This is a genomic window from Streptomyces sp. NPDC046876 (assembly GCF_040645035.1).
Lineage (GTDB): Bacteria > Actinomycetota > Actinomycetes > Streptomycetales > Streptomycetaceae > Streptomyces.
Genome location: NZ_JBEYXK010000013.1, coordinates 1 through 56,491, shown reverse-complemented (window position 1 = coordinate 56,491; position 56,491 = coordinate 1). Strand labels below are relative to the sequence as shown.

Here is a 56,491-nt window from a genome sequence, read left to right as displayed (position 1 = left end):
GTGGTCTTCTCCATCGACTGGCGCAGCTCGCTGCGGACTTCGGGCGTCAGGACGTGTCCGGCGCGTCCGACGAACAGGGCCATGTGGTACGCGACGACGCTCATGTCGCAGTCCGGAGTGGCGTGCACGCCGAGCAGCGAGCCGTCGCTGATGGCCATGACGAAGACGGAACCGTACTCCATCGCCACCATGGTCTGCTTGACCGCCCCGCCGTCCATGAGGGCGGCGGCGCCGGTGGTGAGGCTGCCGAGGCCGGAGACGATGGTGGCGAGGTCGGCGGACGCACCGCGCGGGCCCTTCGGGGCGCCCGCGCCCCCGCCCGCGCCCACGGCGCTCGCGGCGGCGCCTCCGGGGTCGGAGGACAGCAGCAGGAGCCCGTCCGAGGACACGACGGCGACGGAGTTGACGCCGGGCACCTCCTCGACCAGGTCCGTCAGCAGCCACTGCAGGTTGCGGGCCTGGGTGCTCAGTCCGTACGTACTGGGCGCGGTCATGTGCGTGCGTCCTCCTGTGCGGTGTCCCCCTGGTCGGTGTCCTGTGCGAGTTCGGCGGCCACGACGCGCCGCCCGTCCCGCGTCCCCTGGTAGAACCCGCCGAGCCGGCGCCGCAGTTCGTCGGCGTCGACGCGGCGCGGTGCGGGCCGGGCGGGGCCGGCACCGGGGGCGGTGCCGCTGCCGGGGTGGGCCCGGCCGCCGGCGGCCACGGTGCGCGGGGTCCGCTTGGGCAGGCCCTTGGCGGTGACGGGCTCGGGTGCGGCCTCGGGAGCGTGCTCGGGCGCCGCGTCGGGGTGGCTCCCCTGGCGCGGGACCCAGTCGTCCTCGGCGGGTGCGTGCCGGTGGGGTTCCGCCGGTGCGCCGTCCGCGGTGAAGACCTGGTCGGCCGGGGGCAGCCGTTCCGCGTCGGGCGAGGGGTTCTCTTCCGTTACGAGGGCCGGCTGCGCGGGGTCGGCCGAGGACTCCGCGGCCGCCGGGCCGGGGTCGGGCACCGTGAAGGCGCCCGGTTCCGCGTCGGGGACGACCCGCGCGAGGAGTTCGTCTCCGGGATCCCGGTCGGCCGGGGTCTGCGCAGTGAACACCTGCTCGGCGGGCGGCAGCCCCTCCTGCGGCGCGCGCTCGCGCACCGGCAGCGGGGCCGGCCCGGCCGCGGCCGCGGCGCCGTGCGCGTCGCCCCCGGCGTCGGCGGCCTCGGGGGCCGGGACGGTGAAGACCTGCTCGGCCGGAGGCAGCCCGGCCCCGCCCTCCGCACCGGCGGCGAGGGCGTCGGCCGGTGTCACGGGCGCCGCCCCCTGCGCGGGAACCCGCACCCGGGCGGCATCCACCGCGGCATCCACCGCGGGCTCCGTCACGGGGTCCGCAACGGGCTCGGCGTCGGCCGGCCCGGCAGCGAACCCGTCGGCCGGCCCGTCCCCGTACGCGGCGGCGTCGGCCCCGGCACCGGCGGCGAAGCCGTCGGCGAGGGGCTCCGAGCCCGCCAGCGGGTCGGTGTCCGGGCCACCGGCGCCGAAGTCCCCCTCCGCCGCCGGCCGGAGCCGCGGCTGCAGGGTGTTCTCGTTGGCCTCGGCGACCACGCCCGGGAGCTGGTAGTGCGGCAGGCCCGGCGTGGCGGAGGCGAAGGTGTGGACGGGCGAGGGCGAGGCCGGCGGGCCGTCCGGCAGCAGGGCGGCCGGGACGACCACCACGGCCTCGGTGCCGCCGTACTGCGGGGCGCGCAGCTCCGCGGTGACGCCGTGTCGGGCTGCGAGGCGCCCGGCCACGTACAGGCCGAGGCCGAGGCCGTGCTCCGCCTCGGACTCCTCGTCGTAGGCCTCGGGCGTGGCCAGCCGGGCGTTGAGCGCCTCCAGCCGGTCGGCGGTGACGCCGATGCCCTCGTCGACGACGGACAGCACCACGTCGCCGCCGTCGAGCAGGCGGCCGGACACCTTGACCTTGGCGCCGGGCGGCGAGAACGTCGTCGCGTTCTCCAGCAGCTCGGCCAGTACGTGCGAGAGGTCGTCGGCGGCGTGCCCGGCGACCTGCACGAAGGCGGGCAGGACGGCGAGGTCGACGCGCTCGTAGCGTTCGATCTCGCTGACCGCGGCCCGCATGACGTCGACGAGCGGCACCGGGGCGCCGGCGCCGTGGCCGTGCTCCTGGCCGGCGAGGACGAGCAGGTTCTCGTTGTGGCGGCGCATCACGGTCGCCAGGTGGTCCAGCTTGAAGAGGGTCTCCAGCCGGTCCGGGTCCTGCTCCTTGGCCTCGAGCTCCTCGATGACGGCGAGCTGGCGCTCGACGAGGCCGAGGGTGCGCAGCGACAGCGAGACCGAGGTCGTCGACATGACGCGCCGGTGCTCTTCGAGGCCCTCGCGCAGCTGCTTCAGTTCGGCTTCCAGGGCGTCGCGGCCGGAGGCGAGGGCCTCGTTGCGGCCGATGACGCGGCGCTGGTCGGCATCGAGGCCGGCGATCTTGGTGTGCAGGGCGACCGTCTGGTCGCGTACGGCGTTGAGGTGGCGGACGACCTCGGCGAACTCGTCGTTGCGGCCGGTGAAGCGGACCGGTTCGACGGAGCCCTCGGGCGTCGCGAGGCGGGCCGCGCCGCGCCGCAGTACGGACAGCGGCCGGGTGAGGGAGCGGGCGACGGCCGTGGAGACGCCGACGGCGAAGAGGAACAGCACGCCGATGACGGCGACCAGCAGCTCCAGCCGGGTCACGTCGTCGTCGCGCTGGGCGGCGAGGGCGGTGGCCCGCTGCCCGGCGAGGGTGGCTTCCACGGACCGCATGCGGTCGATGCGGGCGGTGAGGGCGGAGCCGACGGCGGCGGTGTCGCCCTTGCGGTCCGCCGCGGAGAGGGTGGGGCGCTCGGTGAGCCGCTTGAGGTGGTCGTCGGCGGCCTTGACCTCGGGGCCGGTGACGGTGGCGGCGAGGGTCTGGCGGACGTCGGGCCGGGCGACGCGCGTGAAGTCCTCCAGCGCGGCCTGCTCCCGTACGCGGGCCCGCTGGGCGGCGGTGCTGAGCTCGTCGGAGACGGCGGCGCCGGGCGCCTGATCGCCGCGGGGGACGGCCAGCGCGGCGAGGAGCAGCCCGCGGGTGGCGGAGGCCTGTTCCACGGCCTGGCCGAGGGGGGCCATCGGGCGGGTGGTGGCGAGGGCGGCCTCGGCGCGCGGCGGGGTCTGCTCGGCGAGCCGGTCGCCCGGCGCGAGAAGTTCCGCGATGACGGCGGAGTAGGCCTGGTGGGCGGCGAGGGCGCTGCCCTTGCCGTCGACGGCTTCGGTGCGGACGGCCTGGATGCGCGCGAGGGCCTTGGCGAGGGGTTCGTCGGCCTCCGCCTTGACCTCGTCGATCTGCCGGTCGGTCAGGGCGGTCCGCTCCTGCACGGGGCCCTTGCCCTGGCCGCCGGGGCGGCCCTTGGCCACGTACTCGACGGCGGCGTCGCGTTCGTCGCCGAGGAGGTGCGCGAGGGTGAGGGTGTGCTGGGCCTGTTCGGCGAGGGTGACCAGCGCCTGGGAGTCGTTCAGCTCGCGGGTCGCCGTGACCACGGCGGGGGCGCCGGCCGCGAGGACGGTGAGTCCGGCGACGGCGACACCGACGACCAGCCTGCTGCGCACGCGGACGCGGCGTCCTGCGGGGGCGGGTCCGTCGGTGGCGGTGCCGTTCTTCCGAGACCGCTTCTTCTGCACCGGTGCTCGCAATCCTGTACGTGTGCTCGTGCTCGTCTACTCGTGTGGCCGAGGTAACGGCCGGTCAACAAGTAAACGCCCCCTGCCCCCTCGTACCGCCTCAGACCTTTGCAGTGTGTTGGGGAGAGAGCCTCACATCGCCCACCCGGCCACTCGAACGAGTGAACATCACGGATGAGTTGCCGACCAACTCGGCGGGGTGACTTCAGGGCGCATCCACCGACGGGTGGTTGAAAGATCGATGGGGGCTTTGGCAATATGCGCGCCCACATGTGCCGGGGATGCCTCCGGGCGGCCCCGGACGGCGGGGAAGCGGCACCCGGCCCCGACACCGCGAGTTGGTACGGACCTTCCCGGGCGATCCGGCCCGCCGCGGGGGTGCCGCGGGCAGAATGTCCGCATGCGCATCGACCTCGCCACGGCCCCCGGCAACCCGGAACGCCCCAACGAGGACTGGCTATCAGCCGCGACGCCCGCCTCGGGCGGCGGCGTCCTGGTCGCCCTGGACGGGGTCACCCCGCCGCCCGGCGACGTCGGGTGCGCGCACGGCGTCCCGTGGTTCACCACCCGACTCGGGGGCCGATTGACCGAACTGTCCGGATCGCGGCGGGACATGCCGCTGGACCGGATCCTGGCGGAGTCCATCCTCGACACCGCCGACGCCCACCGCGGCACGTGTGACCTTTCTCACGTACGCACGCCGCAGGCCACGGTGGTGATGGTCCGCTGGGACGAGGCGTACGTGGAGCACCTGGTGCTCTCGGACTCCGTCCTGCTGCTCGAGGCGCCCGGCGGGGAGGTGACGGCGGTCCTCGACGACCGCCTCGACCGGATCCCGCGCGAGGCGCTGCGCACCCGGGCGACCGCGGACGCGCTGCGCAATGCGGAGGGCGGGTTCTTCACGGCGGCCGCGGACCCGGCGGTCGCGGCGCGGGCGGTGACCGGCCGCACCCCGCGCGAGCGGGTCCGGGCGGTGGCCGCGCTCACCGACGGGGCGAGCCGGTGGACGGACACCTTCGCGGAGGGGGACTGGGCGCGGTGCCTTGCGGTGCTGCGGCGGGAGGGGGCGCGGGGGCTGATCGCCCGGGTCCGCGCGCTGGAGGCGGCCCCGCCGGCCCCACCCCGCGCCAAACGCCACGACGACGCCTCAGCGGCCTACGCAGAACTGTAGGCCCCGACGCCCCTACCCCCGCGGCGTTTGAGGCGCGGGGTTCGGAGCGGCGCCCCGAGGAACCCGGCTCCGCCCGGACCCGCGCCTCAATCGCCGGCGAGGCTGGATTGCCGGACCCCCGTCACAGGGGTTGGCGGAGCCGGGGCTGCCTGGGCAAACTCAGCCTCGCCGGCGTTTGAGGCGCGGGGTCTGGGGCGGCGCCCCAGCAACCCGGCCGCCACCCTCGAAGCCGAGGGTCGGCAATCTCAGCCCCGCCGGCGTTTGAGGCGCGGGGTTCGGGGCGGCGCCCCGAGGAACCCGGCTCCGCCGGGCAGCGGGGGCCGCCCCCCCCCCCCCCCCCCCGGGGGGGGGGGGGGGGGGGGCGCGCCCCCCCCCCCCCCCCCGGAACCCGGCTCCGCCGGGCACCGGGCTCCGCCCGGACCCGCACGCCGGCGAGGCTGGACATGCCGGACCCGGCTTCGAAGCAGAGGCGACGCTGGAGTTGCCGAGCCTCGGGATGGGAAGCCAGTGAGGCGGAGTGGCCGGAGCTCGGCTTCGGGGCGCGTGGCTCGGGCTGGTTCCCGCTGGCCGGGGGCTATTCCTCGCCCTGGTTCAGCTGGTTCAGGAGGCGGGCCAGTTCCGCGACCTCGCCGCGGTCCCAGTCGGCGAGCTTGCGCATGTACTGCTCCCGCCGAGCCCCCCGCACCCGCAGGAACCGCTCGCGGCCCTCCTCGGTGAGTCCGACCAGGAAGGCCCGGCCGTCGGCCGGATCCGGCTCGCGGGCCACCAGCCCCAGCACCTCCAGGGCCCGCAGCTGCCGGCTCATGGTGGCCTTGCCGACCCCGAAGTACGCCGCGAGCTCGGTGGCCCGCTGGCGGCCGGCGGCCTCCAGGCGGACGAGGAGTCCGTACGCGGCGGGCTCCAGCTCGGGGTGCAGGGCGCGCGCCATCTCCCCGGAGGAGGCGCGGGCCCGCCGCAGGAAGACGGACAGCTCCCGCTCCAGGGCGAGGAACTCCTGGTCTTCGCTGCCGTGCACGTGCCGCTCCCGTCGATCCCGTGATCCCGTCCCCGGCCCCGGCACCCGTGCGCCGGAGGCCTCCAGTATTTCGCAGCGCGTACGGCGACGGCCCGGGACCCCGCCGGAGCGGGACTCCCGGGCCGTCGCGCAGGGCTCAGGCGGCCGTGGTGACGGGCACCACCGGCGGGACCTGGTCGCCCTGGACCTGGCCCTGGGCCAGCGCCAGCTGGAGCACCTGGCGGACATCGGTCACCGGATGCACCTCCAGCCCCTCCAGCACCTCGGCGGGGACGTCGTCCAGGTCGGCCTCGTTGCGCTTGGGGATGATGACCGTGGTCAGGCCGGCCCGGTGCGCGGCGAGCAGCTTCTGCTTGACGCCGCCGATCGGCAGGACCCGCCCGGTCAGCGAGACCTCGCCGGTCATCGCCACGTCCGTACGGACCTGCCGCCCGGACAGCAGCGAGGCGAGGGCGGTGGTCATGGTGATGCCCGCGCTCGGCCCGTCCTTGGGGACGGCGCCCGCCGGGAAGTGGATGTGGACGCCCCGGTCCTTCAGGTCGGCGACGGGCAGCTCCAGCTCGGCGCCGTGCGAGCGCAGGAAGCTCAGCGCGATCTGCGCGGACTCCTTCATCACGTCGCCCAGCTGTCCGGTCAGGGTCAGTCCGGCGGCGCCGGTCTCGGGGTCGGCGAGCGAGGCCTCGACGAAGAGCACGTCGCCGCCGGCGCCGGTGACCGCGAGGCCGGTGGCCACGCCGGGGACGGCGGTGCGCCGCTCGGCGGGGTCCTGCGCGGACTCCGGCACGTGGCGCGGCCGGCCGATCAGGGCCCGCAGGTCCTCGGCGCCGATCCGCAGCGGCAGCTCCTTCTCCCCCAGCTCGTGCTGCGAGGCCACCTTGCGCAGCAGCCGGGCGATGGAGCGCTCCAGGGTGCGCACGCCGGCCTCGCGGGTGTACTCGCCGGCGAGCTTGCGCAGGGCGTCCTCCTCCAGGACGACCTCGTCGGCGGCGAGGCCCGCCCGCTCCAGCTGGCGGGGCAGCAGGTGGTCGCGGGCGATGACGATCTTCTCGTCCTCGGTGTAGCCGTCGAGGCGGACGAGCTCCATGCGGTCGGCGAGGGCTTCGGGGATGGCCTCCAGCACGTTGGCGGTGGCGAGGAAGACGACGTCGCTGAGGTCGAGCTCCACCTCCAGGTAGTGGTCGCGGAAGGTGTGGTTCTGGGCGGGGTCGAGGACTTCCAGCAGGGCGGCGGCCGGGTCGCCGCGGAAGTCGGAGCCGACCTTGTCGATCTCGTCGAGGAGGACGACCGGGTTCATCGAGCCGGCCTCCTTGATGGCGCGGACGATGCGGCCGGGCAGCGCGCCCACGTACGTACGGCGGTGGCCGCGGATCTCGGCCTCGTCCCGGACGCCGCCGAGGGCGACGCGGACGAACTTGCGGCCCATGGCGTGGGCCACGCTCTCCCCGAGGGAGGTCTTGCCGACGCCGGGCGGGCCGACGAGGGCGAGGACGGCGCCGCCGCGGCGGCCGCCGATGACGCCCATCCCGCGCTCGGAGCGGCGCTTGCGCACGGCGAGGTACTCGGTGATGCGGTCCTTCACGTCGCTGAGCCCGGCGTGCTCGGCGTCCAGGACGGCGCGGGCGCCGCGGATGTCGTACTCGTCCTCGGTCCGCTCGTTCCAGGGCAGTTCGAGGACCGTGTCGAGCCAGGTGCGGATCCAGGAGCCCTCGGGGGACTGGTCGCTGGCGCGCTCCAGCTTGTCGACCTCCTTGAGGGCGGCCTCCCGCACCTTCTCGGGCAGGTCGGCGGCCTCGACGCGGGCCCGGTAGTCGTCGGACTCCTCGCCCTCCTTCTCGCCGCCCAGCTCGCGCAGCTCCTTGCGCACGGCCTCGAGCTGACGGCGCAGCAGGAACTCGCGCTGCTGCTTCTCGACGCCGTCCTGGACGTCCTTGGCGATGGACTCGGCGACGTCCTGCTCGGCGAGGTGGTCGCGCAGCCAGGTGATGGCGAGCTTGAGGCGGGCGACCGGATCGGCGGTCTCCAGCAGCTCCACCTTCTGGGCCGTGGTCAGGAAGGGCGAGTAGCCGGAGTTGTCGGCGAGGGCGGAGACGCCCTCGATCTGCTGGATGCGGTCCACGACCTGCCAGGCGCCGCGCTTCTTCAGCCAGCTGGTGGCGAGGGCCTTGTACTCCTTGACGAGCTCGGTGACGGATCCGGGCAGCGGATCGGCCAGCCGCTCGTCGACGCTCTCGCCCTCGACCCAGAGCGCGGCGCCGGGCCCGGTGGTCCCGGCGCCGATACGGACGCGGCCGATGCCGCGGATGAGCGCCCCGGGGTCTCCGTCGGAGAGCCGGCCCACCTGCTCGACGGTCCCGAGCACACCGGTGCCGGCGTACTTGCCGTCGACCCGCGGCACGAGCAGCACCCGGGGCTTCCCGCTGCGCACCGCGGCCTGGGCGGCCTCGACGGCGCCCCGCACCTCGGCGTCGGACAGGTCCAGCGGTACGACCATTCCGGGCAGCACGACCTCGTCGTCGAGCGGCAACACGGGCAGGGTGAGCGTTACGGACGTCGAAGCCATGATCTTCCCTCCGGCAGTGAAGTTGAGCTATGTCGACTCAATGCATGTGCGCCTCCCGATGTTCCCCAACTCCTGTTCGCCTCGGGCGAACAGGAGTCGCAGGGTCTGTCGCCCGGTCAGCCGGCGGCTTCCACGCGGATGTCCCCCGAGGAGGTGTGGACGGCGATCCGGGACGCCGCGGCCGGGTCCGAGGCCAGGGAAGCGTCCTGCTTGCCGGAGGCCGTCCCGGTCTCGACCCGGTACGGGGCGCGGGGGACGCGGAGGGTGACGTCGCCCGAGCTCGTGCGGGCCGCCACCGAGGCCGGGGGCTTCGTGAACTCCAGGGCGACGGCGCCGGAGGAGGCGGCGGCCTCGGCGCTCGGCCCGGACAGCCCGGCGCCGGTGACGGAGCCGGAGGCCGTACGGGCCTTCAGCGGGCCGGTGATGCCCTCTGCCCTGATCGCGCCGGAGGATGAAGTGAGCTCGGCCGCGGCCACCCCGGTGGCGGAGATGCGGCCGCTGCTGCTGGTGAGCTTGACGGCGGCGGCGGCCGGAACCTCCAGGCGGTAGTCGACCCAGCACGCCCCCGCGGCGGCGGGGCAGCCGTCGCTGAACACGAGCCGCCCGCCCTCGACCCGCTGCCCGGGCGTCGGGGCGCTGCCGCGGTAGTGCACGGTGCGGCGGACCGTGACGCCCGGCCCGCTGCCGGGGGTGACCTCGATGGAGCCCCGGCGGGCGTCCGGCACCTCGACCGCCGTCACGGCCTCGGCGACCACGGCATCCGCGGTGGCCGTCTCGGTCTTGGCGGCGGCCAGGTCGAACGAGCAGCCGGCCAGCAGCAGTCCGGCACCGGCAGCGACAACCGCCGTACGAACGGGGCGGAACGGGACGGGGTATCGAGTCATGGCCCGAGTCTCCCGGGCCGGGACCGCCTTGCCGATGGTGCGGCTACCCGTCCCGGGGGTGGGGTTATCCCCCTGGGGTCAGAGGCCGACCGTGCCGTCTATGCGTTCGCGCAGGAGGTCGGCGTGGCCGTTGTGGCGGGCGTATTCCTCGATCATGTGGACCAGGACCCAGCGCAGGGAGACCCGGCCGCGCCAGTCGTCCTGTGCCTCCACGTCGAGGTCGGGGGCGTCCGCGGTGAAGGCGCGGGCGAACGCGGTCTCGGCACGCCAGGCCGCCCATGCCGCCTCGGCTGCGGCGGCGGTACCCGGGCCGGGCGGGGCCACGCCGTCGAAGTCCCCGTCCGGGTCGGCCTCCGACGAGAACAGGGCCGGCGCCTCCTGGCCCGCCAGGACCTTCCGGAACCAGCGCCGCTCCATGTCGGCGAGGTGCCGGACCAGGCCCAGCAGCGAGAGCGTGGACGGCTCGACCGAGCGCAGCGACAGTTCGGCGCCCAGCCCGGAACACTTCACCTCGAGCGTCGCCCGCTGCGCCTCCAGGACGTCGGTCAGGATGCTCCGCTCGTCACCCGTCGCGGGTCCGGCGAACCGGTGCTCGGAGGCCGGCCCGCCCGCGAACTCCGCCCTCCTGCCCGTCACCGCCGGCAGCTCCGGCCGCATGGCCCAGTCGGTCCACGAGCCGTCGTACACGGTGAGGGAGGAGTAGCCGGCGAGTTCGGCGCCGAGCGCGAGGACGCAGGCCGTGACCCCCGACCCGCAGCTGAACACCAGCTGCTCCCGCTCCCCGACCAGCGCCGCGAAGGCCTCGCGGAGTTCGGTGGCGGGCCGCATGTGGCCGCCGTCGCCCAGCAGTTCCCCGAACGGCAGGTTGACCGCCCCCGGCATGTGGCCGCCGCGCAGGCCCGGCCGCGGCTCGGGCGCCGTGCCGGCGAACCGCTCCCGGGTCCGGGCGTCCACCACGGCCGCGGCCGGGTCGGCCAGGGCGGCGGTGACGGCATCGCTGCCGACCAGCAGCCCCGGGCGGGGGCGGGCGGTGAAGGAGCCGCGCGGCCCTTCGTACGCCGGCACCGCGTCCTCGACGGGCAGCCCGGCGGCGGTCCAGGCGGGCAGGCCGCCGTCGAGGACGGCGGCCCGGTCGAAGCCCATGGCGCGCAGCATCCACCGGGCGCGGGCGCTGGAGTAGATGCCGGCGCCGTCGTAGACGACGACGGTGGCGGTGTCGTCCACGCCGAGGGCCCGCATCGCCTCGGTGAAGGCGGCGGCGCCGGGCATGGTGTGCGGGGCAGGGGCGTCGTGGTCGGACAGCTCGCCGTCGAGGTCGAAGGGCCGGGCCCCGGGGATCCGCCGGCCGGCGCCGCGGTGAACCCCGACGGAGGCGTCGAAGACGACCAGCCCGGGGCTGCCGAGCCGTGCCCCCAACCAGTCGACCCCCACCAGCGGCCCCACCGGCTCCTGGCCAACTCCCTTGGCGACGTGCGGTGTCGTGTGTGCCGTGTCCATGTGACGCGCCCCGAATCCCCGATGCAACGTACCGCCCCCCATCTTGCCCCAGCCGCCTCAAACGCCGACGGGGCTGGGGCGGGCCTCCTCCGAAGCCGGGGTCGGCCGGGCGCTTGGCGGGGGTCCGGGGCGGAGCCCCAGACACCCCGGCTCCGCCGGGCACCGGGCTCCGCCCGGACCCGCGCCTCAAACGCCGGCGAGGCTGAATTCGCCGGACCCCCGCCCCAGGCGTCGGCGAAGCCGCCTGAACTCCTGGGGCTCCGCCCCAGACCCCGCGCCTCAACCGCCGGCGAGGCTGGATTTCCCGGCCCTCGGCTACGGACGGGACGGCCGAGACCGGTTGTGCCGACCTTCGGCTTCAAAGTGGGCGGCCGTGGCCGCATGTACCGCCCCCTGTCACCGGGCGCCGGTCCCGAACCTTCAAGCCCCGCCGGCGCCTGCACTTCAAGCCCCGCCGGTGCTCGAGGCGAACGGGGTCCGGGGCGCAGCCCCGCACTCCAGGCCCCGCACTTCAAGCCCCGCCGGCGCTTGAGGCGAAGGGGGTCCGGGGCGCAGCCCGGGAAACGGTGAAAGGGCGGGGCGGGGAGTAGCTCCGCGCAGCGGCACCCGCGGACCGCGGCGAGCGCGGCACCCGGGCGGCCGCCGGGCCCGCAGGCACGCATCCCCGGGCCCGGGCCGGTCAGGGGCAGGCGCCGCGCCGGGCGTACACGGCGATGCGGGCCCCCCGGACCTCCTCCACCCCGCACAGGGCGAATTCCGCGCCCAAAACCTCCCGCTTCGCGGCCTCCCCCGGGTACGGATCCAGCGGCTGCCCGGCCGGATCCAGCAGGGCCACCACCCGCGGGGCGGCCGCGAGCCGCGCCCGGATCTCCGCCGCCGGCACCTCGGTGCCCCACAGCGAGGCCGAGGCCGCCGGGGACCGTTCCAGGGCCAGGTCCCGCAGCCCCCCGTACACCCCGGGCGAGGACAGCAGCCAGGCGCGCCGCCGGGCCGGCATGAACAGCACCGCGTCCCCGGGCCGGGCCCGCTCCCGGACCGCGGCGGCCACCGCGAGGGCGTCGTCCTTGCGGCTCTCGGGGGTGCGCAGCCAGACCGACCACCACCCGAACGGCAGCAGGAGCAGGGCGACCCCGACCCCGGCCCCCACCCGCGCCCGCCGGCGCCGCACGGCCGCGAGCCGGGCCCCGGCGGCCAGGGCGAGCCCGGCCAGGGCGTACAGCACGTACCGGTCGACGTACCAGGGGTGGACCAGCGAGACCGCCATGAGCACCCCGGGCGGCAGCAGCGCCAGCGGCACGGCGACCCGGACCAGCTCCCGCGGCAGCGCGCCGCCGCGGGTGAGCAGCCGGACGGCGACGGCGAGGACCGCGTACGCCGCCCAGTCCTGCCACTTCGGCCGGCCGAGCCAGCCCAGCTGCTGCTCCGCCTGGCGGGCGCTGACCACGGCCAGCGGCAGCACCAGCACGAGCACCGCGGCGGCCGCGCGCCGCCAGCCGGGCGAGCGCCGGGCGGTGACGGCGTGCGCGAGGAGGGCGAGGGCGGCGAACTCGTGCAGCCAGCACCCCACCGCCAGCACCGCCCCGTACGCGGTCCAGCGCTCGCACAGCATGAGGTACGTGGCCCAGACGACGGCCGCCGCGACCAGCGCGTACGAGCGGCCCTCCTGGGCGTACATCTGCACGGGCGGCAGCACGGCGTAGACCAGCCCGCCCAGCAGCCCGGCCCGCTCCCCCGCGAGCCGGCGGCCGACGGCGGCCACTCCGGCGGCGGCGAGGGCGGTGGCGGCGACGGACGGCAGCCTCAGCGCCCACAGGCCTCCGGCGGCACCCGCCGGGTCGCTGCCGAGGAGCCGGAACACGCCGTGCATCAGGAGGTAGTAGAGGCCGTGGACGGCATCGACGTGCCCGAGCAGGTCCCACAGCCCGCCGAGCGGCCGGTGCGCCACCTCCCAGGTGACGGCCTCGTCGCGCCACATGCTGCCGCCTCGGCCGCCGGCACCGCCGTCGCCATCGTCGCGCGACAGGCCCCACAGCCCGAGGAGGAGGGCGAGCAGCGGCGGCAGGCAGCGCGGGACGGCGGTGCGGATGTCGTCCTCCGGGTGCTTTCCGTACGGGCGGGGCCGACTCCATACTCGGGGGTCGGCCCGAATACCTGCGGGGGTGGGGTGTGCGCGCGAGGAGAGCGACGGCAGCGGCGGTGCTGCTGGGTGCGGTGGTCCTGGCCGGGTGCGGTGCGGGCGGCGCGGACGGGGCCGCACCGAACCCCTCGCACAGCAGTACGACCGCCGGCCCGGGCACGCCGACCACCCCGACGCCGACACCCACGACGCCCCGGCCGCCCTCCGCAGCCGAGCGCCTGGTCACCGTCACCCGCAGCGGCGGCTTCGCCGGCCGGACCACCAGCCTGCTGGTCAAGGGCGACGGCTCCTGGATCCGGCTGGACGGCAAGGCCCGGCAGGTCGGCGCCGGGAAGCTGTCGCCGGACGGCCTGGCGCGGCTGCGCAGCGCGCTCGCGGCGGCGGACTTCCCGCACCTGCCGCGGGTCCCGAGGGGCGGCCCGACGGTCTACGACGGGTTCACGTACGCCTTCGTGCACGGCGGCTTCGAGGTCATGGCGGCCGACGGCAGCATCCCGGCGGCCCTGTCGGAGGTCCTGTCCGCGCTGCCCCCGTTCGAGGGGAGCTGACGGCGCCGGGCCTGGCCCGGGCACGCCTTACGGGCCACGCCTGACGGGCCCGCCCACCAGGCCCTCTGACGGGGGACACGGACCCGCCACCCCGAGGTAACGGTTCGGGTACGTTCACAAGGCCCGGCATCGCCGCTCATGTCCGGTTCCGCCCCCAAGCGGAACCCGTACCTCCGGCGTTTTCGCTGTCTGAACCCCGCATAGCCGCAGGCCGGTGCCTCCTCTACGCTGCCCCCATCACGCGGATCTTCAGGGGCGGGACATGGAACAGACGACGCACACCACCCACGGCGGCGCGGCGGCCACTCCCGGCGCCCAGCGGCGCGTGCTCGTGGTCGAGGACGACCGCACCATCGCCGACGCCATCTCGGCCCGGCTGCGCGCCGAGGGCTTCCAGGTGCAGACGGCCTACGACGGCCCGGCCGCCGTGGCCTCGGCCGAGAGCTGGCAGCCGGAGCTGCTGGTCCTGGACGTGATGCTGCCCGGCTTCGACGGCCTGGAGGTCTGCCGCCGGGTCCAGGCGCAGCGCCCGGTGCCGGTGCTGATGCTCACCGCGCGCGACGACGAGACGGACATGCTGGTCGGGCTCGGCGTGGGCGCGGACGACTACATGACGAAGCCGTTCTCGATGCGCGAGCTCGCGGCCCGGGTGCACGTGCTGCTGCGCCGCGTGGAGCGCGCGACGCTGGCCGCAACCGCCCCGCGGGGGGCCACCCTGCGCCTGGGGGACCTGGAGATCGACCACGCGCAGCGCCGGGTCCGGGTCCAGGCCGAGGACGTGCACCTGACGCCGACCGAGTTCGACCTGCTGGTGTGCCTGGCGGGGACGCCGCGGGCGGTGCTCTCGCGGGAGCAGCTGCTCGCCGAGGTGTGGGACTGGGCCGACGCCTCCGGCACCCGTACGGTCGACAGCCACATCAAGGCCCTGCGCCGGAAGATCGGGGCGGAGCGGATCCGTACGGTCCACGGCGTCGGGTACGCCCTGGAGACCCCGGCGCAGGCGTGAGCGGCGGGCGCCCCGAGGGAGGGCTGCGCCCGTTCTCCCCGTTCTCGATCAAGACGAAGCTCGGCACGCTGGTGGTGGTGTCGGTCTTCATCACCACGGGCCTGCTGATGGTGGCCTTGCGCACCGACACCGAGCTCCGCTTCATCACCGTCTTCTCGGTGATCGCCTCGATGCTGATCACCCAGTTCGTGGCGCACAGCCTGACGGCCCCGCTGGACGACATGACGCGGGTGGCCCGGGCGATCTCGCACGGGGACTTCACCCGCCGGGTGCGCGGGGCGGGCCGCCGCGACGAGCTGGGCGACCTGGCCTCCACGATCAACCTGATGGCGGACGACCTGGAGGCCGTGGACCGGCACCGCCGGGAGCTCGTCGCCAATGTCTCGCACGAGCTGCGCACGCCGATCGCGGCGCTGCGGGCGGTGCTGGAGAACGTGGTGGACGGGGTCTCCGAGGCCGACCCGGAGACGATGCGGACCATGCTGAAGCAGACGGAGCGCCTCGGCCGGCTGGTGGAGACGCTGCTGGACCTGTCCCGGGTGGACAACGGGGTGGTCCCGCTGAAGGCGCGGCGCTTCGAGGTGTGGCCGTACCTGTCGGGCGTGCTGAAGGAATCCGGGCTGGCGGCGGCCGGCCGGCCGGGGCTGGCCTCGGGCTCGGGCGGGCACACCCGCAACGACGTGCACCTGCACCTGGACGTGTTCCCGCCCGGGCTGACCGCGTACGCGGACGCCGAGCGGCTGCACCAGGTGGTGGCGAACCTGATCGACAACGCGGTCAAGCACAGCCCGGCGCTGGGCCGGGTCACCGTCCGTGCCCGGGCCGGGGAGGCGCCCGGGAGCCTCGCCCTGGAGGTGGTGGACGAGGGCCCCGGGATCCCGGAGGCCGAGCGGCACCGGGTCTTCGAGCGGTTCAACCGGGGCAGCGCCAGCGGCGGCGACGGGGGCACCGGTCTGGGCCTGGCGATCGCCCGCTGGGCGGTCGAGCTGCACGGCGGCCGGATCGGCGTGGCCGAATCGTCACGGGGCTGCCGCATCCTTGTCACGCTTCCGGGCAGCCCCGCGGCGCCGCATTGACGTAGGGTTCGACTGGGAAGGACATGATCTCGGCCACACGTGCCCGGGGTCCGTCAGGGGTGCGAAGCCAGGGGGCCGCAACCCGGTTGTGCGCTACCCGAACCAGGCTCGTTTCCCGCCATTCAGGGCCCCGAAACCCGCCGTTCGGTGTGACCTACATGACGGAAGTCCCGCCCGGTCTGCATCTCCCCGCCCGGGAGGCGTAGCCTTTATTCCCGCTGTCCATACCTTGTGAAGCGGAAGAGGGCGGTTGCCGCCGTGTCGCCACAGTCCCCCAGTAACTCGAGCACAACGACCGAAGCAGCAGAAGGCGGGAAGACCCCTGCCTCAGGCTTCGGCGCCAATGAGTGGCTCGTCGACGAGATCTACCAGCAGTACCTCCAGGACCCGAATTCGGTCGATCGGGCCTGGTGGGACTTCTTCGCCGACTACAAGCCGGGGGGCGCGAGCGCTCCCGCCAAGGCCGACGAGCCGGTGAAGTCCCAGACGACGGTTGGCGCCTCCGCACAGGCCTCCACCACCGTCGCCGCGCAGGTCTCCGACGCCGCCGCCACGGGGGCGGCGAGCGCTGCAGCCCCCGCTCCGACCGCCGCACCTGTGTCAGCTCCTGCCCCTGCTCCTGCCACTCCCTCTGGTGCCCCTGCTGTGACTGTCACCTCCCAGGCCCCGGCCGCCGCACCGGCCGCGCCCGCCCCTCAGGCCCAGGCTCCGGCCGCCGCCGCCCCCGCCGCCCCCAAGGCCGCGCCCGCCACCGAGGCCCCGGCGGGCCCCGAGCTGGTGACGCTCCGCGGCCCGGCCGCCGCGGTCGCGAAGAACATGAACGCCTCCCTCGACGTGCCGACGGCCACCTCGGTCCGCGCCGTCCCGGTGAAGCTGCTGTTCGACAACCGCATCGTCATCAACAACCACCTCAAGCGCGCCCGCGGTGGGAAGATCTCCTTCACCCACCTCATCGGCTACGCGATGGTGCAGGCCATCAAGGCCATGCCGTCCATGAACTACTCCTTCGCGGAGAAGGACGGCAAGCCGACCCTGGTCAAGCCGGAGCACGTGAACTTCGGCCTCGCGATCGACCTGGTCAAGCCGAACGGCGACCGCCAGCTCGTCGTCGCCGGCATCAAGAAGGCCGAGACCCTGAACTTCTTCGAGTTCTGGCAGGCCTACGAGGACATCGTCCGCCGCGCCCGCGTCGGCAAGCTGACGATGGACGACTTCACCGGCGTGACGGTCTCCCTGACCAACCCGGGCGGCCTGGGCACCGTCCACTCCGTGCCGCGCCTGATGCCCGGTCAGTCGGTCATCATGGGCGTCGGCTCCATGGACTACCCGGCCGAGTTCCAGGGCACCTCGCAGGACACCCTGAACAAGCTGGGCGTCTCCAAGGTCATGACCCTGACCTCGACCTACGACCACCGGGTCATCCAGGGTGCGGCCTCCGGCGAGTTCCTGCGGATCGTCGCCAACCTGCTCCTCGGCGAGAACGGCTTCTACGACGACGTCTTCGAGGCGCTGCGGATCCCGTACGAGCCGGTCCGCTGGATGCGCGACATCGACGCCTCGCACGACGACGACGTCACCAAGGCCGCCCGCGTCTTCGAGCTGATCCACTCCTACCGGGTCCGCGGCCACGTCATGGCCGACACCGACCCGCTGGAGTACAAGCAGCGCAAGCACCCCGACCTCGACATCACCGAGCACGGCCTCACCCTGTGGGACCTGGAGCGCGAGTTCGCCGTCGGCGGCTTCGCCGGCAAGTCGATGATGAAGCTGCGCGACATCCTCGGCGTGCTGCGCGACTCGTACTGCCGCACCACCGGCGTCGAGTTCATGCACATCCAGGACCCCAAGCAGCGCCGCTGGATCCAGGACCGCATCGAGCGCCCGCACACCAAGCCGGAGCGCGAGGAGCAGCTGCGGATCCTGCGCCGCCTGAACGCGGCGGAGGCCTTCGAGACCTTCCTGCAGACGAAGTACGTCGGCCAGAAGCGCTTCTCGCTGGAGGGCGGCGAGTCCGTCATCCCGCTGCTCGACGCGGTCATCGACTCCGCGGCCGAGGCCCGCCTCGAAGAGGTCGTCATCGGCATGGCCCACCGCGGCCGCCTGAACGTCCTCGCCAACATCGTCGGCAAGTCGTACGCGCAGATCTTCCGCGAGTTCGAGGGCAACCTCGACCCGAAGTCGATGCACGGCTCCGGCGACGTGAAGTACCACCTGGGCGCCGAGGGCACCTTCACGGGCCTCGACGGCGAGCAGATCAAGGTCTCGCTCGTCGCGAACCCGTCCCACCTCGAGGCCGTGGACCCGGTCCTGGAGGGTGTGGCCCGCGCCAAGCAGGACATCATCAACAAGGGCGGCACGGACTTCACCGTCCTGCCGGTCGCCCTGCACGGTGACGCGGCCTTCGCCGGCCAGGGCGTCGTCGCCGAGACGCTGAACATGTCGCAGCTGCGCGGCTACCGCACCGGCGGCACCGTCCACGTCGTGATCAACAACCAGGTCGGCTTCACCGCCGCCCCGGAGTCCTCGCGTTCCTCGATGTACGCCACCGACGTGGCCCGCATGATCGAGGCGCCGATCTTCCACGTGAACGGCGACGACCCGGAGGCCGTGGTCCGCGTTGCCCGTCTGGCGTTCGAGTTCCGCCAGGCGTTCAACAAGGACGTGGTCATCGACCTCATCTGCTACCGCCGCCGCGGCCACAACGAGTCCGACAACCCGGCCTTCACGCAGCCGCTGATGTACGACCTGATCGACAAGAAGCGCTCGGTGCGCAAGCTGTACACCGAGTCCCTCATCGGTCGCGGCGACATCACCCTCGAAGAGGCCGAGCAGGCGCTGCAGGACTTCCAGGGCCAGCTGGAGAAGGTCTTCGCGGAGGTCCGCGAGGCCGCCACGCAGCCCGCGGTCGCCCCGCCGGCCACCCCGTCGGAGCAGGCCGACTTCCCGGTCGCGGTCAACACCGCGGTCTCCCCGGAGGTCGTGAAGCGGATCGCCGAGTCCCAGGTCAACATCCCCGAGGCGCACACCGTCCACCCGCGTCTGCTGCCGCAGCTGCAGCGCCGCGCGGCGATGATCGACGACGGCACCATCGACTGGGGCATGGGCGAGACGATCGCCTTCGGCTCGCTGCTGATGGAGGGCACCCCGGTCCGGCTGTCCGGCCAGGACTCCCGCCGCGGCACCTTCGGCCAGCGCCACGCCGTCCTGATCGACCGTGCGACGGGCGAGGACTACACCCCGCTGCAGCACCTGTCGGACGACCAGGCCCGCTTCAACGTGTACGACTCGCTGCTGTCGGAGTACGCGGCGATGGGCTTCGAGTACGGCTACTCGCTGGCCCGCCCGGACGCGCTGGTGCTGTGGGAGGCCCAGTTCGGTGACTTCGTCAACGGCGCGCAGACCGTCGTCGACGAGTTCATCTCCTCGGCGGAGCAGAAGTGGGGCCAGACCTCCGGCGTCACCCTGCTGCTCCCCCACGGCTACGAGGGCCAGGGCCCGGACCACTCCTCGGCCCGCCCGGAGCGGTTCCTGCAGCTCTGCGCGCAGAACAACATGACGGTCGCGATGCCGACGCTCCCGTCGAACTACTTCCACCTGCTGCGCTGGCAGGTCCACAACCCGCACCACAAGCCGCTGATCGTCTTCACCCCGAAGTCGATGCTGCGTCTGAAGGCGGCGGCGTCCAAGGCGGAGGAGTTCACGAGCGGCTCGTTCCGTCCGGTCATCGGCGACACGGCCGTGGACCCGAACGCGGTCCGCAAGGTCGTGTTCTGCGCGGGCAAGGTCTACTACGACCTGGAGGCCGAGCGGGTCAAGCGCGGCATCACCGACACCGCCATCATCCGCATCGAGCGCCTCTACCCCCTCCCGGGTGCGGAGCTCCAGGCCGAGATCGCCAAGTTCCCGAACGCGGCGAAGTACATCTGGGCGCAGGAGGAGCCGGCGAACCAGGGTGCGTGGCCGTTCATCGCGCTGAACCTGATCGACCACCTCGACCTGGCGGTCGGCGCCGACCTTCCGCCGGCGGAGCGGCTGCGGCGGGTCTCCCGCCCGCACGGCTCGTCCCCGGCGGTCGGCTCCGCGAAGCGGCACCAGGCTGAGCAGCAGCAGCTGCTCAACGAGGTCTTCGAGGCCTGACCGCTGCGCTAGCTGAACCCTCGGAAGGCCCGGCCCCCACCACGGGGACCGGGCCTTCCGGCATGTTCGGCCTCGGCGACGTCTCGGAGAACCCGGCTCCGCCGGGCACCGGGCTCCGCCCGGACCCGCGCCTCAAACGCCGGCGGGGCTGGATGTGCCGGACCCCCGCTGAGAAGGTCAGCGGTGCTGCCGCGCCACCTGACAGCCGGGGCGCCGGCAAAACAGCCCCGCCAGCGTTTGAGGCAAATGGGGGCCGGGGCGACAGTCCCGGGATACGGAGAAAGGGCGGGGCGGGGAGGGGCTCCGCGCAGCGGCCACGCCCCGACGGGCGGGCGGCCGACCCGGCCGGGGCTACGGCTGGGGTTCGAAGTCCCAGTAGGGCCGCATCTGTTGGCGGGCCGAGACCGTGTGGACGTGTTGCGGGCCCAGGGTCCGGGTCAGGGCCTTCAGGCCGGCGTCCTCGTGTTTGGCCGCCTCCACGTCCTCGCGGACCGACCGCAGGTCCGCCGCCAGCGCGATCTGCGCGCTCAGCGTCATGGGGTGGTCCGGCCCCAGGACCGCCTCGCACGCGCGCAGCGTGTCCCGGCTCAGGGACAGCGCGTCGTCCAGGCGGCCCGTGATGTTCCGGTGCCCGGTGGCGTTCAGGGCGCAGCCCAGCGTCCAGGGGTGGCGCTCCCCCACCGCCCCCCGCATGCCGACCAGCGCCTGCTCGGCCAGGTTCAGCGCCTCCAGCCGCTCCCCCTGCGCCCGCAGCACCAGCGCCAGGTTGCCCACGGTTCCGATGCTGTACGGGTGGGCGAGGCCCAGCTGCGTCTGGTAGCCGCGCACCACCTCCTCGGAGATCCGCCGGGCCTCGCCGATGTCCCCGTACTCGCGCAGGTAGGTCGCGTAGTCGGAGGCGACCATCAGGGTCCAGGGGAAGTCCGGGCCGAAGACCCGGGTCGAGCGCTCCAGGACGCTGCGCAGACGGGCCCCCGCCCCCGGGATGTCCCCGGAGCGGCGCAGGCACATGCCGAGGTTGTGCTCGGCGCGCAGGGTCTGCGGATGGTTGGTGCCGAGGACCTGGGAGTTGAGCTTGAGGCCCTGTTCCTGCCGGGCGAGGGCTTCGCGGTAGCGGCCCATCAGCCGCAGCCCCATGGCGCAGCCAATCCCGGAGGAGAGGGTGGCGATGTGCCGGACCCGCAGCACCCGCTCGCGCCGGCGCAGGGTGTCGAGGTCGGTCTCGTACGCCTCCTGGTAGCGGCCGAGCAGCCGCAGCACGACGGCGACGTTGTTCTCGGCGTTGAGGGTGGTGGAGTCGTCCTCGCCGAGCAGTTCCCGGTACCGGGCGAAGGCGTGTTCCAGGAGCTCGCGCGCCTGCTCGAACTTGGCAGTGCCGAGCAGGACGCCGGCGTAGGTGCTGGTGGCGCGCAGGGTCTGCAGGTCGCGGTCGCCGCGCTCGGCGAGCAGCCGGTCGGCGACCGATTTGGCGAGGGTCTCGGCGTGTTTGAAGTGGCCGAGCATGCGCAGGGCGCCGCCGTAGTGGTAGCTGAGCTCGCGGACCTGCTCGTGGTCGTCGCCGAGGGTGGCGCGCCACACGGCGTCGGTCTGCTCGGCGAGGCGCAGGCAGGTGCGGTACTCCCCGGCGAGGATCAGGTAGCGCAGGCAGTTCAGCAGGAAGTTCTGGATCCGCGGGTTGGTGCTGCTGATGACGCCGGCGGTTTCGAGGTGCGGGATGAGCTCGGCGAAGCGGGGCCACAGCCGCGAGTCGGAGGGGCGGCCGGGGTCGGCGGCGGCGAGGACCTGCCGGACGGCGCGGGCGAGCGGCCGGGCCTCCTCCTCGGAGAGGTTCTGGCGGACGATGCCGTGGACCATGCGGTGCAGCTGGACGGTCTCCAGCCCGCCGCCGCCCTCCTCGACGGCCAGGTCGGAGTACTCCAGGCGGACGACGGAGAACTGGACGAGCTTGTTGAGGGCGGCGTTCCACCGGATCTGGTCGTTGATGAGCCCGGCGAGCTGCTCGGGCACGTCGTCGGCGGGGAATTCGCGCAGGAGCCGCAGCGGTACCGGCCCGGGCGCGAAGAACACGAACAGCCTGAGCAGGGCGAGCGCGTCGGGGAAGTTCTCGCGGACGTTGTTGAGCAGTATCGCGAGGGCGGTGGGGAAGGGCAGCGGGTAGTCGTCGGAGACGGTGACGGCTTCCCGGGAGTCCAGCCGGCGCCGCAGCAGGGCCAGGTAGTCGCCGACGGTCAGGGGCGAGTCGGCGAGCCACCCGGCGGTCTGGTCGAGGGCGAGGGGGTAGTCCTCCAGGGCCTCGGCGAGCTGGTCGGCCTCGGCGCCGGTGAGCCGGCGGGCGCGGCGGCGGATGAAGGTGATGGACTCGGGGCGCGCGTACAGCGGGACCTCGACGAGGCTGGTGTGCCGGGAGGCCCATTCGCGGTTGCGGGAGGTGATGATGACGTCGCCGGCGCCGGAGGGCAGCAGGTCGGTGAGGTCGTCGGGGTTGTCGCAGCCGTCGAAGACCATCAGCCAGCGGCTGTACGGGTTCCCGCGCCGCAGCGCCTCCAGCACGGCCCGGATCTGCTCGCCGTAGCTGCCGGCTCCGCGGGGCAGGCCCATCTCGGGGGCGAGGTCGGCGAGCCGTTCGCGCAGGGTGGGCCGGTCCTCGGCCGGGACCCACCACACCACGTCGTACTCGGAGGCGAAGCGGTAGGCGTACTCGGTGGCGACCTGGGTCTTGCCGACGCCGGACAGGCCGAGCAGGGTGACGGTGGAGGCGCCGGGCGGGGCCTCGGACAGGGCGGCGCGCAGCCGGCCGATGACGTCGTTGCGGCCGGTGAAGCGGGGGTTGCGGCGCGGGACGCGGCCCCAGATCTCGGGCGGGTCGTTGGGGAAGCGGGGCCCGCGGCGGCCCGTTTCGGTGCCGACCCGGTCGGTGGGCAGCTCCAGGCGGCGCAGGACGCGGTACTCGGCCTCGTAGGCGTCCAGGCCCCACAGGTCGGTCTTCTCCAGGACGGCGACGGCGCTGGGCAGCGGGGCGTCGGTCAGGCAGACGGCGGCGAACCGGTCGGGGTGGCTGTCGGTGACGGCGCGCAGGGCCGTGTTCCACTCCTCGTCGGTGTGGGTGCCGCCGGAGAAGTACCGTTCGCTGAGGATGAGCAGGACCCGGCTGCCGCTGCGGGCGAGGTCGTCGAGGGCCTGGGTGAGGCCGCCCTCGGCCTGCGGGTCCCAGCGGGCGAGGGCGACGCGGTGGCCGTGCTCCTCCAGGCGGTGGGCGATCCACACGGCCCAGGGCCGGTTGAACCCCGCGAAGCTGATGACGAAGCGCTGCGGCTGCGGGGCCGGGTCTCGGTCCCGCTCCTGGCGGATGCCGGTGGTCATGCGGCCGTCTCCCTGGAATCCGGGCGGTGGACGGGGTTGAAAAGGTACCGCAGCGGACGGTCCGTCAGCCCTGTGCGTACGGGGCGAGTTCGGGGTGTTGCTCGTACCAGGCGCGGCGGGCCCGGTCGACGGCGCGGCGGGCCACGGCGTGCTGGTCGCCGGGGGGCGCGAGCTCGTCCATGGACCGTTCGGCGGCGGCCATGGCGTCGGTGAACTCCCTTCCGGCGACGGTGAGTTCGGGGTGGGCGCGGAGTGCGGGCAGGACTGCGGCGACCTGGGCGCGGATCCGGGCGTGCTGGGCCCAGGCACCGCGGGCCCCGTAGAGGGCGGCGCGCTGCCAGTAGCCGGCGAGGGCGAGGTGGGCGTACGCGCCGTGCAGGAGTCCTTCCAGGGGGCGCGGGTCGGTGCGCCAGGGGGCCCAGTGGCGGGGGGTGCGGTCGGCGGTGTGCAGGGTGAGGACGTCGGCGAGGGCGGTCAGCTTGCCGTGCTGGACCTCGTGGACGAGGGTCGCGGCCAGGGCGGGCGGGGCCTGGTTGCGGGCGAGGACGGAGCCGGGGGCCGCGGGCAGGGTGGCGCCGTGGGAGCGGGAGCCGCCGGCCAGGGGCACGACGCAGCGCAGCAGCCCGGTGACCTCTCCGGCGCGCGCGGTGTCGTAGCGCTCCAGCAGGGTGAGGGCGCCGGTCCACTGGGTGTCCCAGCGTTTGTGGCCCTTGGGGGTGAGCCGGCGGGCGGCGCGCACGGGTGCGGGGCGGGCGGTGCCGCAGGCCCGGTACGGGTCGAGGTCGTCGAGGGCGGTGCGGCCGCCGGGGAGGGTGTGCAGCGGGAGGGTGGCGGGGTCGTCGGGGTCCCAGGAGCGTTCGGTGAGGGCGAGCGGGCCGGGGCGGGGCGGGTGCAGCAGTCCGAGGGTGGGCAGCACGAGGCGGCCGTTGACGGGCCGCAGGGTGGCCTTGAAGGCGATGCCGGAGCGCAGGGCTGCGGCGACGGCGAGGGCGCCGAGGTGGCCGAGGTCGGGCGGCGGCCCGTACGGGGCGTGCAGCCTGCGCAGGGTCTCCTCGGCCCAGACGCCGGTGGCGGGGTAGTGCAGTACGTCGCGCACGGCGCCGGGGTCGTGCCGTTCGGCCTCCTCCAGCAGGGCCCAGTGGTCTGCGGCCTCGCCGGAGCGGTGGCCGGGGGCTGCGTCGAGGACGCCGCGGAGCAGGACGAGCCGTTTGGAGCGGCGGATGTCGCCGATCAGGCGGGTGCCCTCGGCGGACGGCTCGGTGGAGGCGAGGGCGCGCAGCAGGGGCGAGGGCACGGCGAAGGCGGTCAGCGGCCCGGTCACGAGGCGGCCGCCCGGGTGGCGGCGCGGTGGAGGGCGGCGGCGACGTGCCGGATGACGGCCTGGAGGTCGGCGCAGTAGACGGACGGCCGGCGGAAGCCCTCGCCGTCCTCGTAGCGGTGGGGGTAGTGGCCGCCGCCGCAGACGGCGACGAGCTCGCAGGCTCGGCAGTCGTCGGCGAGGGCGTCCAGGCCGAGCTGGCGGGCGGCCATGCCGGGGTGGTCGAGGAAGTCGTCGAAGCTGTGGGTGTCGACCGCCATCCCGGTGGCGGCGGCGCCCTCGTAGGCGGACTTGAGCGAGTCGGTCTGCTCCAGGGTGCCGTCGGTCTCGATGACGGCGGTGGCGGCGGGCGCGAGGCCGAGGGTCTCGGTGGCGGCGGGCAGGCCGAGCAGCAGCGCGATGATCTCCTCGAACATGCGGATCCGGGTGCGCGGCACCGCGTCGTGCCACCAGCGGTCGAAGACGGCGATGAGCCAGTCGGCGTACGGGGTGGGGCGTGGGCCGGGGCCGGGGTGCGGTGCGTGCCCGGGCGGCGGGGCGCTCCGGTTGGCCAGCGGCAGCAGCAGCCCGACGGCGGGCGGGGCGAAGGCGAGCAGGGACTCGTACGTCTCCACCGGGTCCTGGGCGGGGTCGACGACGCACAGCAGGCCGGCGTAGCTCTCGGGATGCCGGGCGAGCAGGCGCAGCCCGCGGGCGGCGGCGGGGAACGAAGGCCGGCCCGTGCGGTCCGTGCGGCGGGCGTTGTGCCCGGGGAGCCCGCCGTCGAGGCTGACGCCGACGCGGATCCCGGCGGCGGCGAGCGCGGCGAGCCGGCCGCGGGTGAGCAGGGTCGCGTTGGTCTGGACGGTGGCGGTGACCGCGGTCCGCGGGGACGCCGTACGCAGGGCGTCCCGGACGGCGTCGACGGGTGCGGCGAGCTCGGCGGGGGCGGTCAGCAGGGGTTCGCCTCCGTGCAGGACGAGGTCGACGCGGGGCAGCCGGTGGGCGGCGGCGTGCTCGGCGATGCGGGCGGCGGCGCGGCGGCGGGTGGCGGCGGACATGGCGGCGGGGCGGCCGCGCCAGCTCTGGTCGGCCATCTCGTACACGTAGCAGTAGGTGCAGGCGAGGTTGCAGCGGCTGCGGGTCTTGAGCACGAACTGCCGGATCGGGTGGGGCCGGTGGCCGGCGGCGCGCAGGGCGGGCACGTCCAGCCGGGCGTAGGGCCAGGGCGCGCGGGCCCGGTGTACGGGCAGCACGGATCGGCTGCTGTCGGTGCGGCCCATCGTCGCCTGCGTCCCCCTCCCCGGCCGCCGCCGGGCGGATTCCCCGGCGGACGGTCCATCCCTGCCCGGGGTTCGCCGCGGCCTAACGGCGGAAACGGGTCAACTGTGAGTGCGCTGCGTGGCGTTGGGGATGCGGTGCGTGAGCGGGCGCTCAGCTGACGCCGGAATCGAAAGCGTTCAGGATCTCCGCGGGATCGCGCACCCGCTCGACCAGCCCCTCGATGACCCGGGCGAGCACGGGATGGTCGATCCCGCGCAGCGCGGCCAGATCGAAACCGGACAGATCCGGCAGCCCGCCTCCGCACCCGTACCCTGCGGGGCCCTGCGTCGCCGGGCCGTCTGCCGCCGGTGCCGGGCTGCCTGGTGCCGGGGGCGGGGCCGGGGCGGGTTGCCTCGGCTCCGTCGCGGCGTCCGCTTCCGGGTCCGTCGGTCGTGTGCGGTGCCGCGTTGCCATGGGCTGCCCGTCCCCCCGTCGGTGATGGTGTGCTGCTGCCTGTTCACGCCGTGGCCGCGCGGACTCACAGTCCGGCCTCCAGGGTGCGGATGCGCGAGCCGAGTGCCTCGCGCCGGTCCGCGGCCGGTTCGCCGAGTCGTCGCCACAGCTCCAGGGCGGAGCGGTAGGCGTCCAGGGCCGCCCGCGGCCGGGCCAGGCGCTCCAGCACCTCGCCGCGCAACTCCTGGGCCTTGGCGCCGAGTTCGATGGCCGCGGCCACGTCGCGCCGTTCGGCCGGATCGCCGCGGTCGGCCTTGTCGGCGCGGTCGGGGCGGTCGGCGCGGCCGGCGTCCAGGGCGGCGCGCCAGGCCCGCCGGTAGGAGTCGGCCGCCCGGTCGAGGCGGTCCAGGGCCCGGGTGTGGGCGTGGATCTCCTGCTGGACGTCGCCGTGCTCGCGCCACGCGCGGGCCTGCTCCAGCGGGTTGCGGCTCTGCCGCACCGCCAGCTCCAGCAGGTACTCCGCCTCCCGCAGGTCCACCACGTCGCCCTCGTACCCGTGGCGCAGCCGCAGCCCCTCGGCGAGCCGCACCAGCCGGTGCGCGGAGCCGGGGTCGGACTGCGGGACGGCCGCCCGGCTGTCGCGCAGCACCCGTACGGCCTGCGAGGTGAACCGGCGCCCGCCGGCGGCCCGGGCCCGGTCCAGCAGGACCTCGCCCCACTCGGGCAGCAGCTCCCCGTACGCCTCCCCGTCGCGCGGGATCAGCCGGCGGGCCCTGCCGTAGGCCTCGGCCGCGGCCTCCAGGGCCGCCGGGTCGGCGTCGCGCGCGTGCCGGGCCCGGTGCACCCGGGCCAGGCAGACCAGCGCGGCCAGCCGCAGCTCGGGGTCTCCGGTGGGCTCGGCGAGGACGAGGTCCAGCCGGGCGGCGGCCTCCTCCAGCCGCCCGGGCAGGTACCGCAGAGCGGTGGCGAGGTCGACCCGGACCCGCGCCGCCTCCACCGGTGCTTCGCCGTCGGGAGCCTCCGCGAGTACGGACTCCAGCTGTCCGGCGGCCCGTTCGGCGAGGGCGGTGCGCTCCGCCGGGTCGGGCGTGCGGGGCAGCAGGGCGAGCAGGACCCGGCCCAGGGCCCGCCGTACGGCCGGCGCGGCCGGGCCGGGCGACCCGGGCGGCCCGGGGTCGGGGCTCGGGTCCGGGCCGGCGAGGACCTCCAGCGCGGCCCGCGCCTCGCGCAGCGCGCCGGTGTCTTCCCGCAGCTCGCCGAGCGCGACCAGGGTCCGGGCCCGCCGCAGTACGCAGTCCAGCCGGAGCGGCGGGTCGCCGTCGGGGGCGGCGGCCGCGGCCGCGAACTCCCGTTCGGCGGCGGCCAGCAGCTCGGCGTCCGGCCGGTCCGGCCGGTCGGGGCGGTCGGGGCGGTCGGCGAAGGCCCGCTCGTACAGGACCCGGCCGAGCAGGGCCCGCGCGGGCGCGGTCGTGAGCCCGGCCAGCAGCTGCCCGGCCTCGGCGAGCAGGTCGGGGTCGTGCTCCCGGGCCCACAGCCGCAGCAGGGCGCCGGCCAGCTCGCACTCCGCCTCGCCGGCGGGGTCGTCGGGCCCCGCGGGGGCCGCCACGGCGCGGCGCAGGACGGCGACGGCCTCGTACAGCCCGCGCTGGGCGCCGGCTCCCTCGGCGTCCCGGTCGGCGAGCCGCTCGCGGGCGGTGCGCACGGCCCAGGCCCGGCCGGGCGGCGGTGCGGGCGGCTCGCGGTCGGTGGCGTCCTCGGCGGCCGGCCCGGGCAGGTAGCGGCGTACGACGCGGGCGGAGACCTCGGCGAAGGCCTGCGGGAGCCGCCCGGCGGGGACCCGCCCGTCGCCGCCCTCCTCGACGAGCGGGGCGCCGGTGAGCTGGGAGACGGCCAGGGCGGGGAAGTTGCGCACGCCGCTGCCGAAGTGGGCGAGCACGTACTCCGAGCAGTGCTTGAGCACGAGCGCGGCCTCGTCCAGGCCGAGCGGGCCGAGCAGCACGTCCTGCACGCCGGGCACGAACTCGTACCACTGCCCGGCCGCGGAGCCGCGCCGCAGCAGCCCGCTGAGCAGCACCTCCGCCAGGTCGGAGGGTTCGGAGTCGGGCAGCATCGTGCGCTGGACGAGCCGCATCACCGGCAGGGTGAGCGGGGCGGCGGAGAGGTAGACGGCGAGCTGGACGGCGCGCGGCGAGGCCGAGGAGCGGAAGCGGCGCACGAGGTCGCGGGGCGGCCGGGCGGCCCGCGGGGGCGGCACGGGCGCGGCGGGGTGGTCGGCGAGGACCCGGCCCACCTCGGCCGGTACGGGCCCGGTGCCGAGGCCGGCGACGAGGCGGGCCCAGGCGCCGAGGGCGCTGGCGTTGGGCGGCAGGACGGGGACGGTCAGCCCGCCGGCGGGCCGCCCGGGCCGTGCGGGCCGGTCGGCGCGGAAGCGCAGCCGTCCGGCGGTGCTGCCCTCGACCCGGGCGAGGGTGCCGCGCTCGGTCGGCAGCCAGCTGCGGGCCCACAGCCGCTGCGGCAGGGGCTGGACGACGGCGCACGGGGTGCATTCGGCCCAGCGGTGCAGGACGCGCTGGGCCTCGCCCTCGCGCCACAGCGGTCCGGCGCAGTCGGAGACGACCATGGTCAGGGCCCGCCCGCTGGGGTCGCGCAGCTGGTCGCCCGAGCGCAGCCGGCCGCCGGCGCCGGGGGCGCGGCCGACGGCGGCCCGGCCGTCGGCGAGCCGGTGCAGGTAGTGCACCTGGACGTCCCGGAAGGCGCCGAGGCGTTCGCAGACGGAGCGCAGTTCCTCGAACATGTCCTGCCAGACGGCCATCGAGGGGGAGGCGTCCATCACCAGCCGTACGGTGGCCTCGCGGCGGCTCTCGGGCCGCATGACCGGGATGACGAGCCCCAGGGCCCGGGCGCTGGCCTCGGCGGTCGCCGGCTCGTCGAGGACGAGGCGGGTGGGCCGGCCGGGCGGGCGGTGCCGCTGGAGGGAGCGCAGGGCGCGCTGGATCTCCAGGATGCGGGGCAGGGCGGCGGCCCCGGGGACGCGGACGGGCACGCCGGTGCCGGCGGGGAAGGCGGCGGCCTCCTCGGCCACGGTGCCGCGGACCCGGGAGGCGTAGAGCCGGACCGGGTCCTCGGTCTCGGGCCCGGCGGGTACGGGCTCCTCCTCGGGCGGCGGTTCGTCCTGCGGCGGGGTCCGGTGCGCGGGGAGCTCGTCGGCCGGGTCGGCGGGGGCCGGCGCGGGCGGGCCGATCCGCCCGGCGAGCCAGAGGGCGTCGGCGAGTTCCTCGGCGGAGGGGTCGAGCCCGGCGGCGCGCAGCAGCCGGGCCAGCTCCCGGAAGCCGGGCGGCGGCGGGGGCGGCCCGGGCGGCTGGACCCCGGGCGGGGGCGGCGGGGGCGGCGGGGAGCCGGCCGGGGCCGGCCGGCCGGCGGGGGGCGGGGTGGCGGGGGGCGGGGTGGCGGGCACGGGTCACCTCGGGCGGTCGAGGCGCTGGATGAGCAGGTCGGCGAGGTCCTCCCGGGTCGGCGGGGCGGCGTAGTGGGTGAGGTAGATGGCGTTCAGCAGCTGGTCGGCGGCGACGAGTTCGGACTGGGAGCGGCTGAGGAACTCCCTGATGAGGTCGGCCCCGAGCCGGGCGGCGTCCTCGCCGAGGTGGGCCCGGACCATGGTCGCGAGCCGCTTCTCGCCGGGCTGGCCCAGTTTGAGCTGGATGCAGCGGCGCAGCAGGGCGGCGGGGAAGTCCCGTTCGCCGTTGCTGGTCAGGATGATGAAGGGGAAGGCGCGGCAGCGGACCCGGCCGCCCTGGACGGCGACCTTGGCCCCGTCGTCGGTGAGGACCTGCACCTCGGGCTCGGTGTCGGCGACGCGTTCCAGTTCGGGCAGGGCGAACTCGCCCTCCTCCAGCACGTTGAGGAGGTCGTTGGGCAGGTCGATGTCGCTCTTGTCGAGCTCGTCGATGAGCAGGACGCGGGGCCGCTCGGTCGGCAGCAGGGCGGTGCCGAGCGGCCCGAGCCGGATGTACTTGCCGATGCCGGGGGCGCCGGCCGGGTTCCCGCCGGAGGCGGCGATCTGGACGTCCTGGAGGCGGGCGATGGCGTCGTAGCGGTAGAGGCCCTCCTGGAGCACCGTGCGCGAGACGACGGGCCAGCGCAGGACCCGGCCGAGCTTCAGCTCGTGGGCGACGGCGTGCGCGAGGGTGGACTTGCCGGTTCCGGGGTAGCCGGTGACCAGCAGGGGCCGGCGCAGGTAGAGGGCCGCGTTGATGGCCTCCAGCTCCTCCGGCTCGGGCCGGTGCATCTCGGCGGCCTGCCGGTGCGCGCCGAGCCGCCGGGCGACGTTGCCGTCGGCGGACCGGGCCGGGGCGGGCGCCTCCCCCACGGGCCCGCCGTCGAAGTCCCGCCAGGGCGGCGGGTCGGGCAGGGCGTCGATCCCGTCGTGGGGCTCGCCGATCCCCCGGTAGATGAGCCATTCCTCGTTCACTTCTGTCCCCTCCCGCCCGTCACAGATCCCCCTGCAGCGGCTCGTCCTCGGGCAGGGCGCGGGCCGGGTCGTCCCAGACGAGGGCCATGCCGTCCGCCCAGTACGCGTCGGGGTCGGCCCCGTGGGCGCGGGCCCGCAGCGCCTGGACCCGTACCGGCAGGGGTGCGCCCCGCCCCGCCTCGGTCAGCTCCTCGCGCAGCCCGCGGTGGAAGGGCGCGCAGGACTCCCCCGGGTCGGCCGGGGGGCGTCGGGTGACCGCCACCCCGTACCCGGCGTCGCGGACCGCGTGGAGGGATCCGCGGGTGGGTTCGGCGTCGGCGGCCCGGCAGTGCACGGGCACGGTGTTGTCGGGGAGGGCGTCCAGCCATTCCGGGGCGGGGCTGCGGGGCCGGCCGCGGTCGCAATCGGCCCGTTCGTCGAGCAGCGGCCCGGCCTGGACGCGGGCCCAGCGGTCGGCCCTGCGGTGCGCGTCGGTGTCGGCGTCGTCGTACGGGCCGGAGCCGGGGGCGGGGGCGGCGGTGGGACGCTCGCCGCCGGCCGGGTAGCGCAGGACCACGGGCCGCTGGACGCCCAGCGGGACCCGTCCGGCCACGGTCCAGGTGTCCACGGGCAGCCCGAACAGCTCCGGGGCCACGGCGACTTCGAGGAGTGCGGGCGCCTCGTGGGAGTCGCAGCGGCGGAAGGCCTCGGCGAGGGCGTCGCGGACCGCCTCGGGCAGCCGGGCCCGGCTGACGTGGACGCCCGAGCCGACGGGGGTGAGCCGGCCGGGGTGGGCGGGGCCGGCGAGGACGGAGACCCGCCAGTCGTAGACGTCCTCCCAGCCGTGCGCCCAGGCCTCCAGCAGCACCGAGGGCCCGGGGGCGAGGGCCCCGGCGGGCCGCCCGGGTCCGGGGACCGGCTGTCCGGCGCGGGCGCGGCGGCGCCGGTCGCGGGCGGCGAGGCCCTGCTCGTGGCGTTCGCCGAGCTCGCGGCGCAGCGGCCGCCACAGCCGCTCGGCGGTGGCCCGGACCCAGTCCCACAGCTCCTCGTCGGCGCCCGGGGAGGGCGGTTCGCGGTGGTCGGCGACGCTGACGTCGGTGGCGTAGCGGAGCATGGCGGCGGCCTCGCCGGCGCCGCCGGGCGGGTCGAGCAGCATGCCGAGTCCGTCGCGCCAGCTCAGCGGTGCGGGCAGGGCCGGGTCGGGTTCCTCGCCGCGGGCGGCCTCGACCAGGGCGCGGACGGCTTCGGAGGAGCCGGGCGGCGGGAGTTCGGCGAGCAGCCCGCACAGGGTGGTGCGTTCGGCGGGGGTCAGGCGCAGGCGCCCCCCGTACGGCTCGTCCGGGGGCGGGAGTTCGCCGTGGACGTCGGTCCAGGTCCGGCGGCTGTCGAGGTCGCTGAGGTGCTGGTCGTAGTGGTAGAGGTCGTGGGCCTGGATGACCCGGCGGTAGAGGCCGACCTGTCCGGTGGCGGGCAGCGGCAGGGTGCGCAACTGCACGACGGACACGGCGAGTCCGCCGCCGCCGGTGCGCCGGCGGGCCTTGACCACGCCGACCACCTCGCCGCGGGCCAGGTCGACGACGGGGCCGCCGGACATGCCGGGCTCGATCTCGTCGTCGTCGCCGAGGCGCAGGGCGGCGCCGGCCGCGGCGGTACCGCGCAGGCGGGTGGTGCGGCCGGTGATCTCGGGGGTGCCGAGGTCCTCGGTGACGCCGAAGTAGGCCACCTCGCCGGGGCGGGGGCGGGCGCGGTCGGTCAGGCGTACGCAGGCGTGGGAGACGGGGGCGAGGACCCGGACGAGGGCCAGGTCGGGCAGGTCCCACAGGGCGCGCCGGGCGGGGCGCTGCTCCTCGAGCCGCTCGGGCAGGACGCATTCGACGCGGCCGGTGACGGTCCCGGTGGTGCCGGGTCCGGAGGAGAAGGTGATGCCGAGCTCCCGTCCCACGAGACGCACCGCCGCACCCCCTTCACCGACCACGTGCGCGCACGTCAGGACCCAGCCGGGGGCGATGAAGAAGCCGCTCCCCCACGTGGGGCCGGCCCGGTGGCCGTCGGGGGTTGCATACCCGCCCGGGGCCGCGTGGACGCGTACGGTGGCCGCTTGGACGAGGGGCTCGAGGAGCTCGAAGGCGCGTGCGGAGCCGCCGGTGCGCCCGTCCTGCATCCCCCGCCCCCTCCGGTTGACGGCATTCCAGGCTAGCGCCGGGTCCGTGACGGGGGGAGGTCTCGGCGGGTATGCGGATTATCCTGGCGGGAAACATCCCCCTGCACACCTTCATCACGGCACGGAGCCCGACTTGTACTTCACCGATCGCGGCATCGAGGAGCTGGAGAAGCGGCGCGGCGAGGAGGAGGTCACCTTCGAGTGGCTCGCCGAGCAGCTGCGCACGTTCGTCGACCTGAACCCGGACTTCGAGGTCCCGGTGGAGCGCCTGGCCACCTGGCTGGCCCGCCTGGACGACGAGGACGACGAGGACGAGTGACCCCGCCGGGGCCTGCGGCACACGAACGCGCCGCAGGCCCCCGCAGCGACGAAGGGGCCCGACCGGTGGAGACATCCACCGGTCGGGCCCCTTCGTCTTCGTCGTTGCGGTCCCCGGCCGACGATGGCGCGAAATGCACCGTCTGCGCTGAGCGGGCGGCGGGCGGCGGGCGGCTCGGCCAGTCTTGACTTCCCCCGACCGCGATATATCGTGTTCTGCAGAAGACGCGATATGTTGCGTGCGCCGAGGAGGACGCCATGGCAGAGCAGAAGACGTGGTCGGTGGGGGAACCGCAGAAGCTCGGCTTCGAAGGGCCCGTGGGCGAGCTCCGGCTGCGGCTCGTCGGCGGAACCGTCAACGTCGTCGCCGACGAGGGGCCGGCCCGCTTGGAGGTGGCCGAGGTCGACGGGCCGCCGCTGCACGTCGTCCAGGAGGGCGACACCCTCACCGTCTCCTATGAGGACCTGCCCTGGAACGGCTCCCAGGGCCTGCGCAAGTGGTTCGAGTCCAAGCCCTGGAAGGCCTGGTCCGGCTCCGCGTCCGGCCGCAAGGTCTGGGAGCGCAGCGCCACCGTCACCCTCACCGTTCCGGCGTCCGCCCGCGTCCAGGTGGCCGCGGTCAGCGCCGCCTGCGTGGTCTCCGGCATCTCCGGCGGCACCGACGTCAACCTCGTCTCCGGCGACGCCACCCTGGTCCGCCTCTCCGGCACGGTCGGGGCCCGCACCGTCTCCGGCGGCGTCGAGGCCCAGTCCGTCACCGGCGAGCTCGGCTTCCACTCGGTCTCCGGCGGCCTGACCGTGGTCGACGGCGCGGACCTGACCGTACGGGCCGACTCGGTCAGCGGCGACATGCTCATCGACCTCGACGCCGACCCGGAGGCCCCCCGCCCCGTCGACATCGCGCTGAACTCCGTCTCCGGCCAGGTCGCGATCCGCCTGCCGCACCCGGCCGACGCCCGCGTCGAGGCCAACACCGCCAGCGGCGGCGTCTCCAACGCCTTCGAGGACCTCCACGTCTCCGGGCAGCTGACCGCCAAGCGCATCACCGGCACCCTCGGCGCGGGCACCGGCACCCTGCGCGCCACCACCGTCTCCGGTTCCATCGCCCTGCTGCGGCGCCCGCCGGCCGATGCGCCGGCCGCTCCGCTCACGCTCGACAAGAAGGTGCTGTGACATGCCGCCCGTCTTCGCCCACGGCCGACTCCGCCTGTACCTCCTCAAGCTCCTGGACGAAGCCCCGCGCCACGGCTACGAGGTGATCCGCCTGCTGGAGGAGCGCTTCCAGGGCCTGTACGCGCCCAGCGCCGGCACGGTGTACCCGCGGCTGGCCAAGCTGGAGGCCGAGGGCCTGGTCACGCACGCCACCGAAGGCGGGCGCAAGGTGTACTCCATCACCGACGCCGGCCGCGCCGAGCTGGCCGACCGCGGCGGTGAACTCGCCGACCTGGAGCTGGAGATCCGCGACTCGGTCTCCGAACTCGCCGCCGAGATCCGCGACGACGTACGCGGCGCGGCCGGGGCGCTGCGGCGCGAGATGCAGGCCGCGGCCTCCGCGTCGGCGACCCACGTCGAGGACGAGTCCTGGACGGCGGCCAAGGAGGAGCTGCGCCGGGCCCGGCAGGAGTGGAAGGAGCAGGCGCGGCGGGCGAAGGACGAGAGCCGCCGGGCCCGGGAGGAGGCGCAGGCGGCCCGCCGCCAGGCCAAGGAGGCGCAGGAGCGGGCCCGCGAGGAGGTCATGCGGATCGCGGCCCAACTCCAGGAGCAGTTCGCCAAGTCCGGCGGCATGCTGGGCAACCTGGCGGGCAGCTGGCTGAGCGGCGGCCCCGCCGCCCCGGGCTCCCAGGCCACCGGCTCGGCGGCCACCGGCTCCGGCAGGGACACGCCCGCGCCGGACTCACGCTGGGCGGAGGGCTTCGCCTCCACCGGGGATCCGGCCCGGGACCTGGACCGGCTCCTGGACCGCTTCCGGGACGACGTCCGCGATGCGGCCCGCGACCACGGCGTCACCGCGGCCCAGCTGGCCGAGGCCCGCGCCCACTTGGCCGCGGCCGCGGACCGCATCACGTCCCTGCTGACCCCGCCCCGCTGAGCCCCGGCCGGTTCGGCTGACGTACGGGACCCGGGCTCGGCCCGCCGAGCCCGGGGAAGGCGCCCGCGGCGCCCGCTCGGCCGAACGCTCCGGTGGACACGGTCGGCGGGCGGGCGCGACGATGGAAGTCCATGGTCTTGCTGCGCGCAGATTCCTACCTCGACCCCCTGCCAGGCGATTGCGAGGTGTGGAGCATGAGGCTGCGATGCGCCTTGGCCGCCGCGGTCCTGCCGCTACCCCTGCTGTCCGTGGGAATGTCCGAGCCCGCGGCTGCCGCCGCCACGCACACCGTGCACGTCACGGGCAAGCTGTTCGTCACGAACGGTTCCGGCATCGGCAAGACCGGGGACTCCAGAGATGCGCCCTTTGCGCGGGACGTCTCCCTCAGCCACACGAGCCCGGAAACCACCGTCACCGTGAGCCAGTGTTCAGGTGGAGAGGCCCGGGGCGTCCTGACCGTCCACCTACGGCTCCTCGGCGCCGAATCGGTCACCGCGACACCCGCACTGCAGCTGTTCGAAGGTTCGAGCTGCAACTCCGACGACCTCGACGGCCAGCAGCGGGGCACCGCAGGAGGCGTCAGCCCCGGCAAGTCCCTGGCCTGGTCCCTGAGAGCCACGAACAGCGAGTTCCTCTCGGCCGACTTCACCTCGGTGTCCGTCACCGTGAAGCAGGACGCGATCTCCGCCCAGAAGCCGGCCGAACCCCAGAAGCCGGCCGAACCCCAGAAGCCGGCCGAGCCGCCCGAGCCGGCCCGACCCCCGAAGCCGGCCGAGCCCACGGGGGTCACCGTCACCAGAACCCCCGGCGACCTGCGGTCCGTTCTCATCACGTGGTCCCACAGCGACCCCGCCGCGGTGGCGTTCGACATCCGTCACCTCAATACCGACACGGTGCGGCCCCTGCAGCCGTCGACACAGTCCTTCACCTGGCACAACCTCGATCCTTCGACCAAGCAGTGCTTCCAGGTGCGGGCGTACAACAACAACGGCTCGTCGGCATGGGCGCCGGCCGGCCCGGGTTCTTGCGCCGACTGACGCCTGGGGCCTGTAAAATCCAGCCCGCGCGGCCGGACCGGCCGTCAGGCCGGCGGGGCGGGAACGGCCTCCAGGCCGGGGGCTGCTAGACCGTCAGGACGACCTTGCCGAAGAGGTCGCCCGACTCCAGCTTTTCGAAGCCCTCCCGGGCCCGGTCCAGCGGCAGGACCTCATCGATGACCGGCCGCACCCCGGTAGCCGCACAGAAGGACAGCAGGTCCTCCAGCTCGTCCTTGGACCCCATCGTGGAACCGACGACCTTGAGCTCCAGGAAGAAGATCCGGGTCAGCTCGGCGTGCGCCGGCCGGTCCCCACTCGTGGCACCCGAGATGACCAGCGTGCCGCCCGGCCGCAGCGACTTCACCGAGTGCGACCACGTGGCCGCACCGACGGTCTCGATCACCGCGTCCACCCGCTGCGGCAGCCGCGCCCCCGGCTCGAAGGCCTCCACCGCGCCCAGCTCCACCGCCCGCTTGCGCTTGGCCTCGTCCCGGCTGGTGGCGAAGACCCGCAGGCCGGCCGCCTTGCCGAGGACGATGGCCGCGGTCGCGACACCGCCGCCCGCGCCCTGGACCAGGACCGAGTCCCCGGGCCGCACGCCCGCGTTGGTGAACAGCATCCGGTACGCCGTCAGCCACGCGGTCGGCAGGCACGCGGCCTCCTCGAACGACAGCTCGGCGGGCTTGCGCAGCACGTTCCAGGCAGGCACCGTCACCTGCTCGGCGAACGTGCCCTGGTAGCGCTCGGTCAGGATCGAGCGCGGCTCGTCGGGGCCGACGCCGTGGCCGCTCTGGCCGATCACGGAGTGCAGGACGACCTCGTTGCCGTCCTGGTCGATGCCGGCCGCGTCGCAGCCGAGGATCATCGGGAGTTTGTCCTCGCCGAGGCCCACTCCGCGCAGCGACCAGAGGTCGTGGTGGTTGAGGGAGGCGGCCTTGACGTTCACGGTCACCCAGCCGGGGCGGGCCACGGGGGCCGGGCGCTCGCCCAGCTCGAGGCCGCTCAGCGGCTGGTCACGGTCGATTCGGGCGGCGTAGGCAGCGAACATGCGGCGAACCTACCCCCCGGTAGGTGGCGGGGGCCAGAGCTGCCGCCACCTTCCGGGTGAGGCCTTCGTCGCACGGCCCGCCCCCGAAACGAACCCCTCCCGCGGGAACCGGCCGGGGGTCCGGACGCGTCCGGGATGGGCCGACGCGATCAAGAACGGAACTGTCCGTCATCCACCCAACTACGGTCTGTACGTGCAGTCTTGCGCCTTCGCGACACGGAAGCGGAACGTCAAGATCAGGCCTCGCAGGGCGGTAATATTCAGGCCGTGCAGCCCAGGTTCATCATGGACCTGTCATCCAGCTGCACGTCAGCGGCGCAGGTGCGCCGGCCCGCCGTCGGCGCCCTGCGCGCCGCCCGGACGGGCCCGCCCTCCCCCCACGCGCCGCTGCGGTGCGACCCCTCCCGGTTCGGGGGCGGGGAGGGTGCGCCCTGCAGAGGGGACCACAACGCGAAGGGGCCCGGCCGGAATCATCCGGCCGGGCCCCTTCGCGTACAGCAGGTACAGCAGGCGGACCGATCAGCCCAGGCGGGCCACGCCGTCGGCCTTGGCGGCGGCGGCGACCGCGGAGGCGACGGCCTCGGCGACGCGCTCGTCGAACGGCGACGGGATCACGTAGTCGGCGGCGAGCTCGTCACCGACGACACCGGCGATGGCGTCGGCGGCGGCGATCTTCATGCCCTCGGTGATCCGGCTGGCGCGGACCTTCAGGGCGCCCGCGAAGATGCCCGGGAAGGCCAGCACGTTGTTGATCTGGTTCGGGAAGTCCGAGCGGCCCGTGGCCACGACGGCCGCGTACTTGTGCGCGACGTCGGGGTGGACCTCCGGGTTCGGGTTGGCCATGGCGAAGACGAAGGAGTCCTTCGCCATCGAGGCCACCGCCTCCTCCGGCACGGTGCCGCCGGAGACGCCGATGAACACGTCCGCACCGGCCAGCGCCGTCTCCAGCGAGCCGGTGAGGCCGGTCTTGTTGGTCAGGCCCGCGATCTCCGCCTTGACGTCCGTCAGGTCGGAGCGGTCCGCCGAGACGACGCCCTTGCGGTCGGTGACGCACACGTCGCCGATGCCCGCGTCCACGAGGATCTTGGCGATGGCGATGCCCGCCGCGCCGGCGCCCGAGATCACGGCGCGCAGGTCGCCGAGCGTGCGCCCGGTGAGCTTCGCGGCGTTGCGCAGGGCGGCCAGCGTCACGATGGCCGTGCCGTGCTGGTCGTCGTGGAAGATCGGGATGTCGAGGGCCTCCTGCAGGCGGCGCTCGATCTCGAAGCAGCGCGGCGCGGAGATGTCCTCCAGGTTCACGCCGCCGAAGGACGGGGCGAGGCGGACGACGGTCTCGACGATCTCGTCCGTGTCCTTGGTGGCGAGCGCGATCGGGACCGCGTCCACGCCGCCGAACTGCTTGAAGAGAATGGCCTTGCCCTCCATCACGGGGAGGGAGGCCTCGGGTCCGATGTCACCGAGTCCGAGCACGGCCGTGCCGTCGGTGACGACGGCGACCACGTTGGACTTCCAGGTGTACTCGTTGACCAGCTCGGGCTGCTCCGCGATCGCGGTGCAGACCTTCGCCACGCCGGGCGTGTAGGCGAGGGACAGGTCGTCCTTGTTCTGGACCGGCACGGTGGCCTCGATGGCCATCTTGCCGCCCCGGTGCAGCGCGAACACCGCGTCCGGGTTGTTGTCCGTAACGCTGTCGCTGCGAGGATTGACGATCTCCGCTGCCACTGTTCTTGACCCCTTAAGTCTTTGAATCGTTGAGGGTGGCCACTCCTGGTTAAGGGGTGGGCGGGCACCGCGTCCGTACTCCGCATCGACGGTTGGCCCGTCTCCGCGAAGGGGAGGTTCGTACGCGCGGGGCGCGCCGCACGCGCGCCCTGAGCCCCGGATGAGGGGTGTAAGGATCCGTTGTACCCGAAGAACACTCACCCAGACGAGTCGATTCCGGCTGGACTGGAGGTCTCTTGTCCGGATTTCGGCGAAAGGTCCAAACAGCTCTGTCCAGCAGGCGAGACGCACCGCAAATAGTCCGTCAAAAGGGCCAGGTCACAGGGGTTTCTTCGGTCCGTGAACGATCTGTCCGCAGGGGTGTAGGGCACACCGGGACACCCGTTATCCGATTTTGACCTGACGAACTGCCTGAATGCGTCAGTCCGAATGGCAAGATGCCGTAATCACACGAGGTCGCGACACTCGAAGGTGCGTGCCCGACCCTCTCTCGCTTGTTTTTCCCAGTCAGTCGGAGGAACCTGCTCATGACCGCAAGCACCACCCGTCGTACGACCGCCGCCCGGTCCCGGATCGCCGCGGTCGGCGCGATCGCGGTCGCCGGCGCCCTGATCCTCACCGGCTGCGGTGACCAGACGGAGAAGGGCTCCAGCACCCCGTCGACGGGCGCCAAGGCCGACAGCTCGGCTCCGCTCTTCTCGAAGCTCCCGAAGAAGATCCAGGACGCCGGCGTGATCAAGGTCGGCACGGACTCCGCGTACGCCCCGATGGAGTTCGTCGAGAACGGCAAGATCGTCGGTGTCGACCCCGACATCGCCGAGGCGCTGGGCAAGCAGCTCGGTGTGAAGTTCCAGTTCACCGCCGGCACCTTCGACGGCCTGATCACCTCGATCTACACCGGCCGCGAGGACGCGATCATGTCCTCCATCACGGACAACAAGAAGCGCCAGGAGGGCCTGGACGACAAGGGCCAGAAGATCGGCAAGGGCGTCGACTTCGTCGACTACTTCTCCTCCGGCCTCTCGCTCCTCGTGAAGAAGGGCAACCCCGAGGGCATCAAGTCCATGGACGACCTCTGCGGCAAGACCGTGGCCGTCCAGCGCGGCACGATCTACGAGGACACCTTCAAGGCCCAGGCCGAGAAGTGCGGCGACAAGAAGCTCACCATCCAGGCCTTCGACACCGACGCCGAGGCGCAGACCCGCGTCAAGGCCGGCGGCGCCGTCGCCGACCTGAACGACTACCCGGTCGCCGCCTACACGGTGAAGACCTCTGGCGGCGGCAACGACTTCGAGATCGCGGGCCAGCAGAGCGACGTCGGCCTCTTCGGCATCGGCGTGAGCAAGGACAACACCCAGCTCCGCGACGCGCTGAAGGAAGCCCTCGACGCCGCGATCAAGGACGGCTCCTACGCCAAGGCCCTGGAGAAGTGGAACGTGCAGGACAGCGCCGTCAAGTCCGCCACGATCAACGCCGGCCAGTAAGACCCGCGCTCCACGCTCCACTGAAGGGCAGTCATTGTGACTGACAAGATCGACAAGGGTCCGGCCGCCGCTCCGGCCGGACCCGGCCCCTCGGGCACCCCGTACGAGGCCATCAAGGCCATCCCGGTGCGGCACTACGGCCGCTGGGTCAGCGGCGTCGTGGTCGTCGCGCTGCTGGCCTGGCTGGTGTACGCCTTCGCCAACGGCAACATCATCTGGAAGACGGTCGGCGACAAGCTGTTCGACCCGGCGGTCCTCAGCGGCCTCGGCAACACCGTCATCATCAGCGTCTCGTCCATGGCGCTGGGCCTCGCGCTCGGCATCCTCTTCGCCGTGATGCGCCTGTCGAAGAACCCGGTGACGAACTCCGTCGCCTGGCTCTACATCTGGTTCTTCCGCGGCACCCCGGTGTACGTGCAGCTGCTGGTGTGGTTCAACCTGTCGCTGATCTTCCAGTACATCAACCTCGGTCCGATCTACAAGAACGAGACCGTCGACGTCATGACCCCGTTCATGGTGGCCCTGCTGGGCCTCGGCCTGAACGAGGGCGCCTACATGGCGGAGATCGTCCGCGCGGGCATCCAGTCCGTCGAGGAGGGCCAGACCGAGGCCTCGCACGCGCTCGGCATGACCCAGACGCAGACCATGCGCCGCGTGGTGCTGCCGCAGGCGATGCGCGTGATCATCCCGCCGACGGGCAACGAGTTCATCAACATGCTGAAGACCTCCTCCCTGGTCTCGGCGGTGCAATACACAGAACTCCTGCGGTCCACGTCGAACATCGGCAACACCGCCGGTGCCATCATGGAGATGCTGTTCGTGGCCTCCATCTGGTACCTGGCCCTGACCAGCGTGTTCAGCGTCGGCCAGTACTACCTGGAGCGCCGCTACGCCCGCGGATCGCTTCGTAGCCTGCCGCCCACGCCGTTCCAGCGCCTCAAGGCCAACCTGAACATGTTCCGCCGTACGGAGGTCGCGCGATGACCGCCCAGCCGATGGTCAAGGCAGAAGGCGTCCACAAGTCCTACGGCGCCGCCCACATCCTCCGGGGCATCGACCTCGAGGTCGCCCCGCGCGAGGTCTTCTGCCTGGTCGGCCCGTCCGGCTCCGGCAAGTCGACGTTCCTGCGGTGCATCAACCACCTGGAGCGCATCAACGCCGGCCGCCTGTCGGTGGACGGCCACCTGGTGGGTTACCGCCAGAAGGGCGACAAGCTCTACGAGCTGAAGGACAGCGAGGTCGCGGCCCAGCGCCGGGACATCGGCATGGTCTTCCAGCGCTTCAACCTCTTCCCGCACATGACGGCCATCGAGAACGTCATGGAAGCCCCGGTGATGGTCAAGCGGGAGTCCAAGGCGGTGGCGCGCGAGCGTGCGATCAAGCTGCTCGACCGGGTCGGCCTCGGCGAGAAGGGCGGGAACTACCCCTCCCAGCTCTCCGGCGGCCAGCAGCAGCGCGTGGCGATCGCCCGCGCGCTGGCCATGGAGCCGAAGCTGATGCTCTTCGACGAGCCCACCTCGGCGCTCGACCCCGAGCTCGTCGGTGACGTCCTCGACGTCATGCGGGACCTGGCCGAGTCGGGCATGACCATGGTCGTGGTCACGCACGAGATGGGCTTCGCCCGCGAGGTCGGCGACAACCTCGTCTTCATGGACGGCGGCGTCGTGGTCGAGTCCGGCAACCCGCGCGACGTCCTGGGCAACCCGCAGCACGAGCGCACGAAGGCGTTCCTGTCCAAGGTGCTCTGAGCGCTCCCGCGCCCGCTCCTGCAGTACGGCGTCAGGGGCGGTACGGATCCCGATCGGGTCCCGTACCGCCCCTGACGATTTTTTTCGATTCTCACTTTCCTACAAAGGTCCTACTTCAGGCCGAGGACCAGCGCGTCGGAGGGCGAGCTCCACACCGTGCGGGCCTCGGCGAAGCCCGCCCCGAGCAGCGTGCGGACGTGCCAGGCCGCGTCGGGGGTGTCGCCGTCGGCGTGCTCGCCGTAGATCTCGTAGCGGCGCCTGGTCGGCTCGGCGAGGACCGGGTCGGCCGCCGCGAGGGCCCACCATTCGGCCCAGTCGAGCGCACCGTCCTCGCGGGCCCGGTCCATGGCGGCGTGCCGGTGGGCGTGCTCGGCGGCGTTGATCCGCGGGGTCGCAGGGTCGGGCATGTGGTCGGCGTTCATGAAGACACCGCCCTCGCGCAGCAGCGGGGCGAGCTGCCCGTAGAGGACGGCGAGCTGCGGGCTGTGCAGCCAGTGCAGGGCGGTGGCCGTCAGCACGGCGTCGTACGGGGCGCTGGGCAGCGCCGCGGTCCAGTCGGGGTCCTTGAGGTCGGCGGTGACGAAGGTGACGCGGTCGTCGCCGGCGAAGTGGCCGCGGGCGATGGTGAGCAGCGCCGGGTCCAGGTCCACGCCGGTACTCGTGGCGTTCGGGAACCGCTTGAGGACGCGGTCCGTAATACTTCCCGTACCGCACGCCAGATCGAGCACCCGGGGGGTGGGTCCGACCAGTGCCTCCAGCATGTCCAGCATCACCCGGAACCGCTCCTCGCGGTCGGGCATGTACCACTCCTGCTGCCGGTCCCAGCTGTCCTGCCAGGCCTGCCAGTCGGTCGTCGTGACGTCAGCCATCGCGAACCCCTCCGCGCGTAATACCCTCGAATACGTATCAGCCGTTACCCGAGACACTAATCGGCACTCGTAAGGACTACAAGTGGAACTGGCCCATTACTCGGACTACGCCGTGCGCCTGGTCAACACCGAGGAGCCGGCCCGCAACAAGGACGCGCTCACCTCGGTCGAGGCCGTGCGCGCACTCTTCGGCGCCAGCACGCAGATGGCGCGCCGGGTCACCGAGACCGACGTGACGCGCTTCCGCAACGTCCGCGGCCGCCTGCGCGCCGTCTTCGAGGCCGCCGACGGCGGCGACCACGTCCTCGCGGTCGACCTGCTGAACTCGCTGCTCATGGAGTTCCCCGTCAGCCCCCAGGTCTCCGGCCACGAGTACCTCGACGACGAGGGCCGCCCCGACTGGCACATCCACCTCGCCGACCACCCCTCGAACGCCTCCGCCGGGTACGCGGCCATCGCCTCCTTCGGGCTGGCGTTCCACCTCACGGCGCACGGCCCCGACCGGCTCGGCCTGTGCCAGGCGCCGCCCTGCCGCAACGCCTACCTCGACACCTCCACCAACCGCTCCCGGCGCTACTGCTCCGACCGCTGCGCCACCCGGGCGAACGTCGCCGCCTACCGGGCCCGCAAGCGGCTGGAGGCCGAGGCGTCCGCCCACAGCGGCCGCAGCGCCGACACCGCCCAGGACAGCCGCGCCCTCAGCGAGCTCTGATCCGCCCCGCGCGGCCGGAAGCGCAGCACGGCCGTCGCCAGGACCAGCTCCTCGGGCACCGTCCCGTAGTCGGTGCTGTCCCCGGACTCGTTGTACGGGTTGTCCCCGAGCACCCACCAGCCGCCCGGCCGCCGCTCCACCGCCCGCTTGACCACCAGCAGGTCCTGCTGGAAGGGGTGGCGCAGCACCACCACGTCACCCGGACGGACCACAGCCCCGTACCGGACCACCAGCCGGTCGCCGTGCAGCAGCGTCGGCACCATCGAGGGCCCCGCCACCTCCAGCACCTCGAACCGCGGACGCCTCTGCTCCGCCATGGCCGACCTCCTCGCGCGCTCGCACCTCACAGGCATGCTGCCGCACACTCCCGTACGTTCGCTCACCGGTCCCGGCTCGACCCTGGACTTTTGTCCTAAGCCCATGGGGCCGCTCGCGAAATACGCCTTCCCACCGAGTAATCTCGCCCTTGAGAAGACGATCACGAGGAGGACAACTCCATGCTTTCCCGCCTCTTCGCCCCCAAGGCGAAGGTCTCCGCCCACTGCGATCTGCCGTGCGGCGTGTACGACCCTGCCCAGGCCCGCATCGAGGCCGAGTCCGTCAAGGCCGTCCAGGAGAAGTACCAGGCCAACGAGGACGCCGACTTCCGCGCCCGCGCCATCACCATCAAGGAGCAGCGCGCCGAGCTCGCCAAGCACCACGTCTCGGTGCTGTGGAGCGACTACTTCAAGCCGCCGCACTTCGAGAAGTACCCGCAGCTGCACACCCTGGTCAACGACACCCTGAAGGCCCTGTCGGCCGCCAAGGCGTCCAACGACCCGGCGACCGGCCAGAAGGCCCTCGACCTCATCGCCGAGATCGACCGCATCTTCTGGGAGACCAAGGCCGCCTGATCCGGCGCGCCCCTCGGTTCTCCTGCTCTGCCACCCGGAGCACACCGTTCAACGGCCCGGCCGCCCAACGCGGCCGGGCCGTTGTGTGCTCCCCGCCCCGGGACTCAGCGGCCGGCGCCCTCGGGCCAGAGGATCCGGACGGGGACGCCGGTGCGCTCGGCGTAGGCGACCACGTCGGCCGTGCCGCCGTAGCCCCAGGCCGGCTTCCCGTCCCAGACGGCCCACAGCTCGTCGACCAGACCGACGAGGATCTCGCTGCCCGCCATGTGCGCCGCCGAGTCGGAGGCGCCCATACCGGTGCGGTGCACCTCGGAGGCTCGGCTCATCAGCTCGTCGTACACCGGCCAGTGCTGCTCGGGCAGGCTCTCGCGGTACTGCTCCGCGGGGAGCACCACCTCCAGACGGCCGCCGTGGGCGAGGACGTACTGCGCGAACCAGGCGTCGGGACCGTCCGCGATGCAGGAGACGCCCACGAGGTCGGCGCCGTCGTGCGGGCTCACTGCGGCTTCGAGGAGCTCGCGCACCTTCCGTTCCACCTCGTCGCTCAGTCCACGGTGACCGGTGATCCCTACGCGCATCGCGCTCCTCCCCTACAGGCAGATGCCGTGCAGCCGTTCGTCGAAGTCCCGGACCACCTTCGGAGGCGATCCGGTTCGGTACGAGCGCCGGACCGCGCGGGCCCGGTCGACGATCCTGCCGGAACGGTACTGGAGCCCGGTCTCCAGTGCGCGGGAAGCGAACGCGAACGCCGCCTCCACCCTTCCGGCCGCAAGGTGGCCCGCTGCGATGTCGAGCACCAGGAGGGCGCGCTGCTTGGCGTGACCGGTGGCGAGGGCGTCGGTGTCCGCCTCCAGCACCCAGGACGGCAGCCCGAGCCGGGCCCCGCACGTGACCCGGGCCGCCGCCACCTTGTTCTCGTCGAAGGCGAACACCCAGGGCCACGGCGGGGGATCCTCCGCGGCCAGCCCCTGCGCCAGGGTCCGGCTCGTCGTCAGCGCCCCGTCGGCGGACCGCTCGTCACCGGCCGCAGCATGGGCCAGGGCCTCGACCGACCACAGCCATGCATCCGCCACCAGTCTTGGTCTTCGACCGCTCACCGCACGGCCTCCTACCCGCTACGCGCATATCGCCATGCGCGTGCCGCATCGGAGACGGTTCCACGACGGCGCCCGCCGTTGACTGGTCACAGCCACCCGCGGCGAAGACGCTTCGGGTCGCCGACCCGCTGACGACGGTAGGGAGCCGCCTTGTCCGCCAAGACCACGGCCCAGTGGTACGCGTGCTGTCTCGACGACCCCGCGGACGCCCACGCCGAGTGGCAGGACCACGGCGTCGCCGTGCTGCCGCTCGGGGTCCGCTTCGAGGCCGTGCGCATCCCCGACGCCTTCGCCCACGCGGCCACCGACAGCACCGCGCACGACGTCGTGGACATCGCCCTGGCCCTCGGCCTGGAGGGCCCCGTCATCCACGACGCGCGGGGCCGGAACTACTACGCGCTCGTGGAGCCGGGGACCTCGGGCCGCTGGAGTGCCCGGAGCCCGTTGGAGTGCCTCGGGCACGGCACGCACCTCGGGGTGCCGGACCTCGGCCACTACAGGCCCGTCCCGCACCGGCCCCTCTACTGGGCCGCGACGCCCGGGCCGGGGGCGTACTTCTGCCGCACCGCCGCCGTCCGGCTGCTCGCCCGCGTCGGCGCGGCACGCCTGGCCGAGGCCGCCCCGGACGTGCGGGTCCGGGGGTGACGGGCATGGCGAACGGGCCGGACGGCCCCGAGGTCGAGGTGTCCGCGGCGCACCCCGGCGGGATCTGCAGCCGAGCGCACGTGCCGTGCGGCGGGTGCGGGTTGCCCGCGCCCATCGCGGTCAGGTACGGCGGCCCCATGGCCGACTGCCGGCTCTGCTGCTACGCCTGGGCCGTACGTCACGACCCGAGCCGGTGCTGGCAGCCCAGCGGCGGCTACGAGCCGCTCACGGCCGCCGTGGTCGAGCGGCTGGCGCCGGTCCTCCTCGCCGCCCGTGCCCGGCTCGACGGCATCCTCGGTGGCCTGTGCGGCTACGAGGCGGTCAGCAGGGGGCTTTCGTGGTGGTGGAGCCAGGCCCTGTACGGGGGTGTGCGCAGGGCCGCCTCGCGGTAGGCGGCGCGGAGGTCCTCGTAGACCTCGGGGTGTTCGCCGGGGCGGGTCGCGAGCAGCAGCCGTACGGCCAGGGGGTCGCCGGACAGGGGTCGGATGGCCATGTCGTCGCGCGGCCCGGACGTGGGCTGGCAGGGGGCGACGGCCTCGCCGGAGACGATCAGCGAGGCGGCGGTGTGGTAGTCGGCGTGCAGGACGGGCGGGTCGACGCCGGCCAAGGCGAAGACGCGCCGCAGGCCGTCCCATTCGCCGTCGACGGAGGGGTCCACGGTCCACCGGTCGGCGGCGAGGTCCTGTAACGCGACCACCGGCCGCCGGGCCGCCGGGTGGTCCAGGCACATCGACACGAACTGCGGCTCCCGCTCCACCAGCACCCGTACCTCCAGCCCCTGCGGAACCCGCAGCGGGCTGCCCTCCACCTCGTGGACGAACGCCACGTCCAGCTGCCCCGAAGCCACCATCCGCAGCAGGGCGTTGGCGGAGACGTCCACCATCAGGGAGGTCTCCGTCTCCGGCCACCGGCGGTGCAGCCGGCGCAGCCACCCCGGCAGGGCGCGGCTGGCGGTGGAGCCGAGCCGCAGCCGCGGCCCGCGGGCCATCGCCCGGGCCTCGGTGACGAGGGCGGCCATGCCGTCGAGCAGGGGCCGGGCCCGGCCGAGGACGGTGCGCCCGAAGGGGGTGGGCCGGCACCCGGTGCGCTCGCGCAGGAAGAGCTCGCCGTCCAGGGCCCGTTCGATGCGGCGCAGCTGCGTCGTCAGGGAGGGCTGGCTCACGCCGAGCTGCCGGGCGGCCTTGTGCAGGCTGCCGGCGTCGGCGATGGCGCACAGCGCGCGCAGGTGCCTCACCTCGAGCTCCATGTCCCGAGGGTAGGGCGGGCGCGTTCGATTTCACCAGCCACTGACACCCCGTGGATTCCCGCCATTCTCATGGACGTCGGTCTACCGAAACCCGCCGATAGGACGGCGTTATCGGTGGCTGACATCATCCGCCGGCCCGTCGGGCTCCCGCAGACTCCGGTACCGAACCACCACCCCCCGCACCGGAGTTGAGTAGGAGCCCCCACATGCGCCACTCCCGCCACACCTCCCGCAAGACCATGCTGGCCGTCGCCGTGGGCCTCGGCGTGGCCACCGCCCTCGGCGCCGGCGTCCCCACCGCCGGCGCCGCGACCGCCCCGGCCGCCGACAGCGCGCAGAGCTACGCCGCGTACGAGCGCTCGCAGGAGAACCAGGACGCCAACCGCGCCTTCTTCGAGGCCGTGCAGCGCTCGGTCGCCGAGCAGCGCGCCGCGAACCCGGGCATCCAGGTGGTGACCGTCACCTACAACACGCGCAACGCGCCGAGCTTCCGCACCCAGATAGCCCGCTCCACGCAGATATGGAACAGCTCGGTGACGAACGTGAAGCTCCAGGAGGTGTCCTCCGGCGGCAGCTTCTCCTACCGCGAGGGCAACGACTCGCGCGGCTCGTACGCGAGCACGGACGGGCACGGCCGCGGCTACATCTTCCTGGACTACCAGCAGAACCAGCAGTACAACTCCACCCGCGTGACCGCGCACGAGACCGGGCACGTGCTGGGTCTGCCCGACCACTACTCCGGTCCGTGCTCCGAGCTGATGTCGGGCGGCGGTCCGGGCACCTCCTGCACGAACGCCTACCCGAACAGCACCGAGCGCTCCCGCGTGAACCAGCTGTGGGCCAACGGGCTCGTCGCCTCGGGGATGGACAGCAAGGGATAGGGCCCGCCCGCCACGGGCAGGCCCGCCGCCGGGTCCGGCTGCTACGGCAGCCGGCCCGCCCCCGGTACGTACTCCGGGCACTCCGGGTTCCTGCAGGGACCGGGGACCCACTCCGGAACGAAGATCCCCAGCGCCTTGCGCCGCCTGACGACCGTGTCGACGGCGCGACCGCAGACCGGGCACGTGCGCTGCTCGTGCCCGGCCTGCGGGGCGACCGTCTCGTGCACCCGCGTATGGCGCTGATCGGACTGTCGCTGTTCACCGGCCATACCTCCACGGTAGGCCGGTTCCGCGCGTTCGGCGGGTTTCAGCGCTTGACGGCGTACGAGGTGATGATCTGGCCGCCGCCCAGGGCGGTGCAGCCGGTCAGCTCCAGCTCGCGCACCCCGAAGCCGGCCCGGGACATCGGCATGCCGGTCCCTGCGATGACCGGGTAGGTCTTGACGACGTACTCGTCGATCTCCTCGTGCAGCTGGGCCGCGAGGTCCGCGCCGCCGCACAGCCAGATGTCCAGGCCGTCCTGCGCCTTCAGCTCGCGGACGGCGGCGGCGACGTCCCCGCCGAGCAGCTGCACCTGCGGGTCGAGGGACTCGGTGAGGGAGCGCGAGACGACGTACTGCTCGCGCATGTGGCCGTAGGGGCTGGTCATGCCCACCTTGAGGCCGGGCTCGTAGGTGCGCCGCCCCATGAGCACCGTGTCGAACCGCTTCGACGGCACGTCCTCGATACCGAGCTGGGTCCGGCCCAGCGCGGAGATCGTCTCCGGGTACTCGGCCACCAGGTGGGCCACGAACTCCTGGTCCACGCAGGGGTACATGAACTCCGCATCGCCGTCCGGGTCACCGATGAAGCCGTCGACCGTGGTGGCGACGAAGTACGTGAGCTTGCGCAAGCGAGATCTCTTCCGTCAGACAGTGCCGCCGCTCCGGGGCACGCCAGTTAAAGTACTTCAGCTGTAGTGGTTACGCAAGGGGTACGGTCGGCGGCTGCGGCTTGCGCCACATCGGCCACATCAGCGGCCCCTCCGGCAGCTGCACCGCCTCGCCCGTGAACTCCCAGCCGAGCCGCTCGTACAGCCGCATGCTGCGCTCGCTGCTCGCCTCCAGGTACGCCGGCACGCCGTCGCGGTCGCAGCGCTCCAGCACCGGCCGCATCAGCGCGGTGCCCAGCCCCTCGCCCTGCCGGCCCGGGGCGACCGCGATCATCAGCAGGTACTCGTGCTCCTCGGCCGTCGGGTGCACCGCCCCGGTCAGCCGGCCCACCAGCTCGCACCGCTCGTTGTCCGGGTCGGCCACGGCGCGCATCCGGGCCGGCGTCTCGTCCTCACCCTCCGGCTCACCCGCCGGGACCCGCAGCCACAGCGCGGCCGCCGAGCCGTCCGCCGCGTAGTCGATCCGGCCCTCGGCCAGCGCCACGTCCACGAAGACGCCGAGGAACCTGCCGTGCACAGCGGCCCGGTGCTCCGGGTCCGGGAAGACCCAGCTGCTCACCGGGTCCTCGCGGAAGGCCTCGTCCAGCAGTTGCGCGACGGCGTCCCGGTCGGCCTGGTCGGCCCGGCGTATGTCCAGCACCACGATCCACATCCTTCACTGAAGTCTCAATGGCCGTGGCAGATCCTAGAGTTGGCGCCGAAACCGGGAAAAGCCCTGTTCCGGCACCATGCGGTGCCGGAACAGGGCTTGCGCACCGCCCTCGGCACGCTACGGGCTCACCGCGTGCGCCGCGTGACGAACTCCGCCAGCGCCAGCAGCCCGCCCGCCGCGCCGAGGTCCGGCACGGCCCGGGACAGCTGCTGCACCGCCCGGCCCATCCGGTCCGCGGCATGGGCCTGCGCCCAGTCCCGCCCGCCGGCCCGGTCCACCGCGTCGGCCGCCCGCCGTACGTCCTCCCCCGTCATGGGTCCGGCGTACAGCGCGGCGAGCTCCTCGCCGGCCGCGGTGCCCGAGGTGAGCGCGGCCACGACGGGCAGGGACTTCTTGCGGGCGAGCAGATCGGCCCCGGCGGGCTTGCCGGTGTGCCCCGGGTCGCCCCAGATGCCGATCAGGTCGTCGATCAGCTGGAAGGCGAGGCCCGCCTCGCGGCCGAAGGCGTCCATGGCGTCGACCTCCTCCGGCCCGGCGCCCGCGGAGAGCGCACCGAGCGCGCAGGCGCAGCCCAGCAGGGCCCCGGTCTTGGCCGTGGCCATGGCCAGGCACTCGTCGAGGGAGACGTGCCGGCGCTGTTCGAAGGCGCAGTCGGCCTGCTGACCCGCGCACAGCTCGACCATGCAGGCGGCGAGCCGGGCCGAGGCCGCCGCCGAGGCGGGGTGCGGGTCCTGCGCGAGGAGTTTCAGGGCGAGCGCCATCACGGCGTCGCCCGTGATCACCGCGTCCGGGATCCCGAACACCGTCCAGGCCGTGGCCCGGCCGCGCCGGGTGACGTCCTTGTCGATCACGTCGTCGTGCAGCAGCGTGTAGTTGTGCGCGAGCTCCACGGCCACCGCCGCCCGCACCGCGGCGCCGCCGACCGCGGCGTCCTCTCCTGCGAGGGCCCGGGCGGCGGCCAGCACCAGGGCGGGCCGGATGGCCTTGCCCGCCGGGGCCGCGGCGGGCGTGCCGTCCGCGTGCTCCCAGCCGAAGTGGTACATCGCCACGCGCCGCATCCCGCCGGGCAGGCTCCCGACCGTGCGGCGCAGCTCCGGGTCGACCGTTCTCCTCGTCCGTTCCAGCAGGGCGGCGGCCTCGGCCTCCTGCCCCTCGCCGGTCGCGATCGCCTCAGTGGCGCCCATGGCGTGCCCCCATCCCCGGTGCTCGCTCGGCCGGCCGGTCAGCGCCGGCGGGCGATCTCGACGTTCTCCAGGATGCCGAGCGCGTCCGGCACCAGCACCGCGGCGGAGAAGTAGGCCGTGACCAGGTAGGAGATGATGGCCTGCTCGCTGATGCCCATGAACCGCACCGACATGCTCGGCTCGATCTCGTCCGGGATGCCCGGCTGGTGCAGGCCGATCACGCCCGACTCCTCCTCGCCGGTGCGCATGCAGAGGATGGACGTCGTCCGGGCGTCGCTGATCGGGATCTTGTTGCACGGGAAGATCGGCACCCCGCGCCACGCCTGGACCGTGCGGCCGCCGACCTCGACCGGGTCCGGGTACACCCCGCGCTTGTTGCACTCGCGGCCGAAGGCGGCGATGGCCTCGGGGTGCGCGAGGAACAGCTTGGACCCGCGGCGCATGCTGAGCAGCTGGTCCATGTCGTCGGGGGTGGGACCGCCGTCGTGCGGCTGGATGCGCTGGTCGTACTCCGCGTTGTGGAGCAGGCCGAACTCGGGGTTGTTGACCATCTCGTGCTCCTGGCGCTCGCGCAGCGCCTCGACCGTGAGCCGCAGCTGCTGCTCGGTCTGGTTCATCGGATGGTTGTAGAGGTCGGCGACGCGGGTGTGCACGCGCAGGACGGTCTGGGCGATGGAGAGCTCGTACTCGCGCGGCCTGGCCTCGTAGTCGACGAAGGTGCCGGGCAGGACGGGCTCGCCCTGGTGGCCGGCGGAGAGGTCGATCGCGGCCTCGCCGTGGGCGTTGGTGCGCCGGTCGGGCAGGGAGCGTAGGGACTCCACGTGCCGGCGCAGCGAGTCGGCGCGGTCGGCGAGCAGCCGGAAGTCCTCGCGGGTCAGGACGAGGGCGGTGCCGGAGGTGACGGCGCGGGCGGTGTACTCCCAGATGGCGTCGTCGTCCACGAGGGAGTCCTCGCCGAAGTAGGCGCCGTCGGCGACCGTGCGCAGGACGGCGTCCTCGCCGTAGGGGCCGGGGCCGATCTGTTCGATGCGGCCGTGGGCGAGCAGGAACACCTGGTCGGAGGCGCTGCCGAAGGAGGTCAGTTCCCGGCCGGGCTCGAAGTCGACCTGGCGGCACCGCCGGGCGAGCTCAGTGAGCACGTCGAGGTCCTCGTAGGTGCGCAGCAGCGGCAGCTCGCCGAGCTCGGCGGGGATCACCTGGACCCGGTTCCCGGTCTTGACGAACTCCACGCGTCCGTCGCCGACGGTGTAGCTGAGCCGGCGGTTGACCCGGTAGGTGCCGCCCTGCACGGGCACCCACGGGAGCGTCTTCAGGAGCCACCGGTCGGAGATCTCCTGCATCTGCGGTACGGACTTGGTCGTGGTTGCCAAGTTCCGCGCGGCCGAAGTCGCAAGACTCCGCTGGGGGGTCTGGACCTCGGATTCGGAACCTGCCTGGACCGACATGCGCTTCCCTTTCGATCACTCCATGGATCAGCGGCAGAAGCCTTTCAGCACCGAACGTGGTGGGACCATTACACAAAAGGGTGGGACTAGTCCGCCCGGGGCTGGGCATCCTTTGGGGTTCAGCCCCCGCTGCGCAGCCCCCGATCATTAATTTGCATCGCAAAGTCAACTTTCATACGGTGACGGCCATGCGGCTGACCCGATTCACCGACCTGGCCCTGCGCATCCTGATGCGCCTGGCCGTGGCGGAGGAGGACCTCCCCACCACGCGCGACGTGGCGGCGACGATGGAGGTCCCGTACACCCACACCGCCAAGGTGGTGGCCCGGCTCCAGCACCTCGGCCTGGTCGAGGCGCGCCGCGGCCGCGGCGGAGGGCTCTCGCTGACCGCCGCCGGGCGGGCTGCGTCCGTGGGCGGGGTCGTCCGCGAACTGGAGGGTGCGGGCGACGTCGTGGACTGCGAGGGCACCACGCCCTGCCCGCTGCGCGGCGCCTGCATCCTGCGGGGTGCGCTGCGCCGAGCCCAGGAGGCCTTCTTCGCCGCGCTCGACCCGCTGACGGTCTCCGACCTGGTCGCCACGCCCACCGGGCCGCTGCTGCTGGGCATTTCGGGAAGCGCTGCGGCCGGACGGGCCGAAAGTCCCTGACGGTCGGGCCGGTTGGCCGATTCGCACCGCCCGCCGGGCCGCCTAGGCTGATCACACCCCAAAACTTGCATCTTAGATACCAGAAAACGCACACCGCACCGCCCCCGTTCACGCAAGGAGTCACCGATGCTGTCCGAGAAGTCGACCGAGACCGTCCGCGCCACCCTTCCCGCCGTGGGCGCGGCCGTCGGCGACATCGCGGAGCTCTTCTACACGAAGCTCTTCGCGGCCCACCCGGAGCTGCTGCGCGACCTGTTCAACCGCGGCAACCAGAACGCCGGCCTGCAGAAGCAGGCCCTCGCCGGCTCCATCGCCGCGTTCGCCACCCACCTCGTCGCCCACCCCGACACCCGGCCCGACGTCATGCTGAACCGCATCGCGCACAAGCACGCCTCCCTCGGCGTCACCCGCGGGCAGTACGAGGTCGTTCACCGCCACCTCTTCGCGGCGATCGCCGAGGTCCTCGGCGAGGCCGTCACCCCCGACGTCGCCGCGGCCTGGGACGAGGTCTACTGGCTGATGGCGAACGCCCTCATCGCCATCGAGGAGCGGCTCTACGCCGAGCAGCAGGTCCTCGCCGGCGACGTCTGGCGCCCGTGGACGGTCACCGCCCGGGTGGAGGAGACCGCGGACTGCACCACCTTCCACCTCGCCCCCGCCGACGGCGCCCCCGCGCCCGGCTTCGCCCCCGGCCAGTACGTCTCGGTGCAGGTGGAACTGCCCGACGGCGCCCGGCAGATCCGCCAGTACAGCCTGTCCTGCGCGCCCGGCTCGCCGGTCCGCACCATCACCGTCAAGCGGATCCACGGCCCGGCCGCCGCCGGCCCCGACGGGGAGGTCTCGAACCACCTGCACGCCGAGGTCGCGGTGGGCGACACCCTGCGCGTCTCCGCTCCGTACGGCGACCTGGTCCTGCGCGGCGGCGCGGCGCCGGTCCTGCTCGCCTCGGCCGGCATCGGCTGCACCCCGATGCTGTCGATGCTGGAGCACCTCGCCGAGACCGCACACCCGTCCCCGGTCACCGTCCTGCACGCCGACCGCTCCCCCGCCGACCACGCGCTGCGCGCCGACCACCGGGCCCTGACGCACAAGCTGGCCGACGGCACGGCCCGGTTCTGGTACGAGGCCGACGCCGAACCCGGCGACGGCGAGGGCCTGATGGACCTGGCGGACGTCGCGGTGGCCCCGGGCACCCGGGCGTACCTGTGCGGCCCGCTCCCCTTCATGCGGGCGGTGCGCGCGCAGCTGCTGGCGAAGGGCGTGCCGGCCGCGGACATCCACTACGAGGTGTTCGGCCCGGACCTGTGGCTGGCCTCCGCGTAAGGGCTCGCAAGGACTGCGGCCCGTGGGGCGGGCGGGCCGGCCGGGACTGCTGTCCGGATCGGCTCGCTCGCCGTACGAACGCCCTGGCCTCGGAAGGAACTCCTCCACTACACCGGAGAGCGATGAGGCGGACACGCAAGGTGGCCGCCGCGCATCCGGAGAGGAGGCGGCCATGGCCGCTCCCATGTCCGCGGACCGGTTCCTCGGCGCCCTGCGGCGCGAGGGACTGACCGTCGTCGAGGTCGGCGCCTGGCGCACCCACAACCGCAACCACAAGGGCCCCTGGGGCCCCGTGCACGGGGTGATGATCCACCACACCGTCACCCACGGCACCTCGTACACCGTCCAGCTCTGCCGCAACGGCGACGAGGAGCTGCCGGGCCCGCTCTGCCACGGCGTGATCACCAAGGACGGCCGGGTCCACCTGGTCGGCTACGGCCGGGCCAACCACGCCGGCGCGGGTGACTCCGACGTCCTGGCGGCGGTGATCGCGGAGAAGCGCCTCCCGCCGGACCACCGCGCGAACACCGACGGCAACCGCCACTTCTACGGCTTCGAGTGCGAGAACCTCGGCGACGGCGAGGACCCCTGGCCGGCGGTCCAGCTCGACGCGATGGCCCGGGCCGCGGCCGCGGTGTGCCGGGTGCACGGCTGGACCGAGCGCTCGGTGATCGGCCACCTCGAATGGCAGCCGGGGAAGATCGACCCGGCGGGCTTCACGATGGACTCCTTCCGCGCCCGGGTGGGCGAGCGCCTGAAGTAGCGTCCTTCGCGGGGAGACGTCGGCGGGACACCGACCATGGAGGGCGCCGACAATGGACCGGTGAACCGCCCCGTGAACCCCGAGCCGCTCCTGCGCCCGCGCCCGCCCTCCCCCGTACAGGAGGTCCGCGACGAGCGGTTCGAGCGCCGCGGCGTACGGCTGCTGCTCAAGCGGGACGACCTCGTCCATCCGGAGCTGCCGGGCAACAAGTGGCGCAAGCTCGCGCCGAACCTGCGGGCCGCGGTGGCCGCCGGGCAGCGGGAGCTGGCCACCTTCGGCGGGGCGTACTCCAACCACCTGCGGGCCACCGCCGCCGCGGGGCGGCTGCTCGGGCTCGGCACCGTCGGCATCGTGCGCGGGCACGAGCTCGCCGGGCAGCCGCTCAACGACTCGCTCGCGCGGTGCGCGGCGGACGGGATGCGGCTGCACTTCGTGACGCGCGGCGACTACCGGCGCAAGGGCGAGCCCGAGGTGCTCGACCGGCTGCTCGCCGCGGCCGGCGCCAGCGGGGCGTACGTGGTCCCCGAGGGCGGCAGCAACCCGCTCGCCGTGCGGGGGTGCGCGGAGCTGGGGCGCGAGCTGCGGGGCGGCTCGGACACGGTCGCGGTGGCCTGCGGCACCGGCGGGACCCTGGCCGGCCTGGCCGCCGGCCTCGGGCCCGGGCAGCGGGCGCTCGGGGTGCCGGTGCTGGCGGGCGGGTTCCTGGGGGCGGAGATACGTTCCCTCCAGGAGCGGGCCTTCGGGGGACCGGCCGGGGAGTGGGCCCTGGCCGAGGGCTTCGACCACGGGGGCTACGCCCGTGTCCCGGCCGCCCTGGAGGCCTTCGCCGCCGACTTCGAGGCCCGGCACGGGGTCCCGGTCGAGCGCATCTACGTGGCGAAACTCCTGTGGGCCTTGGCGGCCCTGGCCGACCGCGGCGCCTTCCCCCGCGGCACCGCCGTCACGGCGGTCATCACGGGCCGCCCTTGACCGCTGCGCGGAGCCGTTCCCCCACCCCGCCCCTTCCCGAAACGCCTCAAACGCCGGCGAGGCTGATTCAGCCCGCGCGGCGTTTGAGCGCATCATCGCCGAGACCTCGGCCAGGTCCAGGCGG

General features: G+C 74.0%; 47 protein-coding genes and 1 pseudogene (1 of these 48 cut by a window edge). 21 read left to right on the top strand and 27 right to left on the bottom strand.

The genetic code is table 11. The features are described 5' to 3' along the window. Positions 1-494, bottom strand: the 5' portion of a protein-coding gene (locus ABZ924_RS10695) for a roadblock/LC7 domain-containing protein (RefSeq protein ID WP_361906742.1). It extends 4 nt beyond the left edge of the window; the window shows 494 of its 498 coding nt (coding positions 1-494); the start codon lies at positions 492-494; its stop codon lies beyond the left edge, outside the window. After that, entirely contained in the window at positions 491-3,652 is a 3,162-nt protein-coding gene (locus ABZ924_RS10690; protein ID WP_361906740.1) for a nitrate- and nitrite sensing domain-containing protein, read from the bottom strand. The genes ABZ924_RS10695 and ABZ924_RS10690 overlap by 4 nt, the downstream gene beginning before the upstream one ends. Positions 3,653-4,052: 400 nt before the next feature. Here ABZ924_RS10690 and ABZ924_RS10685 point away from each other — a divergent pair, with 400 nt between their 5' ends. Further along, complete coding sequence (locus ABZ924_RS10685; protein WP_361906738.1) at positions 4,053-4,823, top strand: protein phosphatase 2C domain-containing protein; 771 nt, start codon at positions 4,053-4,055, stop codon at positions 4,821-4,823. A gap of 574 nt (positions 4,824-5,397) precedes the next feature. Here the strand turns inward: ABZ924_RS10685 and ABZ924_RS10680 are convergent. From ABZ924_RS10680 to ABZ924_RS10655, 6 genes and pseudogenes are all read right to left on the bottom strand, one after another. Continuing rightward, positions 5,398-5,838: a MarR family transcriptional regulator gene (locus tag ABZ924_RS10680; protein ID WP_361906736.1), complete on the bottom strand. Its 441-nt coding sequence runs from the start codon at positions 5,836-5,838 to the stop codon at positions 5,398-5,400. Positions 5,839-5,974: 136 nt separating this feature from the next. Then, entirely contained in the window at positions 5,975-8,398 is a 2,424-nt protein-coding gene (gene lon / locus ABZ924_RS10675; RefSeq protein ID WP_361906734.1) for an endopeptidase La, read from the bottom strand. Between the two features lie 116 nt (positions 8,399-8,514). Then, positions 8,515-9,282 (bottom strand): DUF4097 family beta strand repeat-containing protein, encoded by a 768-nt coding sequence (locus ABZ924_RS10670; RefSeq protein WP_361906732.1) that lies wholly within the window; start codon positions 9,280-9,282, stop codon positions 8,515-8,517. A gap of 78 nt (positions 9,283-9,360) precedes the next feature. Beyond that, positions 9,361-9,918, bottom strand: a complete 558-nt coding sequence (locus tag ABZ924_RS10665) for a DinB family protein (protein WP_361906850.1) — start codon at positions 9,916-9,918, stop codon at positions 9,361-9,363. Continuing rightward, positions 9,910-10,779, bottom strand: a pseudogene (locus ABZ924_RS10660) (sulfurtransferase); the annotation flags it as partial. The gene ABZ924_RS10665 and the pseudogene ABZ924_RS10660, both read right to left, overlap by 9 nt. 679 nt (positions 10,780-11,458) lie before the next feature. After that, complete coding sequence (locus ABZ924_RS10655) at positions 11,459-12,754, bottom strand: glycosyltransferase family 39 protein (RefSeq protein WP_361906730.1); 1,296 nt, start codon at positions 12,752-12,754, stop codon at positions 11,459-11,461. A gap of 191 nt (positions 12,755-12,945) precedes the next feature. Here ABZ924_RS10655 and ABZ924_RS10650 point away from each other — a divergent pair, with 191 nt between their 5' ends. The 4 genes from ABZ924_RS10650 (at position 12,946) to ABZ924_RS10635 (ending at position 19,683) form a co-directional block, all read left to right on the top strand. Next, positions 12,946-13,464 carry a hypothetical protein gene (locus tag ABZ924_RS10650; RefSeq protein WP_361906728.1) on the top strand — a complete coding sequence of 173 codons (519 nt, stop codon included), beginning with the start codon at positions 12,946-12,948 and terminating at the stop codon, positions 13,462-13,464. A gap of 262 nt (positions 13,465-13,726) precedes the next feature. Beyond that, on the top strand, positions 13,727-14,470 hold the full coding sequence (locus ABZ924_RS10645; RefSeq protein ID WP_361906726.1) for a response regulator transcription factor: 744 nt from the start codon (positions 13,727-13,729) through the stop codon (positions 14,468-14,470). Beyond that, entirely contained in the window at positions 14,467-15,546 is a 1,080-nt protein-coding gene (locus ABZ924_RS10640; RefSeq protein ID WP_361906724.1) for a HAMP domain-containing sensor histidine kinase, read from the top strand. Before ABZ924_RS10645 ends, ABZ924_RS10640 begins: the two co-directional genes overlap by 4 nt. A 258-nt stretch (positions 15,547-15,804) precedes the next feature. After that, complete coding sequence (locus ABZ924_RS10635; protein ID WP_361906723.1) at positions 15,805-19,683, top strand: multifunctional oxoglutarate decarboxylase/oxoglutarate dehydrogenase thiamine pyrophosphate-binding subunit/dihydrolipoyllysine-residue succinyltransferase subunit; 3,879 nt, start codon at positions 15,805-15,807, stop codon at positions 19,681-19,683. Between the two features lie 351 nt (positions 19,684-20,034). Here the strand turns inward: ABZ924_RS10635 and fxsT are convergent, their stop codons facing one another. From fxsT to ABZ924_RS10600, 7 genes are all read right to left on the bottom strand, one after another. Further along, on the bottom strand, positions 20,035-23,043 hold the full coding sequence (gene fxsT / locus ABZ924_RS10630; RefSeq protein WP_361906721.1) for an FxSxx-COOH system tetratricopeptide repeat protein: 3,009 nt from the start codon (positions 23,041-23,043) through the stop codon (positions 20,035-20,037). A 64-nt stretch (positions 23,044-23,107) separates the two neighbouring features. Beyond that, entirely contained in the window at positions 23,108-24,364 is a 1,257-nt protein-coding gene (locus ABZ924_RS10625; RefSeq protein ID WP_361906719.1) for an HEXXH motif domain-containing protein, read from the bottom strand. Further along, positions 24,361-25,623 carry an FxsB family cyclophane-forming radical SAM/SPASM peptide maturase gene (locus tag ABZ924_RS10620; RefSeq protein WP_361906717.1) on the bottom strand — a complete coding sequence of 421 codons (1,263 nt, stop codon included), beginning with the start codon at positions 25,621-25,623 and terminating at the stop codon, positions 24,361-24,363. Before ABZ924_RS10620 ends, ABZ924_RS10625 begins: the two co-directional genes overlap by 4 nt. Before the next feature lie 151 nt (positions 25,624-25,774). Then, complete coding sequence (gene fxsA, locus ABZ924_RS10615) at positions 25,775-26,077, bottom strand: FxSxx-COOH cyclophane-containing RiPP peptide (protein WP_361906715.1); 303 nt, start codon at positions 26,075-26,077, stop codon at positions 25,775-25,777. Positions 26,078-26,141: 64 nt separating this feature from the next. After that, positions 26,142-29,510 (bottom strand): SAV_2336 N-terminal domain-related protein, encoded by a 3,369-nt coding sequence (locus ABZ924_RS10610; RefSeq protein ID WP_361906713.1) that lies wholly within the window; start codon positions 29,508-29,510, stop codon positions 26,142-26,144. Positions 29,511-29,513: 3 nt separating this feature from the next. Further along, complete coding sequence (locus ABZ924_RS10605; RefSeq protein ID WP_361906711.1) at positions 29,514-30,524, bottom strand: MoxR family ATPase; 1,011 nt, start codon at positions 30,522-30,524, stop codon at positions 29,514-29,516. A gap of 19 nt (positions 30,525-30,543) precedes the next feature. After that, positions 30,544-32,664, bottom strand: a complete 2,121-nt coding sequence (locus ABZ924_RS10600; RefSeq protein ID WP_361906709.1) for a trypsin-like peptidase domain-containing protein — start codon at positions 32,662-32,664, stop codon at positions 30,544-30,546. 133 nt (positions 32,665-32,797) lie between these two features. Between ABZ924_RS10600 and ABZ924_RS10595 the strand changes: the two genes are divergently transcribed. From ABZ924_RS10595 to ABZ924_RS10580, 4 genes are all read left to right on the top strand, one after another. Then, on the top strand, positions 32,798-32,983 hold the full coding sequence (locus tag ABZ924_RS10595; protein WP_010061466.1) for a DUF6104 family protein: 186 nt from the start codon (positions 32,798-32,800) through the stop codon (positions 32,981-32,983). A gap of 257 nt (positions 32,984-33,240) precedes the next feature. Further along, a complete protein-coding gene (locus ABZ924_RS10590; protein ID WP_361906707.1) occupies positions 33,241-34,155 on the top strand; it encodes a hypothetical protein in 915 nt (304 codons plus the stop codon). Between the two features lies 1 nt (position 34,156). Next, complete coding sequence (locus ABZ924_RS10585; RefSeq protein ID WP_361906705.1) at positions 34,157-35,071, top strand: helix-turn-helix transcriptional regulator; 915 nt, start codon at positions 34,157-34,159, stop codon at positions 35,069-35,071. A 194-nt stretch (positions 35,072-35,265) separates the two neighbouring features. Continuing rightward, positions 35,266-36,108 (top strand): fibronectin type III domain-containing protein, encoded by an 843-nt coding sequence (locus ABZ924_RS10580; protein ID WP_361906703.1) that lies wholly within the window; start codon positions 35,266-35,268, stop codon positions 36,106-36,108. A gap of 85 nt (positions 36,109-36,193) precedes the next feature. Here ABZ924_RS10580 and ABZ924_RS10575 read toward each other — a convergent pair whose 3' ends face one another. Together ABZ924_RS10575 and ABZ924_RS10570 are read right to left on the bottom strand one after the other, a co-directional pair. Then, positions 36,194-37,156 carry a zinc-binding dehydrogenase gene (locus ABZ924_RS10575; RefSeq protein ID WP_361906701.1) on the bottom strand — a complete coding sequence of 321 codons (963 nt, stop codon included), beginning with the start codon at positions 37,154-37,156 and terminating at the stop codon, positions 36,194-36,196. 519 nt (positions 37,157-37,675) lie between these two features. Further along, complete coding sequence (locus ABZ924_RS10570) at positions 37,676-38,878, bottom strand: NADP-dependent malic enzyme (RefSeq protein WP_361906699.1); 1,203 nt, start codon at positions 38,876-38,878, stop codon at positions 37,676-37,678. 527 nt (positions 38,879-39,405) lie between these two features. Between ABZ924_RS10570 and ABZ924_RS10565 the strand changes: the two genes are divergently transcribed. From ABZ924_RS10565 to ABZ924_RS10555, 3 genes are read left to right on the top strand one after another with little or no spacing between them, the layout of a single operon-like run. Continuing rightward, positions 39,406-40,362, top strand: a complete 957-nt coding sequence (locus ABZ924_RS10565; RefSeq protein WP_361906697.1) for an ABC transporter substrate-binding protein — start codon at positions 39,406-39,408, stop codon at positions 40,360-40,362. Between the two features lie 36 nt (positions 40,363-40,398). Then, positions 40,399-41,346, top strand: coding sequence for an amino acid ABC transporter permease (locus tag ABZ924_RS10560; RefSeq protein ID WP_361906695.1), 948 nt, complete (start codon positions 40,399-40,401; stop codon positions 41,344-41,346). Beyond that, complete coding sequence (locus ABZ924_RS10555) at positions 41,343-42,110, top strand: amino acid ABC transporter ATP-binding protein (protein WP_361906693.1); 768 nt, start codon at positions 41,343-41,345, stop codon at positions 42,108-42,110. The genes ABZ924_RS10560 and ABZ924_RS10555 overlap by 4 nt, the downstream gene beginning before the upstream one ends. A 110-nt stretch (positions 42,111-42,220) precedes the next feature. On the opposite strand, the gene ABZ924_RS10550 is transcribed toward ABZ924_RS10555, so the two are convergent. After that, positions 42,221-42,979, bottom strand: coding sequence for a class I SAM-dependent methyltransferase (locus ABZ924_RS10550; RefSeq protein ID WP_361906691.1), 759 nt, complete (start codon positions 42,977-42,979; stop codon positions 42,221-42,223). Positions 42,980-43,061: 82 nt separating this feature from the next. On the opposite strand from ABZ924_RS10550, the gene ABZ924_RS10545 reads away from it, so the two are divergent. Next, positions 43,062-43,691 carry a CGNR zinc finger domain-containing protein gene (locus ABZ924_RS10545; RefSeq protein ID WP_361906689.1) on the top strand — a complete coding sequence of 210 codons (630 nt, stop codon included), beginning with the start codon at positions 43,062-43,064 and terminating at the stop codon, positions 43,689-43,691. On the opposite strand, the gene sodX is transcribed toward ABZ924_RS10545, so the two are convergent. Then, positions 43,595-44,008: a nickel-type superoxide dismutase maturation protease gene (gene sodX / locus ABZ924_RS10540; RefSeq protein WP_361906687.1), complete on the bottom strand. Its 414-nt coding sequence runs from the start codon at positions 44,006-44,008 to the stop codon at positions 43,595-43,597. The genes ABZ924_RS10545 and sodX overlap by 97 nt on opposite strands. 180 nt (positions 44,009-44,188) lie before the next feature. On the opposite strand from sodX, the gene sodN reads away from it, so the two are divergent. Continuing rightward, positions 44,189-44,584, top strand: coding sequence for a superoxide dismutase, Ni (gene sodN, locus ABZ924_RS10535; protein ID WP_048475438.1), 396 nt, complete (start codon positions 44,189-44,191; stop codon positions 44,582-44,584). A 104-nt stretch (positions 44,585-44,688) separates the two neighbouring features. On the opposite strand, the gene ABZ924_RS10530 is transcribed toward sodN, so the two are convergent. Both ABZ924_RS10530 and ABZ924_RS10525 read right to left on the bottom strand, forming a co-directional pair. After that, a complete protein-coding gene (locus tag ABZ924_RS10530; protein WP_361906685.1) occupies positions 44,689-45,162 on the bottom strand; it encodes a hypothetical protein in 474 nt (157 codons plus the stop codon). Between the two features lie 12 nt (positions 45,163-45,174). Then, complete coding sequence (locus ABZ924_RS10525; protein ID WP_361906683.1) at positions 45,175-45,657, bottom strand: hypothetical protein; 483 nt, start codon at positions 45,655-45,657, stop codon at positions 45,175-45,177. Between the two features lie 174 nt (positions 45,658-45,831). Here ABZ924_RS10525 and ABZ924_RS10520 point away from each other — a divergent pair, with 174 nt between their 5' ends. Further along, positions 45,832-46,326, top strand: a complete 495-nt coding sequence (locus ABZ924_RS10520; RefSeq protein ID WP_361906682.1) for a hypothetical protein — start codon at positions 45,832-45,834, stop codon at positions 46,324-46,326. 5 nt (positions 46,327-46,331) lie between these two features. Continuing rightward, a complete protein-coding gene (locus ABZ924_RS10515) occupies positions 46,332-46,718 on the top strand; it encodes a hypothetical protein (protein ID WP_361906680.1) in 387 nt (128 codons plus the stop codon). On the opposite strand, the gene ABZ924_RS10510 is transcribed toward ABZ924_RS10515, so the two are convergent. Beyond that, positions 46,637-47,572, bottom strand: coding sequence for a LysR family transcriptional regulator (locus ABZ924_RS10510; protein WP_361906678.1), 936 nt, complete (start codon positions 47,570-47,572; stop codon positions 46,637-46,639). The two genes, ABZ924_RS10515 and ABZ924_RS10510, sit on opposite strands and share 82 nt — an antisense overlap. Before the next feature lie 206 nt (positions 47,573-47,778). Between ABZ924_RS10510 and snpA the strand changes: the two genes are divergently transcribed. Beyond that, complete coding sequence (gene snpA, locus ABZ924_RS10505; RefSeq protein WP_361906676.1) at positions 47,779-48,453, top strand: snapalysin; 675 nt, start codon at positions 47,779-47,781, stop codon at positions 48,451-48,453. Between the two features lie 41 nt (positions 48,454-48,494). Here snpA and ABZ924_RS10500 read toward each other — a convergent pair whose 3' ends face one another. The 5 genes from ABZ924_RS10500 to ABZ924_RS10480 all read right to left on the bottom strand — a co-directional run bounded on the left by ABZ924_RS10500 (position 48,495) and on the right by ABZ924_RS10480 (position 52,665). Continuing rightward, positions 48,495-48,722: a hypothetical protein gene (locus tag ABZ924_RS10500; RefSeq protein ID WP_361906674.1), complete on the bottom strand. Its 228-nt coding sequence runs from the start codon at positions 48,720-48,722 to the stop codon at positions 48,495-48,497. Positions 48,723-48,760: 38 nt separating this feature from the next. Next, a complete protein-coding gene (locus ABZ924_RS10495; RefSeq protein WP_361906672.1) occupies positions 48,761-49,345 on the bottom strand; it encodes a dihydrofolate reductase family protein in 585 nt (194 codons plus the stop codon). A 70-nt stretch (positions 49,346-49,415) separates the two neighbouring features. Further along, positions 49,416-50,027, bottom strand: coding sequence for a GNAT family N-acetyltransferase (locus tag ABZ924_RS10490; protein WP_361906670.1), 612 nt, complete (start codon positions 50,025-50,027; stop codon positions 49,416-49,418). Between the two features lie 134 nt (positions 50,028-50,161). Beyond that, the gene (locus tag ABZ924_RS10485; RefSeq protein WP_361906668.1) at positions 50,162-51,220 is read right to left on the bottom strand and encodes a family 2 encapsulin nanocompartment cargo protein polyprenyl transferase; all 1,059 of its coding nucleotides are present in this window, start codon (positions 51,218-51,220) and stop codon (positions 50,162-50,164) included. A gap of 38 nt (positions 51,221-51,258) precedes the next feature. Continuing rightward, a complete protein-coding gene (locus ABZ924_RS10480; RefSeq protein WP_361906666.1) occupies positions 51,259-52,665 on the bottom strand; it encodes a family 2B encapsulin nanocompartment shell protein in 1,407 nt (468 codons plus the stop codon). A 188-nt stretch (positions 52,666-52,853) separates the two neighbouring features. Here ABZ924_RS10480 and ABZ924_RS10475 point away from each other — a divergent pair, with 188 nt between their 5' ends. From ABZ924_RS10475 to ABZ924_RS10460, 4 genes are all read left to right on the top strand, one after another. After that, positions 52,854-53,312 carry an Rrf2 family transcriptional regulator gene (locus ABZ924_RS10475; RefSeq protein WP_361906664.1) on the top strand — a complete coding sequence of 153 codons (459 nt, stop codon included), beginning with the start codon at positions 52,854-52,856 and terminating at the stop codon, positions 53,310-53,312. A 126-nt stretch (positions 53,313-53,438) separates the two neighbouring features. Next, positions 53,439-54,635, top strand: coding sequence for a globin domain-containing protein (locus tag ABZ924_RS10470; RefSeq protein WP_361906662.1), 1,197 nt, complete (start codon positions 53,439-53,441; stop codon positions 54,633-54,635). 172 nt (positions 54,636-54,807) lie between these two features. After that, positions 54,808-55,398, top strand: a complete 591-nt coding sequence (locus tag ABZ924_RS10465; protein ID WP_361906660.1) for an N-acetylmuramoyl-L-alanine amidase — start codon at positions 54,808-54,810, stop codon at positions 55,396-55,398. A gap of 36 nt (positions 55,399-55,434) precedes the next feature. Further along, complete coding sequence (locus ABZ924_RS10460; protein WP_361906658.1) at positions 55,435-56,367, top strand: pyridoxal-phosphate dependent enzyme; 933 nt, start codon at positions 55,435-55,437, stop codon at positions 56,365-56,367. Positions 56,368-56,491 lie beyond the last annotated feature (124 nt).

Coding starts and splice junctions, on each gene's coding strand:
- ABZ924_RS10685 (WP_361906738.1), top strand. CDS start 4,053: ATGCGCATCGACCTCGCCACGGCCCCCGGCAACCCGGAACGCCCCAAC.
- lon (WP_361906734.1), bottom strand. CDS start 8,398: ATGGCTTCGACGTCCGTAACGCTCACCCTGCCCGTGTTGCCGCTCGAC.
- ABZ924_RS10670 (WP_361906732.1), bottom strand. CDS start 9,282: ATGACTCGATACCCCGTCCCGTTCCGCCCCGTTCGTACGGCGGTTGTC.
- ABZ924_RS10655 (WP_361906730.1), bottom strand. CDS start 12,754: ATGTGGCGCGACGAGGCCGTCACCTGGGAGGTGGCGCACCGGCCGCTC.
- ABZ924_RS10645 (WP_361906726.1), top strand. CDS start 13,727: ATGGAACAGACGACGCACACCACCCACGGCGGCGCGGCGGCCACTCCC.
- fxsT (WP_361906721.1), bottom strand. CDS start 23,043: ATGACCACCGGCATCCGCCAGGAGCGGGACCGAGACCCGGCCCCGCAG.
- ABZ924_RS10620 (WP_361906717.1), bottom strand. CDS start 25,623: ATGGGCCGCACCGACAGCAGCCGATCCGTGCTGCCCGTACACCGGGCC.
- fxsA (WP_361906715.1), bottom strand. CDS start 26,077: ATGGCAACGCGGCACCGCACACGACCGACGGACCCGGAAGCGGACGCC.
- ABZ924_RS10600 (WP_361906709.1), bottom strand. CDS start 32,664: ATGCAGGACGGGCGCACCGGCGGCTCCGCACGCGCCTTCGAGCTCCTC.
- ABZ924_RS10590 (WP_361906707.1), top strand. CDS start 33,241: ATGGCAGAGCAGAAGACGTGGTCGGTGGGGGAACCGCAGAAGCTCGGC.
- ABZ924_RS10585 (WP_361906705.1), top strand. CDS start 34,157: ATGCCGCCCGTCTTCGCCCACGGCCGACTCCGCCTGTACCTCCTCAAG.
- ABZ924_RS10580 (WP_361906703.1), top strand. CDS start 35,266: ATGAGGCTGCGATGCGCCTTGGCCGCCGCGGTCCTGCCGCTACCCCTG.
- ABZ924_RS10575 (WP_361906701.1), bottom strand. CDS start 37,156: ATGTTCGCTGCCTACGCCGCCCGAATCGACCGTGACCAGCCGCTGAGC.
- ABZ924_RS10565 (WP_361906697.1), top strand. CDS start 39,406: ATGACCGCAAGCACCACCCGTCGTACGACCGCCGCCCGGTCCCGGATC.
- ABZ924_RS10555 (WP_361906693.1), top strand. CDS start 41,343: ATGACCGCCCAGCCGATGGTCAAGGCAGAAGGCGTCCACAAGTCCTAC.
- ABZ924_RS10550 (WP_361906691.1), bottom strand. CDS start 42,979: ATGGCTGACGTCACGACGACCGACTGGCAGGCCTGGCAGGACAGCTGG.
- sodX (WP_361906687.1), bottom strand. CDS start 44,008: ATGGCGGAGCAGAGGCGTCCGCGGTTCGAGGTGCTGGAGGTGGCGGGG.
- sodN (WP_048475438.1), top strand. CDS start 44,189: ATGCTTTCCCGCCTCTTCGCCCCCAAGGCGAAGGTCTCCGCCCACTGC.
- ABZ924_RS10530 (WP_361906685.1), bottom strand. CDS start 45,162: ATGCGCGTAGGGATCACCGGTCACCGTGGACTGAGCGACGAGGTGGAA.
- ABZ924_RS10515 (WP_361906680.1), top strand. CDS start 46,332: ATGGCGAACGGGCCGGACGGCCCCGAGGTCGAGGTGTCCGCGGCGCAC.
- ABZ924_RS10510 (WP_361906678.1), bottom strand. CDS start 47,572: ATGGAGCTCGAGGTGAGGCACCTGCGCGCGCTGTGCGCCATCGCCGAC.
- snpA (WP_361906676.1), top strand. CDS start 47,779: ATGCGCCACTCCCGCCACACCTCCCGCAAGACCATGCTGGCCGTCGCC.
- ABZ924_RS10500 (WP_361906674.1), bottom strand. CDS start 48,722: ATGGCCGGTGAACAGCGACAGTCCGATCAGCGCCATACGCGGGTGCAC.
- ABZ924_RS10485 (WP_361906668.1), bottom strand. CDS start 51,220: ATGGGCGCCACTGAGGCGATCGCGACCGGCGAGGGGCAGGAGGCCGAG.
- ABZ924_RS10480 (WP_361906666.1), bottom strand. CDS start 52,665: ATGTCGGTCCAGGCAGGTTCCGAATCCGAGGTCCAGACCCCCCAGCGG.
- ABZ924_RS10475 (WP_361906664.1), top strand. CDS start 52,854: ATGCGGCTGACCCGATTCACCGACCTGGCCCTGCGCATCCTGATGCGC.
- ABZ924_RS10470 (WP_361906662.1), top strand. CDS start 53,439: ATGCTGTCCGAGAAGTCGACCGAGACCGTCCGCGCCACCCTTCCCGCC.
- ABZ924_RS10465 (WP_361906660.1), top strand. CDS start 54,808: ATGGCCGCTCCCATGTCCGCGGACCGGTTCCTCGGCGCCCTGCGGCGC.
- ABZ924_RS10460 (WP_361906658.1), top strand. CDS start 55,435: ATGGAGGGCGCCGACAATGGACCGGTGAACCGCCCCGTGAACCCCGAG.